Origin of the sequence: Rheinheimera maricola (assembly GCF_016918075.2) — a bacterium.
GTDB classification, from domain to species: Bacteria; Pseudomonadota; Gammaproteobacteria; order Enterobacterales; family Alteromonadaceae; genus Alishewanella; species Alishewanella maricola_A.
Window position 1 is genome coordinate 115,203 of record NZ_JAERPS020000001.1, and the last position, 57,671, is coordinate 172,873.

Annotated in this window: 52 protein-coding genes, 7 tRNA genes and 1 pseudogene (2 of these 60 cut by a window edge); 34 read left to right on the forward strand and 26 right to left on the reverse strand. The window is 48.5% G+C overall.

Annotated features, from left to right (window positions below; genetic code table 11):
• Positions 1 to 924 (reverse strand): IS3 family transposase gene (locus tag I4W93_RS00555; RefSeq protein ID WP_205312474.1). Its coding sequence is split into 2 segments (ribosomal slippage): positions 1 to 663 and positions 663 to 924, totalling 1,113 coding nucleotides; it reaches 188 nt to the left of the window's first position; the frame shifts between segments, so codons are not numbered across the junction.
• Between the two features lie 98 nt (positions 925 to 1,022).
• On the opposite strand from I4W93_RS00555, the pseudogene I4W93_RS00560 reads away from it, so the two are divergent.
• A pseudogene (locus I4W93_RS00560) lies at positions 1,023 to 1,312 on the forward strand (IS3 family transposase); the annotation flags it as partial.
• A gap of 6 nt (positions 1,313 to 1,318) precedes the next feature.
• Here the strand turns inward: I4W93_RS00560 and I4W93_RS00565 are convergent.
• Both I4W93_RS00565 and I4W93_RS00570 read right to left on the reverse strand, forming a co-directional pair.
• On the reverse strand, positions 1,319 to 2,038 hold the full coding sequence (locus I4W93_RS00565; protein ID WP_205312473.1) for a glycoside hydrolase family 25 protein: 720 nt from the start codon (positions 2,036 to 2,038) through the stop codon (positions 1,319 to 1,321).
• Between the two features lie 85 nt (positions 2,039 to 2,123).
• Positions 2,124 to 3,116 carry a hypothetical protein gene (locus I4W93_RS00570; RefSeq protein ID WP_205312472.1) on the reverse strand — a complete coding sequence of 331 codons (993 nt, stop codon included), beginning with the start codon at positions 3,114 to 3,116 and terminating at the stop codon, positions 2,124 to 2,126.
• Positions 3,117 to 3,451: 335 nt separating this feature from the next.
• On the opposite strand from I4W93_RS00570, the gene I4W93_RS00575 reads away from it, so the two are divergent.
• The 4 genes from I4W93_RS00575 (at position 3,452) to I4W93_RS00585 (ending at position 8,305) form a co-directional block, all read left to right on the forward strand.
• Positions 3,452 to 4,378 (forward strand): homoserine O-succinyltransferase, encoded by a 927-nt coding sequence (locus I4W93_RS00575; RefSeq protein WP_205312471.1) that lies wholly within the window; start codon positions 3,452 to 3,454, stop codon positions 4,376 to 4,378.
• 27 nt (positions 4,379 to 4,405) lie between these two features.
• Positions 4,406 to 5,470: a homocysteine S-methyltransferase family protein gene (locus I4W93_RS20470; protein WP_306660301.1), complete on the forward strand. Its 1,065-nt coding sequence runs from the start codon at positions 4,406 to 4,408 to the stop codon at positions 5,468 to 5,470.
• The gene (gene metH, locus I4W93_RS00580; RefSeq protein WP_306660300.1) at positions 5,470 to 8,091 is read left to right on the forward strand and encodes a methionine synthase; all 2,622 of its coding nucleotides are present in this window, start codon (positions 5,470 to 5,472) and stop codon (positions 8,089 to 8,091) included. The genes I4W93_RS20470 and metH overlap by 1 nt, the downstream gene beginning before the upstream one ends.
• A 67-nt stretch (positions 8,092 to 8,158) precedes the next feature.
• Entirely contained in the window at positions 8,159 to 8,305 is a 147-nt protein-coding gene (locus I4W93_RS00585; protein WP_205312470.1) for a hypothetical protein, read from the forward strand.
• Between the two features lie 31 nt (positions 8,306 to 8,336).
• On the opposite strand, the gene I4W93_RS00590 is transcribed toward I4W93_RS00585, so the two are convergent.
• Positions 8,337 to 11,885 carry a hybrid sensor histidine kinase/response regulator gene (locus I4W93_RS00590; RefSeq protein WP_224673196.1) on the reverse strand — a complete coding sequence of 1,183 codons (3,549 nt, stop codon included), beginning with the start codon at positions 11,883 to 11,885 and terminating at the stop codon, positions 8,337 to 8,339.
• An 85-nt stretch (positions 11,886 to 11,970) separates the two neighbouring features.
• Positions 11,971 to 12,459: a TIGR00645 family protein gene (locus I4W93_RS00595; RefSeq protein WP_205312469.1), complete on the reverse strand. Its 489-nt coding sequence runs from the start codon at positions 12,457 to 12,459 to the stop codon at positions 11,971 to 11,973.
• A 189-nt stretch (positions 12,460 to 12,648) separates the two neighbouring features.
• Between I4W93_RS00595 and I4W93_RS00600 the strand changes: the two genes are divergently transcribed.
• The 14 genes from I4W93_RS00600 (at position 12,649) to I4W93_RS00665 (ending at position 27,174) form a co-directional block, all read left to right on the forward strand.
• Positions 12,649 to 14,745: a S46 family peptidase gene (locus tag I4W93_RS00600; protein ID WP_205312468.1), complete on the forward strand. Its 2,097-nt coding sequence runs from the start codon at positions 12,649 to 12,651 to the stop codon at positions 14,743 to 14,745.
• A 103-nt stretch (positions 14,746 to 14,848) separates the two neighbouring features.
• Complete coding sequence (locus I4W93_RS00605; protein WP_224673198.1) at positions 14,849 to 15,571, forward strand: DUF2189 domain-containing protein; 723 nt, start codon at positions 14,849 to 14,851, stop codon at positions 15,569 to 15,571.
• 2 nt (positions 15,572 to 15,573) lie between these two features.
• Positions 15,574 to 16,020, forward strand: a complete 447-nt coding sequence (locus I4W93_RS00610; RefSeq protein WP_224673199.1) for a regulatory protein RecX — start codon at positions 15,574 to 15,576, stop codon at positions 16,018 to 16,020.
• Positions 16,021 to 16,050: 30 nt separating this feature from the next.
• Entirely contained in the window at positions 16,051 to 18,669 is a 2,619-nt protein-coding gene (gene alaS, locus I4W93_RS00615; protein WP_368735635.1) for an alanine--tRNA ligase, read from the forward strand.
• 302 nt (positions 18,670 to 18,971) lie between these two features.
• Positions 18,972 to 19,172 carry a carbon storage regulator CsrA gene (gene csrA, locus I4W93_RS00620; protein ID WP_205312466.1) on the forward strand — a complete coding sequence of 67 codons (201 nt, stop codon included), beginning with the start codon at positions 18,972 to 18,974 and terminating at the stop codon, positions 19,170 to 19,172.
• A 164-nt stretch (positions 19,173 to 19,336) separates the two neighbouring features.
• Positions 19,337 to 19,426, forward strand: a tRNA-Ser gene (locus tag I4W93_RS00625).
• Between the two features lie 11 nt (positions 19,427 to 19,437).
• Positions 19,438 to 19,514 (forward strand) — tRNA-Arg (locus I4W93_RS00630).
• A 63-nt stretch (positions 19,515 to 19,577) separates the two neighbouring features.
• A tRNA-Arg gene (locus I4W93_RS00635) sits at positions 19,578 to 19,654 on the forward strand.
• Positions 19,655 to 20,227: 573 nt separating this feature from the next.
• Entirely contained in the window at positions 20,228 to 21,529 is a 1,302-nt protein-coding gene (locus I4W93_RS00640; protein WP_205313712.1) for a PqiA/YebS family transporter subunit, read from the forward strand.
• Positions 21,507 to 23,174, forward strand: a complete 1,668-nt coding sequence (gene pqiB, locus I4W93_RS00645) for an intermembrane transport protein PqiB (protein ID WP_205313711.1) — start codon at positions 21,507 to 21,509, stop codon at positions 23,172 to 23,174. The genes I4W93_RS00640 and pqiB overlap by 23 nt, the downstream gene beginning before the upstream one ends.
• The gene (locus I4W93_RS00650) at positions 23,171 to 23,716 is read left to right on the forward strand and encodes a PqiC family protein (protein ID WP_205313710.1); all 546 of its coding nucleotides are present in this window, start codon (positions 23,171 to 23,173) and stop codon (positions 23,714 to 23,716) included. The genes pqiB and I4W93_RS00650 overlap by 4 nt, the downstream gene beginning before the upstream one ends.
• A 271-nt stretch (positions 23,717 to 23,987) precedes the next feature.
• Positions 23,988 to 24,227 carry an OadG family protein gene (locus I4W93_RS00655; protein ID WP_205313709.1) on the forward strand — a complete coding sequence of 80 codons (240 nt, stop codon included), beginning with the start codon at positions 23,988 to 23,990 and terminating at the stop codon, positions 24,225 to 24,227.
• 12 nt (positions 24,228 to 24,239) lie between these two features.
• Positions 24,240 to 26,024 carry a sodium-extruding oxaloacetate decarboxylase subunit alpha gene (gene oadA / locus I4W93_RS00660; RefSeq protein WP_205313708.1) on the forward strand — a complete coding sequence of 595 codons (1,785 nt, stop codon included), beginning with the start codon at positions 24,240 to 24,242 and terminating at the stop codon, positions 26,022 to 26,024.
• Positions 26,025 to 26,043: 19 nt separating this feature from the next.
• Positions 26,044 to 27,174, forward strand: coding sequence for a sodium ion-translocating decarboxylase subunit beta (locus I4W93_RS00665; RefSeq protein ID WP_205313707.1), 1,131 nt, complete (start codon positions 26,044 to 26,046; stop codon positions 27,172 to 27,174).
• 81 nt (positions 27,175 to 27,255) lie between these two features.
• Here I4W93_RS00665 and I4W93_RS00670 read toward each other — a convergent pair whose 3' ends face one another.
• Positions 27,256 to 28,602 carry a peptidoglycan DD-metalloendopeptidase family protein gene (locus I4W93_RS00670; RefSeq protein WP_205313706.1) on the reverse strand — a complete coding sequence of 449 codons (1,347 nt, stop codon included), beginning with the start codon at positions 28,600 to 28,602 and terminating at the stop codon, positions 27,256 to 27,258.
• A 148-nt stretch (positions 28,603 to 28,750) separates the two neighbouring features.
• On the opposite strand from I4W93_RS00670, the gene tyrS reads away from it, so the two are divergent.
• Both tyrS and acnA read left to right on the forward strand, forming a co-directional pair.
• On the forward strand, positions 28,751 to 29,953 hold the full coding sequence (tyrS, locus tag I4W93_RS00675; protein ID WP_205313705.1) for a tyrosine--tRNA ligase: 1,203 nt from the start codon (positions 28,751 to 28,753) through the stop codon (positions 29,951 to 29,953).
• Between the two features lie 130 nt (positions 29,954 to 30,083).
• Complete coding sequence (acnA, locus tag I4W93_RS00680) at positions 30,084 to 32,801, forward strand: aconitate hydratase AcnA (protein ID WP_205313704.1); 2,718 nt, start codon at positions 30,084 to 30,086, stop codon at positions 32,799 to 32,801.
• Between the two features lie 41 nt (positions 32,802 to 32,842).
• Here acnA and I4W93_RS00685 read toward each other — a convergent pair whose 3' ends face one another.
• Positions 32,843 to 34,132, reverse strand: coding sequence for a mechanosensitive ion channel family protein (locus I4W93_RS00685; RefSeq protein ID WP_205313703.1), 1,290 nt, complete (start codon positions 34,130 to 34,132; stop codon positions 32,843 to 32,845).
• 175 nt (positions 34,133 to 34,307) lie between these two features.
• Here I4W93_RS00685 and I4W93_RS00690 point away from each other — a divergent pair, with 175 nt between their 5' ends.
• Positions 34,308 to 35,147: an SPFH domain-containing protein gene (locus I4W93_RS00690; protein WP_224673200.1), complete on the forward strand. Its 840-nt coding sequence runs from the start codon at positions 34,308 to 34,310 to the stop codon at positions 35,145 to 35,147.
• Positions 35,148 to 35,158: 11 nt separating this feature from the next.
• Positions 35,159 to 35,350, forward strand: a complete 192-nt coding sequence (locus I4W93_RS00695; RefSeq protein WP_205313701.1) for a type II toxin-antitoxin system antitoxin — start codon at positions 35,159 to 35,161, stop codon at positions 35,348 to 35,350.
• Here the strand turns inward: I4W93_RS00695 and I4W93_RS00700 are convergent.
• Together I4W93_RS00700 and I4W93_RS00705 are read right to left on the reverse strand one after the other, a co-directional pair.
• Positions 35,347 to 36,249: an AEC family transporter gene (locus tag I4W93_RS00700; RefSeq protein WP_205313700.1), complete on the reverse strand. Its 903-nt coding sequence runs from the start codon at positions 36,247 to 36,249 to the stop codon at positions 35,347 to 35,349. The two genes, I4W93_RS00695 and I4W93_RS00700, sit on opposite strands and share 4 nt — an antisense overlap.
• On the reverse strand, positions 36,242 to 36,517 hold the full coding sequence (locus I4W93_RS00705) for a GIY-YIG nuclease family protein (RefSeq protein ID WP_224673201.1): 276 nt from the start codon (positions 36,515 to 36,517) through the stop codon (positions 36,242 to 36,244). Before I4W93_RS00705 ends, I4W93_RS00700 begins: the two co-directional genes overlap by 8 nt.
• Before the next feature lie 112 nt (positions 36,518 to 36,629).
• Here I4W93_RS00705 and I4W93_RS00710 point away from each other — a divergent pair, with 112 nt between their 5' ends.
• The 3 genes from I4W93_RS00710 (at position 36,630) to I4W93_RS00720 (ending at position 39,115) form a co-directional block, all read left to right on the forward strand.
• The gene (locus tag I4W93_RS00710) at positions 36,630 to 37,880 is read left to right on the forward strand and encodes a DEAD/DEAH box helicase (protein ID WP_205313699.1); all 1,251 of its coding nucleotides are present in this window, start codon (positions 36,630 to 36,632) and stop codon (positions 37,878 to 37,880) included.
• 126 nt (positions 37,881 to 38,006) lie between these two features.
• Positions 38,007 to 38,405 (forward strand): antitoxin Xre-like helix-turn-helix domain-containing protein, encoded by a 399-nt coding sequence (locus I4W93_RS00715; protein WP_205313698.1) that lies wholly within the window; start codon positions 38,007 to 38,009, stop codon positions 38,403 to 38,405.
• Complete coding sequence (locus I4W93_RS00720) at positions 38,399 to 39,115, forward strand: RES family NAD+ phosphorylase (RefSeq protein WP_205313697.1); 717 nt, start codon at positions 38,399 to 38,401, stop codon at positions 39,113 to 39,115. The genes I4W93_RS00715 and I4W93_RS00720 overlap by 7 nt, the downstream gene beginning before the upstream one ends.
• A 9-nt stretch (positions 39,116 to 39,124) precedes the next feature.
• On the opposite strand, the gene ppiC is transcribed toward I4W93_RS00720, so the two are convergent.
• The 4 genes from ppiC to I4W93_RS00740 form a co-directional block, all read right to left on the reverse strand.
• A complete protein-coding gene (ppiC, locus tag I4W93_RS00725; protein WP_205313696.1) occupies positions 39,125 to 39,403 on the reverse strand; it encodes a peptidylprolyl isomerase PpiC in 279 nt (92 codons plus the stop codon).
• Positions 39,404 to 39,415: 12 nt separating this feature from the next.
• Positions 39,416 to 40,531, reverse strand: coding sequence for an agmatine deiminase (gene aguA, locus I4W93_RS00730; protein ID WP_205313695.1), 1,116 nt, complete (start codon positions 40,529 to 40,531; stop codon positions 39,416 to 39,418).
• Positions 40,532 to 41,428, reverse strand: a complete 897-nt coding sequence (gene aguB, locus I4W93_RS00735; RefSeq protein ID WP_224673202.1) for an N-carbamoylputrescine amidase — start codon at positions 41,426 to 41,428, stop codon at positions 40,532 to 40,534.
• 185 nt (positions 41,429 to 41,613) lie between these two features.
• A complete protein-coding gene (locus I4W93_RS00740; RefSeq protein WP_205313694.1) occupies positions 41,614 to 42,246 on the reverse strand; it encodes a peroxiredoxin-like family protein in 633 nt (210 codons plus the stop codon).
• Positions 42,247 to 42,397: 151 nt separating this feature from the next.
• Between I4W93_RS00740 and I4W93_RS00745 the strand changes: the two genes are divergently transcribed.
• Positions 42,398 to 43,582: an FAD-dependent oxidoreductase gene (locus I4W93_RS00745; RefSeq protein ID WP_205313693.1), complete on the forward strand. Its 1,185-nt coding sequence runs from the start codon at positions 42,398 to 42,400 to the stop codon at positions 43,580 to 43,582.
• A 388-nt stretch (positions 43,583 to 43,970) separates the two neighbouring features.
• Here the strand turns inward: I4W93_RS00745 and I4W93_RS00750 are convergent.
• The 7 genes from I4W93_RS00750 to I4W93_RS00780 all read right to left on the reverse strand — a co-directional run bounded on the left by I4W93_RS00750 (position 43,971) and on the right by I4W93_RS00780 (position 46,937).
• Positions 43,971 to 44,045 (reverse strand) — tRNA-Gln (locus I4W93_RS00750).
• Between the two features lie 63 nt (positions 44,046 to 44,108).
• Positions 44,109 to 44,183, reverse strand: a tRNA-Gln gene (locus I4W93_RS00755).
• A gap of 33 nt (positions 44,184 to 44,216) precedes the next feature.
• Positions 44,217 to 44,301, reverse strand: a tRNA-Leu gene (locus tag I4W93_RS00760).
• A gap of 19 nt (positions 44,302 to 44,320) precedes the next feature.
• Positions 44,321 to 44,397, reverse strand: a tRNA-Met gene (locus tag I4W93_RS00765).
• Between the two features lie 186 nt (positions 44,398 to 44,583).
• Positions 44,584 to 45,675, reverse strand: a complete 1,092-nt coding sequence (ychF, locus tag I4W93_RS00770) for a redox-regulated ATPase YchF (RefSeq protein ID WP_205310336.1) — start codon at positions 45,673 to 45,675, stop codon at positions 44,584 to 44,586.
• Between the two features lie 54 nt (positions 45,676 to 45,729).
• On the reverse strand, positions 45,730 to 46,332 hold the full coding sequence (gene pth, locus I4W93_RS00775) for an aminoacyl-tRNA hydrolase (RefSeq protein WP_205310335.1): 603 nt from the start codon (positions 46,330 to 46,332) through the stop codon (positions 45,730 to 45,732).
• Positions 46,332 to 46,937 (reverse strand): 50S ribosomal protein L25/general stress protein Ctc, encoded by a 606-nt coding sequence (locus I4W93_RS00780; protein WP_205310334.1) that lies wholly within the window; start codon positions 46,935 to 46,937, stop codon positions 46,332 to 46,334. Before I4W93_RS00780 ends, pth begins: the two co-directional genes overlap by 1 nt.
• 332 nt (positions 46,938 to 47,269) lie before the next feature.
• On the opposite strand from I4W93_RS00780, the gene I4W93_RS00785 reads away from it, so the two are divergent.
• Positions 47,270 to 47,455 carry a CsbD family protein gene (locus I4W93_RS00785; RefSeq protein WP_205310333.1) on the forward strand — a complete coding sequence of 62 codons (186 nt, stop codon included), beginning with the start codon at positions 47,270 to 47,272 and terminating at the stop codon, positions 47,453 to 47,455.
• 64 nt (positions 47,456 to 47,519) lie between these two features.
• Here I4W93_RS00785 and I4W93_RS00790 read toward each other — a convergent pair whose 3' ends face one another.
• The 3 genes from I4W93_RS00790 to lolB all read right to left on the reverse strand — a co-directional run bounded on the left by I4W93_RS00790 (position 47,520) and on the right by lolB (position 49,982).
• Positions 47,520 to 48,455: a ribose-phosphate pyrophosphokinase gene (locus I4W93_RS00790; protein ID WP_178089609.1), complete on the reverse strand. Its 936-nt coding sequence runs from the start codon at positions 48,453 to 48,455 to the stop codon at positions 47,520 to 47,522.
• Positions 48,456 to 48,534: 79 nt separating this feature from the next.
• On the reverse strand, positions 48,535 to 49,380 hold the full coding sequence (gene ispE, locus I4W93_RS00795; RefSeq protein ID WP_205310332.1) for a 4-(cytidine 5'-diphospho)-2-C-methyl-D-erythritol kinase: 846 nt from the start codon (positions 49,378 to 49,380) through the stop codon (positions 48,535 to 48,537).
• Positions 49,377 to 49,982: a lipoprotein insertase outer membrane protein LolB gene (gene lolB / locus I4W93_RS00800; protein ID WP_205310331.1), complete on the reverse strand. Its 606-nt coding sequence runs from the start codon at positions 49,980 to 49,982 to the stop codon at positions 49,377 to 49,379. Before lolB ends, ispE begins: the two co-directional genes overlap by 4 nt.
• 89 nt (positions 49,983 to 50,071) lie before the next feature.
• Between lolB and hemA the strand changes: the two genes are divergently transcribed.
• From hemA to kdsA, 6 genes are all read left to right on the forward strand, one after another.
• The gene (gene hemA, locus I4W93_RS00805) at positions 50,072 to 51,319 is read left to right on the forward strand and encodes a glutamyl-tRNA reductase (protein ID WP_205310330.1); all 1,248 of its coding nucleotides are present in this window, start codon (positions 50,072 to 50,074) and stop codon (positions 51,317 to 51,319) included.
• Between the two features lie 18 nt (positions 51,320 to 51,337).
• On the forward strand, positions 51,338 to 52,429 hold the full coding sequence (gene prfA, locus I4W93_RS00810; RefSeq protein ID WP_205310329.1) for a peptide chain release factor 1: 1,092 nt from the start codon (positions 51,338 to 51,340) through the stop codon (positions 52,427 to 52,429).
• Positions 52,430 to 53,272 (forward strand): peptide chain release factor N(5)-glutamine methyltransferase, encoded by an 843-nt coding sequence (prmC, locus tag I4W93_RS00815; protein ID WP_205310328.1) that lies wholly within the window; start codon positions 52,430 to 52,432, stop codon positions 53,270 to 53,272. It abuts the gene before it with no gap.
• A 96-nt stretch (positions 53,273 to 53,368) separates the two neighbouring features.
• Positions 53,369 to 54,928 carry a DUF3369 domain-containing protein gene (locus I4W93_RS00820; RefSeq protein WP_205310327.1) on the forward strand — a complete coding sequence of 520 codons (1,560 nt, stop codon included), beginning with the start codon at positions 53,369 to 53,371 and terminating at the stop codon, positions 54,926 to 54,928.
• 49 nt (positions 54,929 to 54,977) lie between these two features.
• Complete coding sequence (locus tag I4W93_RS00825) at positions 54,978 to 55,358, forward strand: SirB2 family protein (protein WP_205310326.1); 381 nt, start codon at positions 54,978 to 54,980, stop codon at positions 55,356 to 55,358.
• Between the two features lie 43 nt (positions 55,359 to 55,401).
• Positions 55,402 to 56,250 carry a 3-deoxy-8-phosphooctulonate synthase gene (gene kdsA, locus I4W93_RS00830; RefSeq protein ID WP_205310325.1) on the forward strand — a complete coding sequence of 283 codons (849 nt, stop codon included), beginning with the start codon at positions 55,402 to 55,404 and terminating at the stop codon, positions 56,248 to 56,250.
• A gap of 47 nt (positions 56,251 to 56,297) precedes the next feature.
• Here kdsA and I4W93_RS00835 read toward each other — a convergent pair whose 3' ends face one another.
• The 3 genes from I4W93_RS00835 to I4W93_RS00845 all read right to left on the reverse strand — a co-directional run.
• Positions 56,298 to 56,633, reverse strand: a complete 336-nt coding sequence (locus I4W93_RS00835) for a DUF3718 domain-containing protein (RefSeq protein WP_205310324.1) — start codon at positions 56,631 to 56,633, stop codon at positions 56,298 to 56,300.
• Between the two features lie 146 nt (positions 56,634 to 56,779).
• Positions 56,780 to 57,523, reverse strand: coding sequence for a LytR/AlgR family response regulator transcription factor (locus I4W93_RS00840; protein ID WP_205310323.1), 744 nt, complete (start codon positions 57,521 to 57,523; stop codon positions 56,780 to 56,782).
• Positions 57,507 to 57,671 carry the end of a sensor histidine kinase gene (locus I4W93_RS00845; protein WP_205310322.1) on the reverse strand. 933 nt of this gene lie beyond the right edge of the window, so the window shows 165 of its 1,098 coding nt (coding positions 934-1,098); its start codon lies off the right edge, out of view; its stop codon occupies positions 57,507 to 57,509. Before I4W93_RS00845 ends, I4W93_RS00840 begins: the two co-directional genes overlap by 17 nt.

Genomic DNA, 57,671 nt, shown 5'->3' on the forward strand with positions numbered 1-57,671 from the left:
ACCGCTCCACATAAGCATTTTGCTGTGGGTTGCCAGGCTGGATAAACTTCAGTTCTACATCATGTTTTTCGGCCCACTCAGCCAGTAAAGCACTGATATATTCCGGGCCATTGTCGCTACGTATTTGCTTGGGTTTGCCACGCCATTCAATAACTTGATTGAGCGTGCGGACAACGCGTTCAGCCGGTAGCGAGAAGTCGACCTCAATCGCCAGACCTTCACGGTTAAAATCATCAATGATATTGAGCAGCCTGAAGCTGCGGCCATCTTCAAGCTGGTCATGCATAAAATCCATAGACCAACACTGGTTCATTGCATCAGGCACAGCTAGTGCATCAGGTTTATCCCGTTTTAAGCGTTTCTTCGGCTTTATGCGCAGATTAAGTTCCAGCTCCCGATAAATCCTCAACACCCGTTTATGGTTCCAGCTAAAGCGTTTCACGTTGCGTAAAAAGTAAAAACACATACCAAAGCCCCAACTGCGGTGCGTTGTCGTTAGCCGAAGCAGCCAGTCAGCAATTAGCGCGTTCTCGTCACTTAGTTTGGCCTGATAGCGATAACAGGTTTCGCTAAGCCCAAACAAGGCACACGCTAACTTGATGGCAATGGAATGGTTTTGCACCGCCTTTTGCGCCAACTCCCGTCGGCGCGACGGCTTTACCACTTTTTTTCGATGGCCTCTTTGAGGATTTCAGCTTTTAGCCGCTCTTCGGCATACATCTTTTTAAGCCGGGCATTTTCGGTTTCCAGCTCTTTCAATCTAGCCATCATGGACGCATCCATGCCGCCAAACTTGGCGCGCCATTTATAGAAGGTAGCCGAACTCATACCATGCTCACGGCACAGCTCTGGCACAGGTGCGCCGGCTTCGGCTTGTTTTAAGATTGCCAGGATTTGGCTGTCACTAAATTTTGATGTTTTCATGCAGAATCTCCTGCGTTTATGTTACGAGAAAATTCTACTTTTGACGTCAGTTATTTTTAGGGTGTATTACCGCAGCCTCAGAAAGCAGCCTCAGAAAGCGCTTAAAGGCGCTGGCAACGCAATACCCGCGCTATGGCTATCTGATGCTACATGGCTTACTACGGGGCGAAGGCTGGGTTAAAAATCGTAAACGCACGTATCGGCTTTACACCGAAGAAGGCTTACAGGTTCGGACGAAGAAACGCAAAAAATTGACCCGGCCGCGACAGCCGATTGATTTACCAGCAAGGCCATGTTCTTCTGGAGTAAAGAAACAGGTGTCACATTAGGCTTTATTCAGCCGGGTAAACCAACACAGAATGCGTTTGTCGAAAGCCTAAATGATAAAATCAATTTACGGCAACAATAAATCAGAGAACGTTTTATCACGGTTGTTGAAATAGTTAAGATCAACTTCTTTTTCCACCCCGGGAAGCGTTGATTGCTCTGTCCATTGCCAAAAGTGCCAATCCAGCCATCCTTTTGGACTGACGGGTTTTTCCACTCCATACTCCGCAATCCACAATGGATACTGGCCAAACTTGTCAGTCATATTCTTGTTCCAGAAGGTGCGGCCGGTGTAAATGATCGGTTTTTTACCGTAATGCGCTGTCAAAATATTAACAAATACCTGAAGTTTGTCTGCCACATCAGGGGCGGTGTTTTTGCCCAGTAACTCGATGTCTACTGCAGGTACCAAATCTCCACTGCTTAGATTGACAGTATCGATAAAAAACTGCGCTTGTTTCTCTGGCGGATCTTCGGTGACATAAAAATGATAGGCGCCACGCACAATGCCTGTTTTTTCAGCATTCTGCCAGTGCGAATCAAAGTTAGGGTCTTTGTCATCCATGCCTTCAGTGGCTTTGATAAAGACAAAACGCATTCCCGCTTTAGATAGCTTTTGCCAATCCACTTCGCCGTTATGGTGCGACAGATCAAGCCCGTGGTACTCAATATTTTTGCTATCGTCTGCTGTAGCGCCAACCTGAACCGACGTAAAAAACAGTACAACGAAAACGCTAAGCACAAAGGCTATTTTTTTCATATTACCCTTAAGAATGATATCTGGCATCCAAAGCAACCTCGTTTTAATTTAGCCAAGCTTTACCCTTTAATCTGGCATTTCGCACAATACCAAACTTTGTAAACACTTCTTCTTAAAACAACGCCAGGAAGCTAATTATTGCCATCGCCAGCAGCAGGCTGGGCCAGTAAAGCAGTTTTGCTAGCACAAAGTTATGCGGTGCCAGTTTCCGCTGCACGTCTAGCGGCGCTTTAACTACAAAACTGCACAGCAATACTACGATGATTGCGATATACAGTAGCAGATAAAAATACTCGATATAGACAATGCTCTGCGTTGCAAACTTAGCGCGGGTATTAAGCTGTAATAACAACACCACAACACACAGTGCCGATATGGCACCGATAACCAATTTAATTGAAAAGCTGTTAAACGCCAGCGTGCGGCGCTTGCGGCTTATGGTTAATAGCACGGCAAACAACAGCACTGCGACGGCTAATGCCGGCAGAAAGTTAACCACAAAGGCATTATTACGTTTTAGTACCAGGTTAAAATGCAGTTCCGGGCTTTGTTCTGCAGTGGCGGAGGGGTAACCCAAGTTGCTGTGGTAGCTGGCGGTTTTAAAATCGAAAAAGGTTTCAGCTATCAGCCAGTCGCCCGGCAACATATCGCTCTCGACGCCATAGATGCTTGCCATGCCAGAGTTGTTATAAGCGTTGAAATCGGGGATCAGAATCGTTTTACCATAAAAATCGTCAGATAAAATACGCAGCTTTACCGTTTGCTGATCCAGCGGGTACTGGTTGTAATCAAATTTCTGGCGCAGGGTGGTTTCAAAAAACCACGCTGTCAGGGTTTCATCGTCCCGCACCTTTTGATTAACGTCATTAAGCTGCGCGCTACCCTCTATTGCATCTGGAAAGTAAAAACCGGCTTTGGCCTGCAGCGGGCAATCGGGCGCTATGGGTACTTTTTGCCAGATATAGCCGCTGATATGCACATCGTTAAGTGAATGAAAGCTCAGCGATTGTAAAAACACGCCGGTTGCAACATACGCGCAGTGCGGTACATCGTCTTTAGTTGTCTGCGCCAGCTTGGCGATCCAGCTATCACGATCCATATTCATGTGTGTTAACTGATGTTCAGTTGCCTCGACCTTTGGGGCGGCCTGAAACCACATATATGCCAAGATGGTAATACCTATAACGCTGCTGCTAAGGCTCAACAGCAGGTAAAAACCCAGGTTCTGCAAAGGGTGGGAGCTAATTTTGTCTGGCGTGTTAAAAAGAATATATAAGTTAAGCGCCTGCTAAGCCTAGCTGCTAGCAGGTGAATTGCCAGCATGGCTGTAAGGCAAAACTGACAACTCACCTTTTTATTTGGCCATCTAAACGTATAGAAGTTGACATTGCTGTGTGTTTTGCGCAAAGTAGCGCTTATGTCAGTTAACCGGGTGTGGCTATGCCTATTAAAGTGATCGATCAGTTGCCGGCGGTTGAAGCCTTGTCGGCAGAAAATGTGTTTGTCATGACCGAAAGCCGGGCACAGTCGCAGGATATCCGGCCGCTGAAAATTGCCATTCTTAACCTGATGCCAAATAAAATTGCCACTGAAATTCAGTTGTTGCGGTTGCTGGCTAACAGTCCGCTGCAGGTGGATGTCGATTTACTGCGCATTGACGACCATGTTAGTAAAAACACGCCGCCCAGCCATTTAAACTGCTTCTACCGTTATTTCTCTGAAGTACAGCAGCAAAAATACGATGGCTTAATTATTACCGGCGCGCCGCTGGGCTTGGTAGATTATGAAGACGTAACCTACTGGGCGCAGTTTGGCGATATTCTGCGTTGGGCCGATAACAATGTTACCTCGACCTTATTTTTATGTTGGGCAGCGCATGCCGCCTTATATCAATACTATGGTTTACAGCGTGAAATCCGCGGTGAAAAACTCTCTGGTGTATATTGGCAGCAGGTAAGCCAGCCGCTGTGCCCGCTGGTTCGCGGTTTTGATGACGAGTTTTTAGTGCCGCACTCGCGCTATGCGCAGGTGCCGAAGCAAAAGTACCAGCAACACGATGATTTACATATACTGGCCGAAGCCGATGTCACAGGCGCTTATTTATTGCAAAACAGCAGCGGCAGCCGGGTATTTGTAACCGGCCATCCGGAGTACGACTTAACCACGCTGGATGAAGAATATCAGCGCGATTTAGCGGCCGCTGCAGCGCCCAAGCTGCCGGAAAACTATTACCGCAATAACGACCCATTGCAAGGCCCGCAGAAGCTGTGGCAAAGTCATGCCTTTTTACTGTTCAGCAACTGGCTGAACTATTATGTTTATCAGGCCACGCCATTTGAGCTAAGCCAGATTGGCCGCAGCGTTTAAGCAATGGCAAATAACAATGAGCATTTTATGACAGCAAGACTAACGCCTGAGCATTTTCGTCAGTTACTTTCCCAGCGTATTTTTATTCTCGATGGCGCCATGGGCACCATGATCCAGCAGCATTGTTTAGAAGAAGCTGATTATCGCGGCAGCGAATTTGCTAACTGGCCCAGCGATGTAAAGGGCAATAACGATTTACTGGTACTGACCCAGCCAGATTTAATTGCTGATATTCACCGCCAGTACCTGCTGGCTGGCGCCGATATTGTTGAAACCAATAGCTTTAACGCGACGACTATCGCTATGGCCGATTACCAAATGCAAGGCTTGTCGGCACGGATTAACCGTGAGTCTGCCGCGCTGGCGCGTAAAGTCTGCGATGAAATAACTGCGCTTGAGCCGAATAAACCGCGCTTTGTTGCCGGCGTGCTCGGGCCCACTAACCGCACCGCATCGATATCGCCGGATGTAAACGATCCTGGCTTTCGCAATGTCAGTTTTGATGAGTTGGTCGACGCGTACACTGAGTCGACCCACGCCTTAATCGCAGGCGGAGCCGACATTATTATGCTGGAAACCATCTTTGATACGCTAAATGCCAAGGCGGCGGCATTTGCCGTACTTAAAGTGTTTGATGAAGTCGGTTTTAAACTACCGGTGATGATTTCAGGCACTATTACCGATGCCTCTGGCCGTACCTTGTCGGGCCAGACCACCGAAGCGTTTTATCATAGCCTGGCCCATGTTGAGCCGGTCTGTTTTGGCCTTAACTGTGCGCTGGGCCCGGATTTATTGCGGCCTTATGTCGAAACGCTGTCGGGCGTATCAGAAGCTTATGTGTCGGTACACCCCAACGCCGGTTTGCCAAACGAGTTTGGCGAATATGACCTGGGCGCGGTGGAGATGGCGGCAGAAATTGCCGATTGGGCCAAACAGGGCTTTTTAAATATTGTCGGTGGCTGCTGCGGCACCACACCTGAGCATATAAAAGCCATTGCTGATGCGGTAAAAGATGCCCCGGCACGTCAACCGAAAGCGCCTAACCATAGTTTCAATTTAGCTGGCCTTGAAGCCTTTTCTCTGGAGTGGTAATGCGACAACAGGCCCGATTTATCAACGTTGGCGAGCGGACAAACGTTACCGGCTCGGCAAAGTTTAAAAAGCTGATTTTAAACGGTGATTTTGAAGCGGCGCTCGATGTGGCGCGCCAGCAAGTGGAAAACGGCGCGCAAATTATCGATATCAACATGGATGAGGCGATGCTCGACAGCAAAGCCGCCATGGTGCGTTACCTGCAGTTATTAGCGTCTGAGCCGGATATTTCGCGCGTGCCTATTATGGTCGACTCGTCGAAGTGGGAGGTAATAGAAGCCGCGCTAAAGTGCATTCAGGGCAAGGCGGTGGTTAACTCTATTTCGCTAAAAGAGGGCGAAGCGCCGTTTTTACACCAGGCAAGGTTATTACGCCGCTATGGTGCGGCCGTGGTGGTAATGGCGTTTGACGAAAAAGGCCAGGCTGATACCAAGGCGCGCAAGGTTGAGATTTGCCAGCGGGCTTATAAGTTACTTACCGAACAAATTGGCTTTCCGCCAGAAGACATTATTTTTGACCCGAATATCTTTGCCGTCGCCACCGGCATTGAAGAGCATAACAACTACGCCGTCGACTTTATTGAAGCCACCCGCGAGATCAAGCGTTTGTGCCCGCATGCGAAAATTTCCGGCGGTGTGTCTAATGTGTCGTTCTCGTTCCGCGGTAATGATGCGGTGCGTGAAGCTATTCACTCGGTATTTTTATACCATGCGGTTGCTGCCGGTATGGATATGGGCATTGTTAATGCCGGTCAGCTTACCGTGTACGACGATATCCCTGAGCTTTTAAAAGAGCGGGTAGAGGATGTGATCCTCAACCGGCGGGACGATGCCACCGAGCGTTTACTGGAAATTGCTGCCCAGTTTAAAGGCGATGGCAGTGTGGCAGAAAAGATTGACGATGCCTGGCGCAGCCTGCCGGTGAATAAGCGGCTGGAGCATGCGCTGGTTAAGGGCATTACCGACTTTATTGATATCGACACTGAAGAAGCCCGGCAACAAGCGGAAAAACCGCTGCACGTGATTGAAGGGCCGCTGATGGACGGCATGAACGTAGTGGGCGATCTATTCGGTGAAGGTAAAATGTTTTTGCCACAAGTGGTGAAATCGGCCCGGGTAATGAAAAAAGCCGTGGCCTATTTGCAGCCTTATATTGAGCTGGAAAAAGAAGGCGGCCGTGCGCAGGGTAAGGTGCTGTTAGCCACAGTAAAAGGCGATGTGCATGATATCGGCAAAAACATTGTCGGCGTGGTGTTGCAGTGCAATAACTTTGAAGTGATTGACCTGGGTGTAATGGTGCCTTGCGCCGAGCTTTTGCGGGTAGCGAAGGAGCGCGATGTCGATGTGATTGGTTTATCTGGCCTTATCACGCCTTCTTTGGATGAAATGGTCCATGTTGCCAAAGAGATGACGCGTTTGGGCTTTACCCAGCCGCTGCTCATTGGCGGTGCTACCACCTCTAAAGCCCATACTGCAGTTAAAATTGAGCCTAATTACGCCAATGGTGTGGTGTATGTACCCAATGCGTCGCGTAGTGTGTCGGTGGTGCAATCGCTTATTACTCCTGACAGCAAAGCCGATTATTTAAGCCGGATTAAAAACGAATATGTGGTGGCGCGCGAGCAACATGCCCGTAGCCGGCCCGGTGAAAAGTTGCTGAGTTTCGCTGAGGCGAAAGCGAATAAATTTCAGCTCGATTTAAGCAAAGTAGCACCGGCACCGAAACAGCCCGGCGTGCACTTATGGCAGGATGTGGATTTAAACCTGCTGCGTGATTACATCGACTGGACACCGTTTTTCTTAACCTGGCAGTTATCCGGCAAATACCCGGCCATTTTAAACCATGCTGAAGTTGGCATGGAGGCGCGCCGGGTGTTTAAAGACGCCAATGCCATTCTCGATAGCATGATTAACGACGGTCATGTTAAAGGTAAGGCGGTGTTTGGTTTGTTCCCAGCGAATAGCGACGGTGAAGATATTGTGGTGTACACCGACGAGAGCCGCACCACTGAAAAAGCCCGCTTGTATAACCTGCGCCAACAGTTGCAGCTGCGTAACAATGCGCCCAATTGCAGCCTGGCCGATTTTATCGCCCCGGTTGGCAGCGGCGTAAAAGATTATATCGGCGGCTTTGCCGTAAGTACCGGTTTTGGTGCCGATGAGTTTGCCGCCAGGTTTGCTGCCGAGCATGATGATTACAACAGCATTATGGTAAAGGCGCTGGCCGACCGTTTAGCCGAAGCGTTGGCGGAGTACCTGCACTTAAAAGTGCGGCGTGAATACTGGGGTTATGCAGCCGATGAGCTACTTGACAACGAGCAGCTTATTCGTGAGCTGTACCAGGGTATTCGCCCGGCGCCTGGCTATCCGGCCTGCCCGGAGCACACCGAAAAAGGCACCTTGTGGCAGCTGCTGGATGTCGAAGCCAATACCGGTATAGTGCTTACCGAAAGCTACGCCATGTGGCCAGGCGCTGCCGTTAGCGGTTGGTACTTTGGCCATCCTGACAGCAAATATTTTGCCGTGAGTAAAATTGACGATGATCAGCTAAATGACTATGCGGCGAAGAAAGGCTGGAGCACAGATGTAGCACAAAGCTGGCTGGCGCCGAATTTACGATAAATGATTGTCAGACCGAAATATTTTTAGCTACAACCAGCTGAGCTCATCGCGACAGCAGGCTGTTAATGTGCATGGAATTATTAGCTCAACACTGTATCGAGCGGCATTTCGTGACCCGGTGCTACAGCGTCAATTTGACCGTGCTTTATTGAGTGTGCTGCTGGATAATTGGTATGAACAACTGCAGCTGAAATATTTGCAACAGCTTAATTAAGCGTTAACTGCCCAAGCTCTTCTTGCCGGAATTATAGCGCTAGCCATGTTGTTAACAATTTAGCCAGGCTAGCAGCGTCTATCGGCTTGGTAAGCATGGCATTCATACCCGCTTGCTGGCAGCTTTGCAGAATGTCGTCTGAATGGTGTGCTGTCATAGCGATAATTGGCGTCTGTGCCAGATTGCTAATTTGTCGCAACTGCCGTGCTGTTTCATAACCATTGATGCCCGGCATTTCTATATCCATTAATATTAACGAAATATAATGCTGATTTGCCAACTGCAATGCCTGCTCACCATTATTGGCGGTGATCACCTGATAACCCAGTTTCTGCAGAATAATTCTCGCCAGTGCCTGATTAAAATAGTTATCTTCAACCAGCAAGATACTATGACCGGCTGCGCTGACTTTAGCTATTTCTGGCTTCTCGCCAGGCTCGGTGTCATCGAGCTGTGCTGGTTGAAATGTGATGCTAAAACTAAAAGTGCTACCTACACCTTTCTCACTGCTAACTTGCAATTTACCGCCCATCAGCGCTACCAGTCGCTGGCAGATTGCCAGTCCCAGGCCGGTGCCACCATATTTTCGGCTGATAGAGCTGTCCGCCTGGCTAAAGGCGGTAAACAGTTGTGCTTGTTGGCTTGCACTAATGCCAATACCTGTGTCCTTCACGGCAAAATCAAGCTGATATGGCTGGGCGGGATCCTGGTTGCCAATCGTCAGAGTGATACTTCCTGTATCGGTAAATTTGATAGCATTACTTAGCAGGTTAATTAAGATTTGGCTCAGACGTAGGGCGTCTCCGCTGACATAATCTGGTAAGGTTGAGTCAAGCTGCAGCGAAAAATCAAGATGCTTTTGCTGCAGCTGGATACTGAACATTTCTGTGACTTCCGTCACGGTTGTTTTGAGATGAAAACTGGCTTGCTCCAAGTCTAGCTTGCCGGCTTCAATCTTAGAAAAGTCTAATATGTCATTGATAATGCTTAGTAAAATTTTTCCTGATGCTCTTATCTTACTCAGATAGCTTTGCTGGAGCTGTATGTCAGTCGTGTGCTGTGCCAGTTCTGAGAAGCCGAGCACAGCGTTAAGTGGTGTGCGTAGTTCATGGCTCATATTGGCCAGAAACTCGCCTTTGGCAATTGTTGCCGCCTCCGCCGTTTGCTTGGCATGTTGTAGCTGCGACATTGTCTGTTGTAAATGTGCAGTGTGTTGTGCAATTAAACTGGTAAGGTGTTGTTTTTCAGTTAGTAAGCTGTGGGTGCGCCATTTTAGTAGCAGAAAAAATAGCATAATTATCAGTAAGCTATACAGTGTCCAAGCCAGCATGCCGTTGTACCATGGACTGGCAATATGAATATTTAATGGGCTGGAGAGTTGCAGCTTGCCTTCGTGGTCACGGCTGCGCACAATAAATTGATAATCGCCGCTTGGTAGGTTGGTGTAATCGCGATACTGTTCGTTACTCCAGCCAGACCAGTTGCTATCGTGCCCTTGCAGCTTTACCTGAAACTGTGCTGATAATAAGTGGCTGAAGTTTGGGCTAGCGTACTCAAAGCGCAAGGCAGTGCTTTGGGCGTCAAGTTTAAGCCTCGTAGGTAGCGCGCCACCATGATAAAACGTCTCGCCGCTAAGCTCACGTAGCTGGCGCACTAAGGGGGGTCTTGGCGCCAAGGAGCGATGCTCGGTGATGGCGAAGCGGAAAATGCCCTCTGCGCCGCCAAACCAGATTACATTTTGCCTATCTAAAAGCGTGGTATCTAATGGAATGTCTTGCAAGGGCTGTAATGCAGACGCATGCCAATGGTACTGGCCGGCATCGTCGGTTAACAACACACCTGCTTGCCGGCTGCCACTGTCGTTATCCCAGGTTAACAGCCAAAGGTTATTGTTTTTATCCGTTTGTGGGTATCGCACCCACGGCTGGCTGCCACTGAATGCTGCAGCCAGTGCACTATCTTGTTGAAAGCGTTCACTAGTCATATCAAAACGATAAAAGCCGCTGACGGTAGCAAACAGCAGCTGTTGCTGATGCCAATGTACCGAATTGCGGTTATCGCTTGGCAATCCTTGCATTTTACTAAACCGTTGTACGGTAAGCGGCACGGAGTTTCCACCCTGCCAGTTATCCGGTAACCTAATGCGGTAAACACCGTGCGCCAGGGTACCCAACCATAAATGACCATCTGCGGTTTCCAATATACTATTGAGGTTGCCGCTAACGCCTGGTACACGACCTTCGTCATGCCAAACACCGTTATCGAAGCGCATACTCGCCAGGCCATCTTGCAAACCAATGAAAACACGTTGCGGCTGTTGCACTGACTGATACAGCACTTTGCTGGCTAATTCAGAGGGGCGTAATAGCTGTACTTGCTGATTTTGCAAAGCGTAGACGCCGCTGCTATTGGCAATAAGCAGCTGATCAGCATAGCTGATAAAATCCCAGGTTTGTTTTTGCACCTGCTCTACAGCTTCAAAGCGGTTCAATTTGTTACGCTGGTACAAACCCAGGCTGGTGCCGGCATAAAGTTGGTTCTGATGTTGATATAACGCCAGCACATTACCAAACAAGCCATTGGCATCATTGTAGTAAGACAAGGCCGAAGACAGATCGATACGGCTTAAGCCATGATCCAGCGCTAGCCATAAACCTTGCTGGTGATCTTGATACAGCGCACGAATATTCTGATCAACCAGGCCAAACGCTTTGTTGATGTGACTTTTTAGCTGGCCTTCGGCATTGACTATGTATAAACCATTCTGAGTTGTGCCTAAAGCATAGTCACCATTACTCAAGCGGATGCCGCTATACAGCTTGGCATCGATAAGTTCTTGCGCAATGTCGGTTTGCCAAGGCTTAGCACCAGTACTATCCAGTAAAAACAGTTCGCCTTCGCGGCTACCTAGCAGCAAGGTGTTTTGGTCATAGGGTTCTAGCATAAAAACACTGGTTTGGGCGAATAGCTCTGAACCCGGCAATAGCTTGAATTCTCCATCAATCAGCTCTAGCAATCCACGACCTTCTTCGCGCACGATCAGCCTGTCGTGTAACCAGAATGCTTTTAGAAAAGCACTGTTGGTGGTCCAAACTCTGAGTTGCTGATCTTGCTGCAATAAGAAGATGTAATCCCGGCTGATAAAATACACGCCCTCAGCACTGGCAAAGGTTTGTCGCACATCCTGAAAGTTACGTTGGTGCGGTGGGATTAAATGCAGTAAGGACACGTATTGGCTGCCGCTAGCGGCGGACGTATCAACATAGCCCAGCTCACCTTTGGAGCCGACATAAATGCGGCCATCTGCCGCTAAGGCTAGTGAGCGCACTACGGCTTTGTTGCTGGTAGGGATCATACGCCAGTTGGCGCCGTCATATTCCAGCACACCAACGTTATTGCCAACATATAATAACCCACGGGTATCTTGCAGTACGGCCCAATTTTGGGTGCCGCCGTTATAATCTTTTGGCTTGAAATTACTAAGTAGTGGCGTACCAGATGATTGTTCAGCTGCCAAGGGACTAAGCGATGCGAGCAAGCAAACACAGCAAACTACCGTGAGCATCGTTTGTCGTATCACTGCACAACCTCCTGTTCGCATGGCTGACGCTGAACTTTGGTAGCGGGAAGGCCGCTATTGCCTTAACACATTACTATATTAGTGCTTACTTTCTAAGCACTTTGTCCAGATACCCCATAGCAAAGGCTGACAGCACAAAGGTGATATGGATCAACAGATACCACTGAATTTTGTCGTTGGCGATGGTTTCTGTATTCATAAACACTTTTAACAAATGGATGGAGGATATAGCAACTATAGACGCTGCCACTTTATTTTTCAGCGAACCTGAATCCAGTTTACCCAGCCAGCTTAGCTTGTCGTCGTTGCCCTCTAAATCTAGTCGTGAGACAAAGTTCTCATAACCGGAGAACATCACCATAACAATTAAACCACCTACCAGAGCGATATCGATTAATGACAGCACTACTAAAATAAGCTCAACTTCTTTGATGCTGAGTATGATGGGCAGAATGTGAAACACTTCCTGAAAAAACTTAATACCCAGAGCCAGTAAGGCTAAACTTAGGCCAAGATAAATGGGGGCCATAATCCAGCGCGAAGCATACATTAGTCGTTCGATAAAATTTTCCATACCTAGTCCACTCAGTAAAGTTGCCCCGTATTATGCGGTGATAAGGCAATAGATCAAGCCTGCATGATGTAATTTAATTCTGCTTCAGAGCTACAGTTACCGCATATTTGTGCGCTTTACCGCAACTGTTGCTCAGTTTGCTGCTGGCTATGATAGCGTTCGAGCGATTTATTCAATGAATGTCCCTTTATGAGAAAATTGTACTATTTTCTGCCGTTGCTGACCTTGCTAATAAACCCGCCGGTATTTGCCGTAGAGGGGTGGTGGCAGCCGCAGCAATTAAGCCAACTGGCTCCGGTGCTGGCACAGGAAAAGCTAAGCTTAGCGAGTTTTGATATCAACGCGCTGCAAAACCATAGCCTGAAAGCCATTGTCAAGTTGGGTAACTGCAGCGCTGCCTTTGTATCGGACACTGGACTGCTGCTGACTAACTATTCATGTATTGCCCAAAGTGTTACTGCCGCCGCCGGGCAGAGGGGGCTGACGCTAGCCAACGGTTACACTGCTTTGCAGCGCGAAGCAGAACTCCCGTTAGCGAATCTGCACACCTCGCTGATAACCAACACCCAAAATGTTACGGTTCAGATTAACCGACAAATACCCAGCGGCCTAAGTAGCGCTGACAAAGCGGAAAAGATTAGCCAAATTAGTTTGGCTTTGGAGCGAGAGTGCCAGCAGATATCGCAACAACAATGTGAGGTAAGCAGTAGCTTTGATGGTTTGGAATACCAACTGATCACCTCGATGTTGCTAACAGACGTGCGTTTGGTGCATCTGCCAGCGGTAGCTAACAAGGAGGCCTTAGACAACTGGAGCTGGCCACGCTACCAGGCAGATTATGTGGTGTTGAGGGCATATCAAGCAGCACCAGTCCACAGCGCTGACCAGCAAGATGCTGTTGTAAGTGTATTTCGACCTCCAGCTTATTTGCCGTTGTCTGGTGCTGGAGTAAACGAGGGCGATGCGGTTGTGGCTGTGGCTTTTCCGCGCCGAAGTCAGCGCTATAGCCGCGCGGAGGAACTGCAGTTCCTATTTGGTCTTTACTATCCACAATCCGTGTTGTACCGACAACAGGCAATTGAGCTTATCGAAAAACTTAGCGATTCCGACAGTGGCGCAGCCCAATATTACCAGCAGCTGAGTCGGCGGTTACAGCATGCCAGTCACAATGAGCAAAATATGCTACTTCGCTATCAACATAGCCAGTTGCCAATAAATAAATCGGCTTTTGAGCAGCAGCTTATGCAATGGATTAACGGCAGCCCAGTCCGGCAACAAGTGTATGGTCCGGTATTAGACAAGCTGCAGCGGCTTAATACCCGTCAGCACGTGGTGTTGCAACGCGACTTAGTGCTGGTTTATCTAAACTACACCAAGCTACCCATACTGGCACAGCAGCTGTATAAATTGGCTAAAAAACGTGCTGCAGGCAATGTAAGTGCGGCAGCATTGGATGCTGAAATGGCGACGCTTAGGCAACAGATCCTTAGCTTGCCACAACAGTTTGATGTTAGGTTGGATCAAGGCTTTGCGCTACATTTTTTGCGACATTATGCGAGCTTGCCGCAGGCCGCACGCATCAGTGCGTTGGACCATTACTTCGCCTTGAATGACGGTTTTAATGTCGATATCGTTCGACATAAACTTGAGGCCATGTATCGCAGCACGCTGTTAAATGACCCTGCACAATTGCTGCAATGGCTACAGCGTAGTCCGGCACAATTTGAACATAGCCGCGACAGTCTGATTAACTTTGCCGTTGCTATGTACCCAGCATCTGAAGGCTTGGCTATGGAACGTCAACAAATGAAAGCCGAGCTGGCCGACATAAGACGGGCTTACGACGAGGTTATAATTGCTTTTAATGATGCTCAGGGGTTGCCCAGCTACGCTGATAGCAACGCTACACTGCGGCTAAGTTTTGGTCGGGTAAAAGGCTATCAGCCACTGGATGCGGTTTGGTATCAGCCTTTTAGTACCGTTAAGGGGCTGAATAACCTATTAAAACGCAATATTGACACTGATGATACCACAGCATCGTTGCCGGTGAATTTTCTTAGCACCAATGACAGCACCTGGCCAGATAACAGTGCAGTAACGTTAAATAAGCAGGGTGAGCTGGTAGGGTTAATGTTTTCTGGTGTGGCAGAAAATCAGCTGGCACAGTGGCATTACGATCGCCATAGCAGCCGTTCAGTGCATATGGATATCCGCTACATATTGTGGCAACTGCAGCAGGATCAGCAAAATACATTGCTGTTGCGCGAGCTGGACATTCAGCGTTAACACCGATTACACCGCATCCCCCCCTCTTAATTTGCGCTAATTTGCAGTATCATGGTGTCCGGTTTAATAGCAGCTGAGATGCTATTTGTTTTGTGGGGTTTTTGTGGATAAGCAGTTTAAGGTCAAACTTATTATACGTCGTGCTCCTGCCTTGGCATCACTCAACTGGCTAAAGCAGAGCTGGGCTGTTTTTCGGCAACAGCCAGCAATCTGGATCCAACTCTTCGTTACCCTGGGTGCCATTGCCGTAATCAGTCAGGTTCACCCATTTACGGCTGTTATTGGCATTTTGTTAAATCCTTTTCTCACCGCCGGGCTATATAAAAGTGTGGTGGCAGTGCAGCAAAAACGGACCATCCGTTATACAGATTTGTTTGCTGTACTAAAAGAACCAGCTTGTCGGGCAGTTTTTATTCGCATCGCAGCGCTAAATATGTTGGCATCGATACCGTTAAGCAGTCTGGCGCAGCTGCTACTAGAGCAGCAACAGCAACAAGCCGTTGAGTTGTCTTTAGTGTTATTGTTTGTCGCTGGTTTTGTACTGGTATGGATGATATTCGCTTACGCCGTTGCGATAGCCTACTTTTTGCAAGAGCAGCGCCTGCTGGCTATTATGCAGGCTAGCTTTATCGCTTGCTGGCGTAATATAACGCCACTAGTGGTATTTGGCCTCTTGAGTCTGCTGTTGATTATGCTTACCATGCCAACGTTCTTTATTGGCTTAATATTGGTAGTACCGCTGCTAAATATTGCGTTTTTTATCTCTTTTAACGAGTTTTTTGCACTACAGGTTAAACCCACTGATGAAGCAGTGTTGGAAGTATAGCCTTGGTAGAGCTAGCTGAATTAAAGCGCATGGCACTTAACTGGCTTAGTCGGCGTGACTATAGTGAAGCACAACTGAGCCAGCGTCTGGCCCGGCAAGGCGGTGAAGCGGCGGCTATTGCTCAGGTTATCAGCTGGTGTAAGGCTGAGAACTATCTGGATGAACAGCGTTTCATCAGTATGTTGCTGCGTAGCCGTGTAAATAAAGGTTATGGTTTAACGTACATTGTGCAGGAATGCCGCCAGCAGAATATCAGCCGCGAACAAGTGCTACAGTGTGCAACAGAGCTGGAGATTGACTGGTTTGCCCAGGCAAAGCAGTTGTATCAGAAAAAATACGGCCAAAGCAGCGTAACAGAATACAAAGACAAGCTAAAACGCATGGCGTATATGCAACGCCGTGGCTTTAGTAACGAACAAATTCAATTTGCCCTTAATCAAACAGAGTAATACTCAAGCGGACAGGATTTTTCCATGACTATGACATCGGCCGGTATCAGGCACGCCTTTTTAGATTATTTTGCCAGCAAACAGCACCAGGTCGTGGCCAGCAGCTCGCTGATCCCGGGCAACGATGCCACCTTGTTATTTACTAATGCCGGTATGGTGCAGTTTAAAGATGTATTTCTTGGCCAGGATCCGCGCAGCTACAACCGGGCGGTATCAGCTCAACGTTGTGTGCGCGCCGGTGGTAAACATAACGACCTGGAAAATGTTGGCTACACCGCCCGCCATCACACCTTTTTTGAGATGTTGGGTAACTTTAGTTTTGGTGATTATTTTAAGCATGATGCCATCGCTTATGCGTGGGAATTTTTAACCGTCGTGGTTAAGCTGCCCAAAGAAAAGTTATGGGTAACAGTGTACGAAACCGACGATGAAGCCTACAACATTTGGTTAAACGATGTTGGCGTGCCGGCCGAGCGAATTATCCGTATCGGCGACAATAAAGGTGCGGCTTATGCGTCGGATAACTTCTGGGCTATGGGTGATACCGGTCCTTGCGGTCCATGTACCGAGATTTTTTATGATCACGGCGAGCATATCTGGGGCGGGCCACCGGGTTCAGCCGAAGAAGACGGCGACCGTTACATTGAGATCTGGAACATCGTGTTTATGCAGTTTAACCGCCACAGTGATGGCCGGATGGAGCCACTGCCTAAACCCAGCGTAGATACCGGTATGGGCTTAGAGCGCATCGCGGCTATTTTGCAACATGTGCACAGCAATTACGAAATTGATACCTTTGTTGCGCTGATCAAAGCGGCTGCAGAAATCACCGGTGCCACCGATTTAGCCGACAAATCGCTGCGCGTTGTTGCTGACCATATCCGTAGTTGTGCCTTTCTCGTTGTTGATGGCGTTCAGCCATCTAACGAAGGCCGCGGTTATGTGCTGCGCCGCATAGTACGCCGCGCCGTGCGCCATGGTAATAAATTGGGTGCCAAAGGCGCGTTTTTCTACAAGCTGGTATCAGCTTTAGTGGCTCAAATGGGGGAGGCTTATCCTGATTTGGCTGCAAAACAAGCCGTGGTAGAAAAGGTACTTAAACTGGAAGAAGAACAGTTTGGTAAAACGCTGGAGCGTGGCCTGGTAATACTGGAAGATGCGCTGGCTGGCTTAAGCGGTACCGAGCTACCGGGCGAGCTGGTATTCAAACTGTACGACACCTACGGCTTTCCGGTTGACTTAACCAACGATGTAGCGCGGGAACGCAACCTGACCATCGACCAAGCCGGTTTTGATGCCGCTATGGCAGAGCAGCGCAAACGTGCGCAGCAGGCGTCTAACTTCGGCGCCGATTATAACGCAAGTTTAACATCAAACCAGCACACGGTTTTTACCGGCTACGAGCAAGAATTTGGTAATGCGCAAGTTTTAGAAATACTACGTGACGGCCAGGCAGTAAATAGCCTGAATGATGGCGACCAGGGGTTGGTTGTGCTGGACAACACCCCGTTTTATGCCGAGTCCGGCGGTCAAATAGGCGACAGTGGCAGCTTGACACTAAACAGCGGTGCGGTGTTTAAGGTAGAAGATACCATTAAGTTGGCCAAAGCTTATGCTCACAAAGGCCGGGTTAGTGGTGCATTAACCGTAGGCGATAAGGTAGACGCACAAATAGACAGTGCCCGTCGCAGTGCAATTAAGCAAAATCATTCTGCTACGCACTTACTGCACGCAGCGCTGCGTAAAGTGCTGGGTGAACATGTGACACAAAAGGGCTCCTTGGTTGGCCCGGAGCGGCTGCGATTTGACTTTAGTCATTTTGAAGCAGTTAAAGCAGACGAGCTGCGGACTATTGAACAATTAGTCAATGAACAAATTCAGCAAAATCATGCACTGCAAACCCGCTTAATGCCAGTTGAACAAGCTAAAGCTGCCGGCGCTATGGCCTTGTTTGGCGAAAAATACGATGACGAAGTGCGCGTTCTGAGCATGGGCGATTTCTCTATTGAACTGTGTGGTGGGACGCACGTTAACCGCACTGGAGATATTGGCCTGTGTAAGATAGTGTCAGAAAGCGGTATCGCGTCAGGCGTGCGCCGTATTGAAGCTGTCAGCGGTGCTGGGGCGCTTAACTACGTTCAGCAGTTGGAGCAGCAGGCGCAAAGTGTTGCTAGTGCACTAAAAGGCGATATGTTCAGTATTAGTGAGCGAGTGCAGCAAGCTCTGGATCGCAGCAAACAACTGGAAAAAGAAATTGAGCAGTTAAAAGCCAAGTTGGCCAGCCAGGCCGGTGCTTCATTGTTAGATCAGGCACAGCAGATGGATGGCGCTACAGTGTTAGTAAGCCAGCTACCAGCAACTGATCCTAAGGCGCTGCGTACCATGCTGGATGAACTGAAAAATAAACTCAACAGCGGCGTTATTCTACTAGCCACGGTAAATGATGACAAAATCAGCCTTATTGCGGGTGTAACTGCTGATTTAACAGCTAAAGTGCATGCTGGCCAACTGATAGGCTGGGCGGCAGGGCAGTTGGGTGGGAAAGGCGGTGGCAGGCCGGATATGGCTCAAGCGGGAGGCTCAGATGTCGCCAGCTTGCCTGGAGTACTAAATGAAGCAAAAAACTACATTGCAGAAAAACTAAGCTAAACTGCTTGCAGAAGCTTGGTTTAGCGCGTAATTGCCTTAAGTTATCGGTTGTAGAGCCACAATGCGTGGCAAATCATAAAAACAGCAACTGGCCGCGATCTCGCTTCTGTTTGTCTATTATTCGCTATAGCAAGACGGCAGATTGTTACAATACGGCAATTAAATGGCAAAACTGCCGAATTTAGGTGTCATTAATTTAGTGGCCTGACTTTTAATCAGTCAGGCAGCTGAGTTATGATACGGCGCTTAAGTGTATACCCCGGTGTGAGTCGCGCTGGATTAAAGGAACAAGGAGCAAACGAATGCTAATTCTTACTCGTCGTGTTGGTGAGACACTGATGATCGGTGATGAAGTTACAGTGACCGTATTGGGCGTAAAAGGTAATCAGGTGCGTATTGGTGTTAATGCACCCAAAGAAGTCTCTGTGCATCGTGAAGAGATTTATATGCGTATACAGGCTGAAAAAGGTTCGTCAGATGCCGCCTATGGTGAAGACGACTAATTTCGGTACATCTCTGTAGTGTGTTGATGAATTCTGCTGATTTTGTACGTTTTATGACTTAATCACGCTGAATTGCTTAAAAGGTCAGCAAACGCACTTTTCGGTTCCAAAAATTGTTTGACTTATTTTCCTGAGACATTAATATACACGCCGCAACACAGAGCGGAGAAATGGCCGAGTGGCTGAAGGCGCACCCCTGCTAAGGGTGTATAGGGGAAACTCTATCGAGGGTTCGAATCCCTCTTTCTCCGCCATTTTTTCAGACGGACGCATAGCTCAGCTGGATAGAGTACTCGGCTACGAACCGAGCGGTCGGAGGTTCGAATCCTCCTGCGTCCACCATCTGAATTGGGCTGCACCTTGCACTGTGCATTAAATAAACTGTGCTACAATTTGCAACACCCTGGACGCATAGCTCAGCTGGATAGAGTACTCGGCTACGAACCGAGCGGTCGGAGGTTCGAATCCTCCTGCGTCCACCATATACGAAGAACCCGCTACGGTTAACGCCTTAGCGGGTTTTTTAATTTTGTTCTAATGCAAACTGACGCAGGCGGGTGAGAAGCTCCGCAGGTTCGACCAATTTGCCAGGAGCAAATTGGCGCAGCTTCAGCTGACCCGAAGGGCAGGCGGTAGGATAGCCGCCTGCAATCCTCCTGCGTCCACCATATACGAAGAACCCGCTACGGCTAACGCCTTAGCGGGTTTTTTAATTTTGTTCTAATGCAAACTGACGCAGGCGGGTGAGAAGCTCCGCAGGTTCGACCAATTTGCCAGGAGCAAATTGGCCCAGCTTCAGCTGACCCGAAGGGCAGGCGGCAGGATAGCCGCCTGCAATCCTCCTGCGTCCACCATATACGAAGAACCCGCTACGGCTAACGCCTTAGCGGGTTTTTTTATGCCTAGGTTTTGCGGTTTAACCTGGGTGCTGTTATCGCTAACTTACTGTGATTGTGCTATAAATTGTCACCTAACTGCAGTTGTTTTGCTCAGGCACAGTTCAGCTATGCTTTGGTAAAACTCGCTGATTGCGTAAACACGGGTAAGCTTGAAACGTGACATCAACCATCGCCGTTTCCACTATCAGTTTTGACATTCCGGTCACCTCGGAACTGGTGCTATGCCCTCATTGTGATCTGGTGCAACTGTTACCTGCGCTTAGCCCAGGTGAAGAGGGCAGTTGCTCACGCTGTGGCCATCATCTGGATGCTTGTCATCCTGAATCCGTAATGAGACCGATGCTATTTGCGGCCTCGGCGTTATTCATGCTATTGCTGGCTAACTTGTTTCCTTTCGTCAGCATGTTTGCCGCAGGCAACAGCAATGAAATTAATTTTTTTGATACCTCTTCCGTATTGTTTACTGAGCATCATCAGTCGCTGGCTATATTAATTTGGTTGTTTATTCAGGCGGTACCAGCAGCGTGTATGCTGGCGATTATCTATATAAAGCTGGGCATGCTCTATGCCCTGCCGGCCCGCACTTGGGTAGCGCGTGTGCTATATATGCTCAAACCCTGGAGCATGGTAGATATTTTCCTGATGGGGTTGATTATTAGCTTTGTAAAATTGGTGGCAGATGCCGACATCTCGCTTGGCCCGAGCTTCTGGGCGTTTTGTTTGTTTTGTTTGTTGCACTTAAGAGCATTTCAGGTAATCGACCGCCATGAATTGTGGTCAAAAATAGCCGCTTGTCCTACGCCACAAGTGGCTGCGCATGCCGGAAAAACCGGTCTGGCGCAAAATTTGAAATTGTGTAAAGTGTGCACCGCATTGGTGCCCGTAACACAAACGCACTGTAGTCGTTGCCATACTAAAGTTAGGCTGCGCCAGCGTGCGAGTATTCAGAATACGCTCGCATTGTTAGTGGCAGCCACCTTGCTATATATTCCCGCTAACTTATTGCCTATTATGCGAACAGTATCTTTTGGTGAGGTTATCGACTCTACCATCATCAGTGGTTTAGTGCTTATGTGGCAAGATGGGGCTTACCCGGTTGCGATAATTATTCTTATTGCCAGTGTTATTGTACCGGTGGCAAAGATCCTGATTTTGTTTTGGTTATGTTATTTGACCCGTCTACCTGTCGGATTGCGCCAGCGTCATTCAACGCAAATTTATCGTTTGGTAGACTGGGTTGGCCGATGGTCGATGGTCGATGTGCTGGTGGTGGCTATTATGGCGGCATTAGTACGGTTTGACTTACTTATGAGTGTGTATCCTGGTATCGGAGCTTTGGTTTTCGCTGCCGTGGTTATTTTGACCATGCTAGCGGCTCTGAGCTTTGACCCTCGATTATTATGGGATCCGTTGACGCAGCAAAAGGGAGTCGGTTTTGACGCAACTACAGAGCGCTAAGGTAAGCCGTATCAGACAATTATCACCTATCTGGGTGGTGCCGATAGCTGCAGTACTGATCGGTATCTGGATGCTTTATAACCATTACCAACAGCAGGGGGCCTTACTTACTTTGCTGACGGCAGATGCTGAGGGCATAGTTGCAGGTAAAACGCAGATTAAAAGCCGCAGTGTAGATGTTGGCCAGGTCGTATCGGTAGAGCTGAGTACCGATTTAAAGCAGGTGATTATTAAAGCGCGGATGAAACCGTCTATTGCCCCGCTGTTAAATAAAGACTCTCAATTTTGGGTGGTAAAGCCGCAGGTTGGTCGTGGAGGCATTACCGGATTGAATACGTTGTTATCCGGCGTTTACATTGAGCTGCAACCTGGCGAATCTAAGCAGCAGCAATTACAACATAAGCTGCTCGACACTCCGCCGGTAGCACCAGCCGATGCTCCGGGGATCCGGGTAAGGTTAATTGCTGCCGACAGTGGTGGCCTCGCGGTGGGGGACCCGGTGTTATACCGCGGTTATGATGTTGGTACTGTTGAGTACAGCGAGTTTGATTTAGCCAGCAGGCGCACTGAGTATCAGTTATATATCCGTGAACCCTTTGATGTATTGGTATCAGAGAATGTACGTTTTTGGCTCAGTAGCGGCTTTTCGCTGGATTTATCAGCAGAAGGTCTACAGGTTGACGTTGGCTCAGCCACAACACTGCTAAGTGGCGGCGTCAGCTTCGATTTGATGCAAGGCTGGCCGGCAGGTGCAATGATACGAGATGGTACAGAGTTTCAGCTGTTCCCTAACAAACAAAGCGTGCAGGAGGGCTTGTATAGTGAGTTTGTTGAATATTTGTTGTTTTTTGATGAGTCAGTCAGGGGATTAAAAGCCGGTGCGCCAGTTGAGTACCGCGGTGTGCGAGTAGGTACTGTAGCCAGTGTGCCCTTTTTCTTCTCTATTGATAAACCGTTTGAAGTTTCTTTGCAGCAGGGCATTCCGGTACTTATTCGTGTCGAGGCCGGCAGGTTATATGAAAACCTGAGCCTACAGCAATTGCGCAAAGAGTTGGAAATAGCCGTACAACGCGGTATGCATGCAGCACTAAAAACCGGCAATTTGTTAACAGGTGCTTTGTATATTGATTTAGATATTAATCAGGACAACACCATCGATATAGAGCAGCAAGCATTACAGGCGCAGCAACTGGCATTAAGCCAGAGCGCAGGCTATCCAATGTTGCCTACGGCACGCAGTGGTTTGAGCAATATTGAACAAAAAGTACTGATGGCTCTGGAGAAAATTAATAATCTGCCGGTAGAACAATTGTTAGAGCAAAGCGATCAGACCATGCAAAGCGCAGATTCCTTGTTACAAAACGCCACTAAAATGGTGACTCAGCTGGAGGCGTTAGTCAGCAACCCGCAAGTGCAACAATTACCCGCACAGTTGCAGCTCAGCTTGCAGCAATTGCAGCAAATGCTGGCCGGGTTGAGTCCGGGTTCGGCGGCTTACGATAGTTTGAATGGAAACTTGCAGACACTTGATCAGGTATTACGTGAGCTGCAACCTGTGCTGCAAACCTTAAACCAACAAAGTAATGCACTGGTATTTGAAGCAAACATAGCTGCTGATCCACAACCAAAGAGGGCTAAGCAATGAAGTATCTCAGTATGGCGGTATTATTGCTGCTCGCTGCCTGCAGCAGTCAACCGCCAGTTAGTTTTTATCAGCTTCCGCCAGTCCAGTCGGTTATGACAGCGCCATCAGCCGCAGCCAAAGGCTTGTTTGTCGAGCCAGTTCAGGTTGCGCCTTATCTGAACGGCCGCGGTTTGGTGTTGCAAGTATCGTCGGTCGAACTGGTTATGGCTCGGCAACATTTGTGGGCCGAAGGGTTGGATCAACATCTGCAACGCCAGCTACGCAAATATATACCGCTGTATACGCCAGCTTATTTTGCGCAGTTACAGCCCTCCGCAGATAGTGTGCGCCTTACTGTGCAGCTCGATCGCTTCCATGGTTTAGTAGAGGGCTATGCCGTGCTCAGTGGTCGTTTTAGTTTAAGTTCGCAAGCCATAGTGCACAGTTTTGACTTACGGCTGCCTTTACTCAACGATGGTTATCCCGCAATGGTAACGGCGCTGGGGCAGGGTTGGGAGCAATTGGCGCAGCAAATCGCACAGCAGCTCGGGAACTCAGCTTAATAGCCGCTGCTTATGCTTTGATTACATAAAGAGTAATAACTTCTTATTTCAGATGGCTAGACATTTGAATGTCTTTACGTGTAATGTGTTTGCATTATGCAAATTGTTAGCATAAATAGCAGTTATCACTGAGTTTTATTTAGCCTGCCAGGTTTAACTGCGCATAATGCAGGGTCGGCTTGATAAAACCAGGTTTTGTCGGCAGGCTTAAACTATTCTGAGTATACCTGTGCTGCGCATCCAGGTTATAGCAATTGACGGAGAACACATTATGGTCGCGGAGTTATTGCTGGAAGCTGCCAGCTTGATGTTTATCGGAATGGTGGCGGTGTTTGCCTTTCTTTTACTACTTGTGGTTGTCGTGCAATTGATCAGTGCGGTAATGCAGCGTTATTTTCCAGTCAAACCGGCTGATAAGCCAAGCATGGCCGACAACAGCAGTAACAGCGTTAGTCCGGCAGTTATTGCCGCGATTTCAACTGCCATACATCAGTATCGGCAACAACAATAAGAGGACTCAGGTATGAGCAAACCACTATTACTGACTGAACTGGTGTTACGTGATGCGCATCAGTCTTTATTGGCGACCCGGCTGCGGCTGGACGATATGCTGCCTATTGCTGCCAAACTGGACAAAGTAGGGTTTTGGTCGATGGAATCCTGGGGCGGAGCCACCTTTGATGCCTGTATTCGTTATCTGGGTGAAGATCCCTGGCATCGTATCCGTGAGCTGAAAAAAGCCATGCCAAACACCAAACAGCAAATGCTGCTGCGCGGGCAGAACTTGCTTGGCTATCGTCACTATGCTGATGATGTGGTAGAAAAATTTGTCGAGCGGGCGCATGAAAACGGCGTCGATGTGTTCCGCATCTTTGATGCCATGAACGATATCCGCAATTTGCAAACGGCTGTGCAGACCGCTATTAAAGTGGGCGCCCATGCACAAGGTACCATTTCCTATACAGTCAGTCCGGTGCATACCATTGATATGTGGGTGGATATGGCCCGTCAGCTCGAAGATATGGGCTGCCACTCTATCTGTATTAAAGACATGGCCGGTTTGTTAAAGCCTTATGTCTGTGAAGAACTGGTTACCCGAATTAAAGAGGCTACCAAAATACCGTTAGCGATGCAGTGTCACGCTACCACAGGTTTAAGTACTGCTACCTACCAGAAAGCCATCGATGCCGGCATTGATATGCTAGACAGCGCTATTTCGTCGATGAGTATGACCTATGGCCACAGTGCTACAGAAACCATGGTAGCCATTACTGAAGGCACTGAGCGCGATACCGGGCTAAACCTGGAGTTATTAGCTGATATTGCCGCTTATTTTCGTGATGTGCGAAAGAAATATGCGCAGTTTGAAGGTTCATTGAAAGGTGTTGATGCGCGTATTCTACTGGCACAAGTACCTGGCGGCATGTTAACTAATATGGAAAGCCAGCTCAAAGAGCAAGGTGCGCTGGACAAACTGGATGCCGTATTAAAAGAAATTCCGCTTGTGCGAGAGGATCTAGGGTTTTTACCTTTGGTTACTCCAACCTCACAAATTGTTGGTACTCAAGCTGTGCTCAATATTCTGACAGGTGAACGATACAAGAGTATCACCAAAGAAACTGCCGGTGTATTAAAAGGCGAATATGGCGCTACGCCAGCACCGATGAATGCCGAATTACAAAAGCGTGTGCTTGCTGGTGCTCAGGCTATTACTTGCCGTCCGGCAGACTTGTTGGAGCCAGAACTGAACAAGTTGCAAACAGAGCTAAGTAGTTTAGCTGGCAGTGAAGATATTCGCTTAGCAGACGCGCAAATAGATGATGTATTAACCTACGCACTGTTTCCACAAGTGGGCCTAAAATTTCTGAAAAATCGTGACAACCCGGCCGCATTTGAGCCAGCACCAGAAGCTGATAGCAGCGACGACAAAAAGGTTGCTCCAGCCAAGGCGAAAACCGCCCAAAGCGGGCCTGCCAGTTATAGTGTGCGGGTTGATGGCAAGGTATACGAAGTGGAAGTAGCGCCAACTGGCGAGCTTAGTTCGGTTAAACCGGTCGTATCAGAAAATATCCCTGGCAGTGCTTCTGTTACTGGCAGTGCAACCCTTAATGCGCCGCTGGCAGGTAATATCTGGAAAATTGTCACCAAAGTGGGCGCCAGCGTAAAGCGTGGCGACGTGGTGATAATAATGGAAGCAATGAAAATGGAAACTGAAGTGCGGGCGGTATCAGATGGCACAGTAGTGACTATTCATGTGGCAGCGGGCGATGCGGTTAGTACGGGTGACGTGCTAATAAGTTTCGACTAGATCGGACTGAGGATATTAAATGGACGCTGTAACAACCTTAATCGCCTCTACCGGTTTAGTTAATTTTACCGGTGGGCAGATAGTAATGATGCTGGTTGGCTTTACTTTACTGTATCTGGCTATTGCTCGTGGTTTTGAACCGCTGCTACTGTTACCTATTGGCTTTGGCGCGGTGCTGACTAATATTCCGCTGGCCGGCATGGGCGAGCCAGGCGGCTTGTTATACATGATATATGAAGTAGGTATCGGCACTGGCATATTCCCATTACTGATTTTTATGGGAGTAGGTGCCATGACCGATTTCGGAGCCTTAATTGCTAACCCTAGAATGTTACTGCTTGGTGCCGCAGCGCAATTTGGTATTTTTGCCACGTTGTTAGGCGCGATAGCACTTAATGCAGTACCAGGATTAAGTTTTACCCTGAAAGAAGCATCGGCCATCGCTATTATTGGTGGTGCTGATGGCCCAACTGCAATCTTTCTGGCATCGAAGTTAGCACCGGATTTGCTTGGTGCAATAGCCGTAGCTGCCTATTCCTATATGGCGCTGGTACCTATTATTCAACCGCCGATTATGCGTGCGCTAACCAGCAAAGCAGAACGTAATATCCAAATGGTGCAGCTGCGTAACGTTAGCAAAAAAGAGAAAATTATCTTCCCGTTGGCGGTTTTACTGTTAACTATATTACTGCTACCCAGTGCTGCGCCGTTAATAGGTATGTTTTGCCTGGGGAACCTGATGCGTGAGTCTGGCGTGGTGGAACGATTAAGCAAAACATCACAGAACGAGCTGATTAACATTGTGACTATTTTTCTTGGTTTGGCCGTGGGCTCTCGCCTAAGCGCAGATAAGTTTCTAACATTGCAGACACTGGGTATTTTGGTGCTTGGTGCTGTGGCTTTTGCAATTGGTACTGCGTCTGGCGTTATTATGGCGAAGATTATGGCCAGGTTTTCTAAGCAACCTATTAATCCATTAATAGGTGCCGCCGGTGTTTCTGCCGTGCCAATGGCTGCTAGGGTTGTGAATAAGGTGGGGCTTGAAGCTAACCCGCATAACTTCCTGTTAATGCACGCAATGGGGCCGAATGTGGCGGGTGTGATAGGTTCAGCAGTTGCTGCTGGTATCTTGCTGGCATTGGTTGGCTAAGCGGCCATTTAAAAAGCGAGCATAAAAAAGCCCGGCTTAATAAGCTGGGCTTTTTATTGGCTTCAAGGCCGGCTTTGCGACTTAAGGCGCGGCAGTGGCGTCACTATTGGTTTTAGCCAGTAACACCCGTTGGTTGTTGCTTAACTGCATCAATATCTGTTGCGCTTGAGCGGCGAACAGCGTTTTTTCACTGCCTTGTAACGGTGTTGCTTGTGGTAATTTTACTGTTCTGGGGTTGCGGTGCACACCAGACACTAGGAACTCATAATGTAAGTGAGCACCAGTTACCCGTCCCGTTGCACCCAGGCGGCCAATGACTTCACCTTGGCGTACCTTCTCGCCTTTAGCGACCAAACGCTTAGATAAATGCAGATATTTGGTCACGATATTGTTGGCATGCTGAATAAACACATAATGGCCATTCAGGTTGTTATATGCTGAATCAACAACTCTGCCATCGCCTGCAGCCATAATGGGTGTGCCTACTGGTGCGGCATAATCTACGCCGTTGTGTGGTCTTACCGTTTTTAATACTGGATGAAGACGACGCGGATTAAAGTTAGAGCTGACATACTGGAAACTAACCGGTGCGCGCAAAAATGCCTGACGCATACTTGCGCCATCAGGTTTATAGTAATTGCCGTCAGTATGGCGCACAGCTTGATACAGATGGCCCTGATTAGAGAACTGTGCTGCCACTATGTTGCCGTTGTTGATGAACTCACCATCGACATATTGGGTTTCATATAACACGCTGAAACTGTCACCGCTGCGAATATCTAAACCAAAGTCTATATCCCAGCCAAAAATGCCGGCCAAACTCATAATTTGTGCTTCGCTTAAACCTGCTTCTATACCAGCACTCCAAAAATTGCTGCGAATGTCTGCGCTGGCAAACTGACTGCGCAGCTCGACTTCTTTTTTCAACTCTTCCGCGACAAAACCGCCTTCGCTGTTTCGGTTTATTCTTAACGTGGTTAAGTGATTCAGGGCATAACGTAATTCTTGCAGCTCACCGTTGGCATCCAGGCCAAACTCCAACTGCTCGCCAGGGAATAGCCGGGTCAGCGTTTTAACATTGCTGCCCAGTGCCAGAATATCCAGCATGATCTGCTGGCTAACATTAGCTTTTTTAAACAAAGCAGACAGCGCGTCGCCTTTTTGCACCTGTAATACCGACCAGTTCAATGACAGATCTTCTTCTGGTAGGGCAGGCAGATCTAACAAGGCTTGCTCAGGGGCAAGATCTATTGTGGTGTCAGGCATGGCTAAACTGTAGCGCTTACCTATTTCCAAACTGTCGGCTTTACTGCTTTTTGAGGCAGAAGCCTGTTCCGAAGGTAGCAGTAAAATGGTGGTTAAAAACACCGAAGTGACAACGATTAATACGCGGTGTTGTTTGGGAATTTTAGTTACTAATTGTCGCATAATACTAGTCTGAGCTCAGGAAACGCACAAAAACCGAGCATATACCGTTTTTTTGCCTGACACCAGACTTTTGTGCGTTTCCCCAAGGCTGAACATGCTATAGAATGCGGTTTGTTTGCGCAATCAGGTGAAAAATCAGGAGATGAAAATGGCGGATTGGGAGCTGGCTTTAGCGGAATTAAAACGTGGTTGCGAAGAGATTCTGCTTGAAGAAGAGCTAATTACCAAATTAAAACAAGGCAAGCCCCTAAAAATAAAGGCTGGCTTTGACCCAACAGCACCTGATTTGCATTTGGGCCACACCGTCTTGATCAATAAATTGCGTACTTTTCAGCAGCTAGGTCACGAGGTTATTTTTTTAATCGGCGATTTTACCGGCCTAATCGGCGACCCAACGGGCAAAAATGTCACCCGCAAGCCACTAACCCGCGAAGAAGTGCTGGCCAATGCTGAGACCTACAAAGAGCAGGTGTTCAAGATTCTTGACCCGGCTAAGACCCGTGTGGCGTTTAACTCTGAGTGGATGAATGAGTTAGGGGCTGCCGGCATGATTAAACTGGCCGCTCGACAGACGGTAGCCCGTATGTTGGAGCGTGACGATTTTAAAAAACGTTATGCCAACAACCAGTCTATTGCTATTCATGAATTTTTATATCCGCTGGTGCAGGGCTGGGATTCAGTGGCACTTGAAGCAGACGTTGAAATGGGTGGTACCGATCAGCGCTTTAACCTGTTAATGGGCCGTGAGTTGCAAAAAGACGAAGGCCAGCGCCCGCAAACGGTAATGATGGTGCCGTTGCTTGAAGGGCTGGATGGCGTACAAAAGATGTCCAAATCGCTGGGCAACTATGTCGGTATTACCGATGCGCCAAACGATATGTTCGGCAAGATTATGTCTATTTCTGACGAGTTGATGTGGCGCTACTACGATTTACTCAGTTTTAAACCACTTGAAGAAATCAGTGGTTTAAAGCAGCAGGTATCAGCTGGTGCCAACCCGCGCGACGTAAAAATATTGCTTGCGAAAGAAATTATTGCCCGTTTCCATGATGACGCTGCAGCAGAAGCGGCACATCAGGATTTTACCCAGCGCTTTAGTAAAAATGCCTTACCGGATGACATTCCTGAGGTTGCGGTAACCGCTGACGCAGATACGATGCCGATTGCGAATCTGTTAAAGGAAGCCGGCCTGGTAGACAGCACTTCAGAGGCTATCCGCATGATCAAACAAGGTGCGGTTAAGTTAAACGGTGAAACCAAAGTAGAAGACTCCCGGCTTGAAGTCGTCAAAGGCAGCTGCGACATTTACCAGGTAGGTAAGCGCAAGTTTGCCAAAATTAGCTTAATTTAATTGCACTTAGCACAACACCTCTGCGGGTGTTGTGCATCTCTTCTGCAACCCTACTCAGCGTTTAAGCCTCGTACTGTCGGGCGGATCGACTACACTGTAGTTAATCACAGCCATTAATACGAGGTATATTATGACCACGCCCAACCCTTATGCCGACGCTCTTAAAGTAAACAAACAGCAGTATGGCATTTTTAGCCTGAATAAGGCGCAAGCGCAGTTTGGTGATATCAGCCGCTTACCGTTTTCGTTAAAAGTGCTGTTGGAAAACCTGTTACGTAACCTGGATGGTGACACCGTAACTGAAGCCGATATTCAGGCGTTGGTCGACTGGCAAAAAACCGGTAGCTCTGAGCGTGAAATCGCTTTTCGTCCGGCACGGGTATTAATGCAGGATTTTACCGGTGTACCAGCCGTTGTCGATTTAGCGGCTATGCGTGCCGCGGTGGCTGCGCTGGGTGAAGACCCGAATAAGGTAAACCCGTTATCACCGGTGGATTTAGTGATTGACCACTCGGTGATGGTCGACCGTTATGCCACAGAGCAGGCTTTTACTGAAAACGTCGATATTGAAATGCAACGTAACCATGAGCGCTATGCATTTTTACGTTGGGGGGCTAAAGCCTTTGCTAACTTTCGCGTAGTGCCACCGGGTACTGGCATTTGTCATCAGGTAAATCTGGAGTATTTAGGTCAAAGCGTATGGGCGCAGCAAACCGACGAAGGTATGCTGGCTTATCCGGACACGTTGGTGGGCACTGACTCGCACACAACCATGATTAACGCCCTTGGCATTTTGGGCTGGGGCGTCGGCGGCATTGAAGCTGAGGCCGCTATGTTGGGACAGCCGGTATCGATGATCATTCCGGAAGTGGTTGGCTTTGAATTTACCGGCGCACTGCAAGCCGGTATTACCGCAACGGATCTGGTACTTACTGTTACGCAAGTGCTGCGTAAGCATGGTGTAGTGGGCAAGTTTGTCGAGTTTTTCGGCGATGGTCTGGACCAGTTGTCATTGGCAGATCGTGCCACTATCGCCAATATGGCACCGGAATACGGTGCAACCTGCGGCTTTTTCCCTGTTGATCAGATAACACTGGATTACCTGCAGTTAACCGGCCGCGATGCGGCAGTCATTGCCAGAGTTAAAGCGTATAGTCAGGCGCAGGGTTTGTGGCGGGAGCAAGGTTCTAAGCCCATTTTTACCGATACCTTGCACCTTGACTTAAGCACTGTGGTAGCGTCATTGGCCGGGCCTAAGCGGCCCCAGGATAAGGTGACGTTAACTGAACTGAAACAGCACTGTAGTGATGCTGTCGCGCTTGATTTGAAAGTCAGCCCAGCGCGTGATGCAGAAATGGTCAATGAAGGTGCGGCGCAGCCAGAGGTGAAACAGCCTGACCGCAGCTTTGAACTGGATGGCCGGCGTATACAACTGGATAGCCATGCGGTAGTTATAGCTGCTATTACGTCCTGCACCAATACATCAAACCCCAGTGTGTTAATGGCAGCCGGTTTATTAGCCCAAAATGCTGTAGCCAAAGGGTTGAAACGGCAACCCTGGGTAAAAAGTTCGCTGGCGCCGGGTTCTAAAGTGGTTACCCGCTATCTGCAACAGGCCGGGCTTATGCAACCGCTTGAGCAATTGGGATTTTACCTGGTGGGTTACGGTTGTACTACTTGTATCGGCAACTCCGGGCCATTAGCTAAACCCATTGAAAACGCCATCAGTAGTGCTGATTTAAATGTGTCTGCAGTGTTGTCGGGTAACCGTAACTTTGAAGGTCGCATTCATCCGTTAGTGAAATCAAACTGGCTGGCTTCACCGCCTTTGGTGGTGGCTTATGCGCTGGCCGGCACGGTCAATATTGATTTAAGTGCAGAGCCATTGGGGCAGGACAGAGATGGTAATGATGTCTACTTAAAAGATATCTGGCCTGACAGCAAAGCGGTTGCTGCAGCAGTATCTAAAGTTAACAGTGCAATGTTCAGCAAAGAATATGCTCAAGTGTTTGATGGCGACGAAAGTTGGCAGGCTATTGCGGTGCCACAGGCTAAAACTTATGCCTGGCCGGAGTCTACCTATATCCGTCAACCTGATTTTTTTCGTGGTCTTAGCCGAAAACCAAAGCCGGTGGCCGATATAGTGGGTGCCCGTTTATTGGCAATATTGGGCGATTCTGTTACGACTGATCACATTTCACCGGCCGGTTCAATCAAGCAAAGCAGCCCTGCCGGTCAGTATCTGATGGATCATGGTATCGACAAAGCCGATTTTAATTCATACGGTTCAAGGCGCGGTAACCATGAAGTCATGGTGCGCGGTACTTTTGCCAATGTACGTATTCGCAATGAAATGCTGCCGGACACTGAAGGTGGCGTAACCCGGCATTATCCCTCCAAAGAGACGATGTCGATTTTTGATGCCGCCATGCGTTATCAGCAGCAAGAGCTGCCGTTAATCGTGGTAGCAGGTAAAGAGTATGGTACCGGCTCATCGCGTGATTGGGCAGCTAAGGGCACATTAATGCTGGGAGTGCGTGCCGTGCTGGCCGAATCGTTTGAACGTATTCACCGCTCCAATTTAATTGGTATGGGCGTGCTGCCGCTACAATTTGTGCCCGGTACAGAAAGGAAAACGCTGAAGTTAAGCGGTGAAGAAAGCATTACGCTGCGTGGCTTAAATAACCTGAAGCCACGACAAAAGCTGCAGCTGATTATAACCTATGCCGACGGCGCTAAACAGGAAGTCGATGTGCATTGCCGCATAGATACCGGCAATGAGCTGGCATATTATCAGCACGGCGGTATTTTGCATTATGTGCTGCGACGGATGATAGGCGAGGCGTAACAAAAAGCAACGCGCCGCCGGGCAGGCGCGTTGCGATTTCATTATTCTGATGCTGTTGGCAATGTGCCCGACTTAACATGCAAGTCGCGCTGCGGGTAGGGGATGGTAATCGCAGCTTGCTTAAAGGCGCGCCAGATAGCGACATTAATATCCGATTTTACCGTGTCGGCACCGTATTCCGGGTCTGCTATCCATACCCGCAGTTCGAGTTCAATGCCGTTGTCGGCAAAGCTTTTCAGCATCACTGTTGGCGCCGGTTCATTAAGTACCCGTGAGGATTTATTGGCGCACTGTAACATCAGTGCCATGGCTTGCTCCGGATCGTCGTCGTAACTTACCTGCACCAGAATTTTTACCCGCACATTGCGGTCTTCATAGCTCCAGTTTATTACCTCTGAGGTGATAAGGTTCTCGTTCGGGATCAACGTATCAACTCCTTCGCGGTTACGCACCACCACATAGCGGGCTTTGAGTTCGTGCACCCAGCCAAAGTTATCGCCAACTGAAATAACATCGCCTGGTTTGACACTGCGATCCAGCACCAAAATAAAGCCGCTGATAAAGTTTGACGCAATACGTTGTAAGCCAAAACCTAAGCCTACGCCCAGCGCCCCGCCAAATACCGCCAGCGAGCTAAGATTAATACCCACGGCGTTTAACGCAATTAAAAACGCGATGGTAATCAGCAAAAACTTACTAAATTTGCTAAAGCCTACCTGCATGCTAGGGCTGACATGTTTAGCTTTTTTTAACTGCTGGTTTAGTAGCTCTGCCAGCCATAAAGCCAGTGTAAAGGCCAGGACAATTACCAGCGTAAGTTTTACTGCACCCAGCAGCGATATGCGGCTTTCACCCAGTGTAAAGGCCAGGGCATCCATCAACTGCATTAGCGGGGTTAACCAGTCTGCCAGATGCAATACCACTAGCAGCCAGATGGTAATGGCAATAACGGGCTCTGCCGATTTAACCAATGGACTGGACAAAAACGCTTTGCGCAAAATATATACCAGCAGACGAATAACTCCCAACGCCAGTGCAATAGGAATGAATAGCTGCAACAGGTTTTGGCTTAACTGATACTGAGCAAACATTCCACTACTGATAGCCAGTAGAGTTGCCAGACTAAACGGAAGTAAAATACGGTCAGAGCTACGCAGCGCCATATGGCGTAAGCCCTGACCACCGCTGTCGCGTAAGCGTTGGCCGACTAATCGGTTAACAAGTACTGCCAGTAACAGACAACCAGCTATTGCTGCTAGCTGATACCAGAGTGAGGCCTGCTGCAATTGGATGACAAGCTGCTGCCACCAGATTAAAAATTTTTCTAGCATAGGTTTTTCAATTAACTAAGTTGTTGTTTTACCTTAGCAGAAAAGCGCGGCTGCGCCCATTGTTCTGTGCTGTTTGGTTACGAACTATAGTTAAAGTTGCATTTTACGAAAATTGCGCTAAAGTGATATCAAAATAATATCATATCAAGAGGGTTTTACAATGTTGCAGGAACGCATGATTAATAGCAAAGGTGGTTTTGGCATGATAGGCATTTTGTTGCTATTGCAACTGACTGCTGTTGCCGGTGTGGCAATATTGCCGGGATTATTAAAAATAGTGGCATTGCTATTGGTTATAGCGGTGTTTATTTGTTGGTTTGGTTTTTATATGGTGCACCCAAACCAATCAGCAGTATTACAGCTGTTTGGCCGCTATGTCGGTACTGACTTGAATAACGGCCTTCGTTGGTCTAACCCACTGTATAGCAAGCAAAAAGTGTCATTGCGAGTCCGTAATTTCGAAAGCAGTAAAATGAAGGTAAATGACAATGCCGGTAACCCGGTAGAAATTGCTGCTGTGGTGGTGTGGAAAGTAGTCGATAGCGCCGAAGCTGTGTTTGAAGTCGATAACTATGAGAACTTTGTCAATATTCAAAGCGAGTCGGCAATTCGTCATCTGGCTTCCAGTTATGCTTATGATGCCGGCAATGATGAATCGATAAGCCTGCGCAGTAGTACTGATGAAGTAACAGAGCTATTAAAGCAGGAAATCCAGGCACGATTAAATAAAGCCGGGGTGCAGGTGCTGGAAGCGCGTATCAGCCATTTAGCTTATGCGCCGGAAATTGCCAGCGCGATGTTGCAGCGTCAGCAGGCGGCCGCGATAGTAGCCGCCCGCCAGCAAATTGTTGAGGGCGCTGTGGGCATGGTAGAAACCGCATTACAGCGTTTGTCTGAGCGCAATGTGGTTGAGCTGGATGATGAGCGTAAAGCGGCGATGGTCAGTAATTTGCTGGTGGTATTGTGCGGTGATCATCATGTGCAACCGATAGTAAATGCCGGCACGTTATATTAACGGGAGTTGTTGTGGCCAAAAAAGCCTTCGCCTTACGTCTGGATGAAAAGATGCTCAGCGCCTTACAGCGTTTTGCCGATGATGAGTTTCGTAGCATTAACGGCCAGATAGAGTATCTTCTGCATGAGGCACTGAAAAAGGCCGGTCGTTTGCCTGTGGCGAAAAAGGACAATACTGAACCAGATAATGAGGTCGGTAGCTAATGCAGCAGCCAGGACACCAGCGGTAGGGTAAGCAGGCCGGCTAAAATACCTAAACCTATAATGCCGCTAACCAGGCGGGGCGCCAGCCCCGCCATTATTGCAATAGCGCCGGCCGATATCATCGGTGGCATCGCCGCCTGAAACACACTGATATTTACCGCCGTACCGCTGTAGCCCAGGCTAAACCACAGCAACGCAGCTAACGCCGGCATCATTACCAGCTTAATACCCAGCGCACTTAGCAGCGGTGATATTTCGCTCTTACTGAATTTAACTGTTAAGGCAAAACCCACCGCCACCATTACTACTGGTACCAGGGTTGCGGCTAAGTTATCAATTAACTGTATTGCCAGAGGTGGGTATTCGCTACCGCGCAGTAATAAACCCAAAGCCAGCGCAATAAAAGACGGGAAGGTGATGATTTTTAATGTAATGCCTTTTACGGTGGGTTTGGCTGCCGTGGGGCTGTAAAGCGCTGCAACGATAGTGACATAAATCGCCAAAGCAATAAAAGAGCCTACCTGATCGTATACTACGGCGTAAGGCATAGCCGCACTACCAAACAGCGCCTGCGTCATCGGAAAGCCTAAAAAAGAAGTATTACCCAGCGGCAGCACAATCAGTAAAGCGCCGGTAACCTCGCGCGACCAATGCAGCAGTCGGCTTAACAGTAACACGGTGCCGACTACTACTAACAGTAAGAACCACGGTGTAATCGCCGGTATTAACAGCTCGGCAGAAAATTGCAGCTGCGGCACATTTTTTAAAATCAGTGCCGGTAGCGCCACATACAGCACATACATATTCAACGCTATGCCGCTATTTTCTGGCATGGTGGGCAAGCGGCGCAGCAGTACGCCTATCAGCAGATACGCCAGTACCAGTAGAAAGTTATCCATCAGATCTCACTTTTTTATAGCGGGCAACCAGTGCCAGTTTGGCTGTTCTGGGTAGTTGTTTTAGTTGATATTCAGCTTTAGCCGCCGTGCTTTTATCGGCAACAGCTTGCTGGTACACCAGGGTTAATGGCCCTTTGCCACGTAGTGCCTTAGCACCGCCGGTCAGCTCGCCGCTATGCTGGCGCAGCCGCCGCACAGGGTCGGTACTGATGCCGGTATACAACAGGCCGCTGCTGGTTTGCACCATATATAAATACCAGTTGCTCACGAGGTTAACTCCGTGCTGTGCTGTTCTGTTATACTGCGCGCTTTAAGCCGTGAGCTGTGCTTCATCGCAATAACGGCAACGGTAGTTAAGTTTTGGCAAAACAGGAATTTTAATGTCATTTCAATCTCTCGCCCTGGCGGCGCCTATTTTACGTGTTCTGTCAGAGCAAGGCTACGATGCGGCCACCCCGGTGCAGTTGCAAAGTATCCCGGTAATTCTGGCCGGAAAAGACGTATTAGCGGGGGCGCAAACCGGCACCGGTAAAACGGCCGCCTTTACTTTACCGTTGCTGCAGCAAATGCTCAATGCGCCAAAGGTCGTAGCGCCAAATCAGGTGCGGGTACTGGTGCTAACGCCCACCCGCGAGCTGGCGCAGCAAGTGTATGATAATGTACGCAAGTATAGCCAGTACCTGAGCACGCGTTCAGCGGTGTTTTATGGCGGCGTATCGATAAGGCCGCAATATGATGAGGCAGAGCTGGGGCTGGATATCCTGGTGGCGACACCGGGCCGGCTAATTGACCACCTGCACCAGAAAACCGTCGATTTATCTGTGCTTGAGGTGCTAGTGCTGGATGAAGCGGATCGCATGCTGGATATGGGCTTTATTGTCGATATTAAACGCATTATGGCCAAGCTGCCGGCTAAACGGCAAACGTTGCTGTTTTCAGCAACCTATTCCAGCGAAATTAAACAGCTGGCCGATGAACTGTTAAACAGCCCGCAATTAATCGAAGTGGCGGCAACCAATGCCACGGCCGAGCGGGTTGAGCAACTGGCGTATTTAGTCGACAAACACCGCAAGCGCGAACTGCTGTCGCATGTGATTGGTAAAAACAACTGGCCACAGGTGTTAGTGTTTGTGCGTACCAAACATGGTGCTGACCGCCTGGCTAAACAGCTGGCAAAAGACGGCTTAAAAAGCGCGGCTATTCATGGCGATAAAAGCCAGGGTGCCCGCACAAAAGCATTGGCTGATTTTAAAGCCGGCAGTGTGCGTATTTTGGTAGCGACCGATATTGCCGCCCGCGGCCTGGATATTAACGAGCTGCCGTATGTGGTGAATTATGATTTACCACAAGTGTCGGAAGACTATGTGCACCGCATCGGCCGTACTGGCCGTGCCGGTAACAGCGGTGTGGCGCTAACGCTGATCACCCCGGAAGAAATAAAAGCACTGCAGGACATAGAAAAGCTTATTCAGCAGGTGATCACCGCTACAGTGTTACCCGGTTACGAGCACGACCCAACCTTTGTTGCACCAGAGCAAGCGCAGGCGCGCCATGGTGACGGGCCGAAAAAGCCGGCAAAGAAAGGTATGCTTAAAGCCAAGTTGCGCGCTAAGGCCTTAGGTAAGGCATAAAAGCTGTAAAGCCTAAAGCTAAGCAGACCATAGAGTCTGCTTTTTTAGTCACTTACATTTCTCCCTGTAGACGAATTTAAATTATTGGTCTATATTGAGGCTAATTGGTTCAGGCATGAGGTGGTTATGCAAGCCGTGCAACTCGACAAACAAAGCCAGCGCCACAGCGCCGCTACCGGACTTAAAACAGTATTTGCCATTTTGGATAAATGGCAATGCTCGCCTGAGCAAATTCAGCGTATTTTGCAAATCTCCAAAGCGGCGTATTACAAGTACCGCAATGATCCTTACTGCGCCAGCCTGACCCAAGACCAGATAGAGCGCATCAGCTATGTGCTAAACATTCACAGTAGTCTGCGGCTGCTGTTCGACAACCCGCAAAACCTGTATGGTTTTATGGCACTGCCAAACCATAACCCGTTTTTTAATGGTAACAGCCCGCTGGATATTATCAGCACTGGTCAGTTTGGCGCATTGTACGAAACCTTTAAACATATCGACGCGCTGCGTGGTGGCATGTGGTAACAGCGGTATACTTACAGCAGGATGAGTTACCGCAGGTTAAGTTGCATAAGCAGAGCTGCTATCGGCTGATTAATTCGAAGTATCCGCCGGTATCGGTATTTGATGATGTAGCCGATGCCGATGAGTTCGATGCTTTATTTGCGCTGCAAGCACTTACCAACCCCAGGTTACAGGCACAGGCCGGTAATTTAACCTTACTACCACGTAGTGAAATTCCGTTTGCTATTACCGGCTGCTCGTATGCGGTAGCACCGTTCACCCATGTTAACCCCGCGGGCAGCCGCTTTTCTGACGGTCGTTTTGGTGTGCTGTATCTGGCCGATAGCGTGCAAACCGCTATCACTGAGGTGGCTTATCATCAGGGGTGTTACTGGAGCAAGGTGCCTGGACTGGCCTATGAGCGTTTTGTGTTTAAGGCATTAAGCTGTGAGTTTAGTGACGTTAACCTGACAGATTTGACCCGCTTGTCGCCACAGCATGCAATTTATGCGAAAGATGACTACAGCACTGCGCGGGTATTGGGTATTCGCTTACGCAGCCAGGGTAGTGCCGGAGTACAGTACTATTCAGTGCGAAACAGTGGTGCAATTTGCTGGGGCTTATTTAGCCCGCAATATGTAACGCAGATGCTGCAAAGTGCTCATTATGAAATGATCTGGCAAAACGGCAATATCAGCGCCATTAACCAAATTGTCAGCTACAGCGAATAGATCAGTTATTTAGCTGCGATACAGGGTTTTTATCAGGTGAAAGCCAAACTGGGTTTTTACCGGCCCTTGTACTTCCAACAATGGACCTTTAAACACGACATCATCGAAGGCTTTTACCATCTGGCCTTTGCGAAACTCGCCCAAATCGCCGCCTTTTTTCCCCGACGGACATAGTGAATGCTGTTTTGCGAGTTTGCCAAAGTCCGCGCCTTTTTGCAGTAGCTGTTTTAGCTTGTCTGCTTGTTCCCGGGTTTTTACCAGTATATGTAAGGCGCAGGCTTTGGACATGGTTTTGCTTCCTTAAGCTAGTGGCTGTTGCTGGGTAATACAGTGAATATTACCGCCGCCAAGCAAAATCTCTCGCCCGGGTACTGTTACGACTTTATGCTGTGGATAAAGGCTTTGCAGGATTTCTGCAGCGACCTTATCGTTCGGATCGTCAAAAGTCGGCAGTATTAAACCGCCGTTGCACAAATAGAAGTTAATGTACGAGCCGGCCAGGCGCGCATTGGCTTCCCGCGGAATGGCACTCATGGTCGCATCTACCGTGGCATACTCTTCAGCGTTGGCAATAATAGGCGCCGGAACCGGTAGCTTATGTACCTTAATTTTACGGCCTTGGGCATCGGTGGCAGCTTCTAAGTACTCCAACGCCGCTTTGCTACGGGCATACTGCGGATCGGTTGTATCGTCGGTCCAGGCCAGTACCACTTCGCCAGGCTTAACAAAGCAAGCCATATTATCAATGTGGCCGTCGGTTTCATCGTTAAAGATACCGTCGGTTAGCCACAACACTTTATCGATACCGAGATAATCGCGCATCTGCTGCTCAATTTGCTCGCGGCTTAAATGCGGATTACGGTTACTGTTTAGCAAGCACTCTTCGGTGGTTAACAGCGTGCCTTCACCATCAACATGAATAGCACCGCCTTCCAGCACAAAGCCTTCAGTGCGATAGCGTGGCAGTTGCTCTATCCCCAGCACCTTGCTGGCTACCTGGTCGTCTTTATCCCATGGGAAATACAAGCCGCCGTTTAAGCCGCCCCAGGCGTTAAAGGTCCAGTCGATACCACGTACGTCACCTTTGGCATTAGTAACAAAAGTCGGCCCGGTATCACGACACCAGGCATCGTTGTTTGATATCTCAACTACGCGGATAGGGAACTTAGTTCCCACATCGGTTAGCTGTGACAAGGCATTGGCATACTGTGCGGCAGAAGCGCCTACCGTTACCGGTTCAAAGCCGGCAATGGCTTTAATTACCGCAACAAAGGCTTTTTGCGCCGGCTTGGCACCTAAACGCCAACTGTCGGTGCGCTCTGGCCACACCATCCAGGTTTGCTTATGTGCGGCCCATTCTGCCGGCATACTAAAACCATCGGCGCGTGGCGTGCTTTGCAGTGTTGTAAAGGCCACTTAGTTACCACCTTGTTTAACAGGTTGTTTAGTTTCGCCATCTTTAGTCATCACTGTACCGTAGATATCGATACGACGGTCGCGGAAAATGCCCCAGGCGCGACGGGTGGCAGCAACGGCGTCTAAATCAAAGCTGTGTACCAGCACGGCTTCTTCTGTTTCGCCGGCTTCCTGTACCTTGGCACCGGTTTCGTCGGCAATAAAAGAGCTGCCGTAAAAAGTAATATGGTAGTCACCTTCGGTTTCGGTACCAATGCGGTTAGAGGCAATTAACGGCATTAAGTTAGCCGCGGCGTGGCCTTGTTGTGTGCGCTGCCAGTGATCGCGTGAGCTGATGGTTGGGTCGTGCGGCTCGCTACCAATAGCGGTAGGGTAGAACAGCAGCTCAGCGCCCATTAATGCCATGCTGCGGGCGCATTCAGGGAACCACTGATCCCAGCAAATGCCAACACCAATTTTAGCGTACTTGGTAGCAAATACTTTAAAGCCGGTGTCGCCCGGCGTGAAGTAGTACTTCTCGCTGTAGCCCGGGCCATCTGGAATATGGCTTTTACGGTAAGTGCCCAGGTTTTCGCCGTCGGCGTCAATAATCACTACGCTGTTATATAAACAATTACCGGCACGCTCATAAATACTGATTGGCAACACCACGTTCAGCTCTTTGGCAATCTTAGTAAAATGCGCTACCGCTTTGTTCTCTGCTACGGTAGTGGCAAAAGCTAAATAGTCTGGTTTTTGCTTCTGACAGAAATAATTGCGCTCAAACAGCTCCTGTAACAGGATGACTTGTGCACCTTTGGCTGCCGCATCGCGTACTAAACGCTCGCCACGGGCAATGTTTTCATCCACATTCCAGCCGCCAATCATTTGGGTTGCAGCAACGGTTACATTACGCATCAGTTATCTCCGACAGAGGGTAAAACCAACAGGCTAGCATCCCTATGGATACTTGCCAAACAGGGCGCGAAAAATGCCGTATTTTTGCCCTGTCGTCAACGCTTTTTGCTAAAAAAACAGCAGCGGAAAACACAAGGATGTCCGCTGCAGTAAACAGCTGAGGGCTAACCTGAAAATAGCCGGCTTTATTGCAGCGCTAATTCAGCTGCTTTTAGCAGTAATTCGCTGTCTAAGCGGGTTTTGTAGTTGATATGCACATAGTTAAACAGCGCCTCGCCCTTGGTATTGACGATATACACCGCCGGCACCGGTAACACTACTTTCTCTGTACCGGCTTCGGTGGTAATTAAGCTACCAAGTTTGCCTTTGTAAGCCGCGGCGGTTTTGTCATCCAGATAATAGGCCAGGCCAAAAGCACTGCTGGCAGCGAAGTTGGCATCTGACAGCAAGGTATAACTTAACTTTTGGCCACCGGTGTCGTTTAAGCTTTTACTGATCGAAGCTGCGCTATCGGGCGTTATGGCAATTAACTGATAACCTAGTTTAGTTAGCTGCGGCGTGATATCACGCAGCGCGGCCAATTGCGCATTACAATACGGGCACCAGCCACCGCGATAAAATACCAAGATGCTGGGTTGTTGCTGTACCAGCTGCTTAAGTGAAACGGTTTGGTTATCGGCTGTAGTTAAGCTCACGGCTGGAATGGCTAAGCCATTTAACAGCGGAGTAACCTGCTCCGGGCTTGGCGCAATGGCTGGTGCGGCGAAAAGGTTAATGCTAAATAACATCGTAGCAAATGAAGTAATGTAAGTTTTCATAGTGTTTCCTGATTCACGTTGTTGATTTTGTCGAACTAAAAAAGACAGGTTTAAGCCAGTTTTACTTTCAGGGAAAATTAAAAAAGTCGCTTTTTCGTTTTTTAAACACTCTGACGTACAATGCCGTTATTAGTTAAGAAGAAATACCTTTATGACCAGCAAAAATGCAATACAGCAATTTGATATCAGTATCGTCGGCGGCGGCATGGTTGGTGCCGCTATTGCGCTGGCACTTAGCCAAGCTGGCTTGCAGGTGGCTTTGATAGAAAAGCAGCCAGTGTCGGAGTTTGACAGCCATAGCCCGGCGGATTTACGCGTATCGTCAATTAACCTGGCCAGTGAAGCTTGGTTAAGCCAGCTGGGAGCCTGGCAGGCACTTGAGCAGATGCGCCTTTGCCCTTATCAGCGGTTGCAGGCGTTTGAGCAGCCACACAGTATTGTCACCTTTAATGCCGCTGATATTAAGCGCAGCCATTTAGGCCATATTGTTGAGAACAACTTGCTGCAGCTAGCGCTGTGGCAGCAGTTCGGTGCTAATGTGCGGCTGTTTTGCCCATCCTCGGTTACTGCGCTTACGCAAACAACCGATAGCGCCACATTGACGCTGGATAGTGGCGAGCAGCTTAGCAGTAAGCTGGTAGTGGCGGCAGACGGTGGTAACTCGCAGCTGCGCCAATTGGCCGGTATTGGCACTAACGGCTGGCAGTACAGCCAGGCGTGTTTAGTGGCGCTGATTAAAACCGCCTATCCGCAGCAAGACGTAACCTGGCAGCAATTTACGCCTACCGGGCCTAAGGCTTTTTTGCCGCTGTGCGGCCAGCAAGGCTCAGTGGTATGGTACGAAGAAGCTACTAAGGTAAAACAACTGGCAGCACTGGCACCGGCGCAATTAACACAGCAGTTGCAAAAAGCCTTCCCGGCGCAACTGGGCGAGGTGGAAGTGGTGGCCAGCTCCTGGTTCCCGCTGACGCGGATGGATGCTAACCGGTATTACGCTGGTCGGGTGGTGTTGGCCGGTGATGCCGCTCATACCATCAACCCGTTGGCGGGGCAGGGCGTTAACCTGGGCTTTGCTGATGCCAAACTGCTGACAGAGCTTATTATCGATGCCAGACGGCATAACAGCGATATCGGCAGTGTGCCGCTGCTGCAAAGCTATCAGCGCAAGCGCAAGCCAGCCAACTTATTAATGATGAGCGCGATGGATGGTTTTTATCAGGTATTTGGTAATGACATTACGCCGCTGCGTAAGCTACGTCAGTTGGCATTAAGTGTGGCGGCGCGCAGTACAATGCTAAAAACGCTGGTGGCGCGTTATGCTGTGGGTTCTGACTAGGCAGGCTAAAATGCTTAGCTAAGCAATACGGTTGCAACACCTACAGTGCTCGCCACAGCAACTCGTCCTTATGCCTACGGCAGGACTCAGACACTCTGTGGCTGTGCGCTGCAGGGTTCCAACCTTCTCTCGATAGCAGATTAGAACTCTTTTGGCGCAGCCACAGAGTGTCTGACCGAGTGCGAAGCGTGGGCGACAAACTCGTCTGGAACGAGTTTGAACAGCTTTAGCTGGCCCGAAGGGGGTAGGGCAGGATGCCCGGAATAGTTGCTGCGGTGAGCACAAAAGATGTTGTAATCGGCAAAAGTTAACTAAAACTGGAAATGTTTTTGAATTGGTATAGTTCAGAAAAGCAAAAAACCAGCCTAAGCTGGGTTTTTCTGTTTAATGGCAGGGGCGGCTGGATTCGAACCAACGCATGGCGGGATCAAAACCCGCTGCCTTACCGCTTGGCTACGCCCCTACGGAAACTTATGTGTGATCGTCGTTCGGCAGGATTTTACAAAAACTACGTTCACTGAATTAATGGCAGGGGCGGCTGGATTCGAACCAACGCATGGCGGGATCAAAACCCGCTGCCTTACCGCTTGGCTACGCCCCTGCAAAAACTTGTGTGCATCCACTTTTTTAAAAGTGGTGCGGAGAGAGAGACTCGAACTCTCACACCTTGCGGCGCTGGAACCTAAATCCAGTGCGTCTACCAATTCCGCCATCCCCGCATGCACAGGTAAGTAAAAGTGGTGGCTACAGCGGGAATCGAACCTGCGACCCCAGCATTATGAGTGCTGTGCTCTAACCAGCTGAGCTATGTAGCCACTATTTACTTGACCTAAGCAAGTGGCGCGTATTATCCAGAACTGCCCCTGTAGCGTCAACCGTTTTTTTGCGTTTAAAATTCAATGTTGGTTTGTTTGCCGATTTAATATGCAAAATGCTGGTTTCGCAGGCAATAAAAAAGCCGTTGTCGGCAAACAACGGCTTTTTTTGGCGCTAAAACGCGGTTAAACGTTAAAGCGGAAATGCATTACATCGCCATCTTTTACGATGTAATCCTTACCTTCTAAACGCCATTTGCCAGCTTCTTTGGCACCGGCTTCACCGTTGAACTGTACAAAGTCATCATAGCCAACTACTTCAGCGCGGATAAAGCCTTTTTCAAAGTCAGTGTGAATAACACCGGCCGCTTGCGGGGCAGTGGCGCCTATGGCTACCGTCCAGGCGCGCACTTCTTTAACGCCGGCAGTAAAATAAGTATGCAAACTTAACAATGAATAACCACCGCGAATTACCCGGTTTAAGCCCGGCTCTTCCAGGCCCATATCAGCCATAAACTCGGCTTTTTCGTCGTCGTCCAGCTCGGCTATTTCAGATTCAATCGCCGCACATACCGGCACCACTATGGCGCCTTCTTTGTCTGCAATGGCTTGCACGATGTCTAAGTACGGATTATTTTCAAAGCCGTCGTCCATTACGTTGGCAATGTACATGGTGGGTTTAATGGTTAAGAAGTTCATATAAGCAATTAAGGCTTTTTCTTCTTTATCCAGCTCGAGCTGGCGCAGGGTATAGCCTTGCTCTAAATGCGCTTTAACTTTTTCCAGTACTGCCATTTCGGCTTTAGCGTCTTTATCGCCGCCTTTGGCTTTTTTGCTAACACGGAAAATTGCGCGCTCGGCACTGTCCATATCAGACAATACTAATTCCATATTAATGGTGTCAATATCGTCCGCCGGGTCTATTTTGCCAGCAACGTGAATAATGTTTTCATCGTCAAAACAGCGCACTACGTGGCCGATAGCGTCAGTTTCGCGGATGTTCGCTAGAAATTTATTGCCTAAACCTTCGCCCCGTGATGCGCCTTTAACCAAACCGGCAATATCAACAAATTCCATGGTGGTCGGTAGTACGCGTTGCGGGTTAACAATTTTTGCCAGCTTATCCAGGCGTAAATCGGGTACCGGTACTACGCCTGTGTTCGGTTCAATAGTACAGAACGGAAAGTTAGCCGCTTCAATTCCGGCCTTGGTTAACGCATTAAACAAGGTAGATTTGCCTACGTTAGGTAAGCCGACAATGCCACATTTGAAACCCATAACTAGTATCCTTTACGTGCTGTAATTAGTGCTGCAATTAACTGGACCGGCTGTTTAGCTGGCTTTAAAACTGTGTAAGCGGTTTTGCGCTTTAATCAGACCATCTTTAGCCAGAATATCAAAGCAACGTGTCGCTTCATCAATGCTTTGTACTATCAGTGCTTGTTCGCTGGCTGGTGCTTTACCCAACACATAGCCGGTAACCTGATCTTTATGTCCGGGATGGCCAATACCGAGACGTAAGCGATAAAAATTCTGGTTATTACCCAAGCGGGAAATAATATCACGTAAGCCATTATGGCCGGCGTGGCCGCCACCCAGTTTAAATTTTGCCACACCCGGTTCCAGCGCCATTTCGTCATGCGCTACCAGAATTTGCTCGGGGGCCAGCTTGTAAAACTGCGCCATAGCCAGCACCGCTTTACCGCTTAAATTCATAAAAGTAGAGGGAATAAGTAACTTGAACTCTTGTCCGGCACAGATAAATTTGCCGGTATAACCGAAAAACTTCGGCTCGTTTTTTAAGCTGACATTAAAGGCGTGGGCCAGCTGTTGAACAAACCAGACGCCGGCGTTGTGCCGTGTCTGGCTGTATTCCGGGCCTGGATTACCCAGGCCCACAATCAACTGAATGGCTGATTGAGTAGTGTCAGACATTACTCAGCGGCAGTTTCTTCAGCGTCAGCTGCTTTACCAGCTGGTTTGTTTACAGAAACAACGGCTAAGTCGTGACCTTTAGCTAACTGAACGAAAGTAACACCTTTTGGCGCTTTCAGATCAGATAAGTGCAGGTGAGCACCAACTTCAACATCGGTCATGTTAACTTCGATAAACTCTGGTAAGTCTTTCGGCAGACAAGAGATCTCGATTTCGTTAGCAGCATGTACTACTACGCCACCTTTTTTCACTGCAGCTTCTTCGTTAACGAAGTGAACAGGAACGATAGTGTGCAGTTCGTGGCCAGCTTCAACGCGTTGGAAGTCAACGTGCATAACTTTTGGCTTGAACGGGTGACGCTGCATAGCTTTAACGATTGCTTTAACGTCTTCATTGCCCACTTTGATAGTCAGAATGTGCGAGTAAAACGCTTCAAAGCTTTGTGCTTTTAACAGTTTAGAATGATCTAAAGTGATAGAAACCGGGGCTTTGCTACCACCGTAAATGATAGCTGGAACTTTGTCTTCGTGACGCAGGCGGCGGCTCGCACCTTTCCCCGCGTCAGTACGGACTTCTGCATTTAATGTAAAAATTGCATCAGACATGGTGTACTCCAAAAATTAAGGTTTCCCAAGACTCGCGACCAGTCTCAGGCTGGATGCCCTTTTCGAGGGCGCGACATATTACCACCAGTAGTAGTGTGCTGCAATTGAAAATACTGACGTTGCCAGACGTAACAAAAGGTATTTATTTCACTCTGGCAGGTAAGAACTACTTTTTGTCAACAAACATATGGCATTAAATTTCCCAGTTGTTTTTTAACATTATGATTTAAAATGGTATTTCAGTGTTGGAGTGAGATTTGCTTTATAACTTTCGACAGGCAATGTTTAATTTTGCATTGTAGGGGTCTATGAATCTCAACAGGAGCTATTGTATGAACAGCGATATTGCAGAAGGTAAATGGAAACAAATGACCGGCGCCATTAAAGAAAAATGGGGCAAACTTACTGATGATGACCTGGAGCAAATGGAGGGAAGTGTTGATAAGTTTTGCGGTAAAATGCAGGAATGCTATGGCATGTCACGTGAAGAGGCAGAGCGGGAATTTAACCGTTTGTAGTCAATAGCGTTTAGCCAAAGAAGGCGCCATCAGGCGCCTTTTTTAGTGCGAGTATCAGATGATCTTAATCAAACATGGAGGAGATAGATTCTTCATTACTGATACGACGAATACATTCGGCCAGCATTTCGCTTAGCGTTAATTGACGTACTTTGGCTACTGCTTTCATTTCAGCGCTTAGTGGAATAGTGTCAGTGATAATCAGCTCGTCGATCACAGAGTTAGCGATATTTTCCGCTGCGCCGCCGGAGAACACCGGGTGGGTAGCGTAAGCAAATACGCGCTTGGCACCTTGCTCCTTTAACGCTTCTGCGGCTTTGCACAGTGTGCCGCCGGTGTCGATCATGTCGTCAACAATAATACAGTCGCGGTCTTTTACGTCACCAATAATATGCATTACCTGGGCAACGTTAGCTTTTGGCCGGCGTTTGTCGATAATGGCTAAGTCGGCGTCGTTCAGCAGTTTGGCAATAGCGCGGGCACGCACCACACCACCAATATCCGGTGATACCACTACCGGCGACGTGAAGGCTTTTTTACGCATATCGTCAAGTAATACCGGGCTGGCAAATACGTTGTCTACCGGCACATCAAAGAAGCCCTGAATTTGCTCGGCGTGCAAATCTACCGTTAATACGCGGTCTACGCCTACGCTGGATAAAAAATCTGCTACTACTTTAGCGGTAATAGGCACCCGGGCAGAGCGCACCCGACGGTCCTGACGGGCATAACCGAAATATGGCATCACGGCAGTAATACGGCCGGCAGAAGCGCGGCGCAGTGCATCAACCATGACGATGAGTTCCATCAGGTTATCGTTAGTTGGCGCGCAAGTAGACTGGATGATGAACACATCAGAACCACGCACATTTTCATTGATTTGGACGCTTACTTCCCCATCACTGAAACGGCCGACTTCGGCATCTCCAAGTTTAATATACAGACGGCTGGCGATTTTACTTGCGAGTTCTGGTATGGCATTACCAGCGAAAACCTTCATGTCAGGCACGGTTGGATCCTCAGGGCAGTGGTGAGTCCGGTTTATCAATACACAGCGGCAAAAACACCGCTGCAGTTACTTATTCGGTATCTGCCAACGCAGGCCATATAGGCGACTGGTTGACCCCTCTGGCAACAAACCCGGTTAAACCCGGGGGCAATTGCGCTAGGGCATGCTGAGCACTGGTCTGGTCCGGGAATGCAGCGAACACACTCGCGCCAGTACCCGTCATTTGACACGGCGCGTATTCTACCAACCACTGTAAGGTTATTGCAACAATAGGGTAGAGCTGTTCGACCAGTGGCTGACAGTCATTGCGCCATGGCGCTGTTAGGATGTCAGCATCGTGTATAGGTGTCGAATTACGAATTAAATCAGGGTGCTGAAAGATTTCTGCTGTACTGACATGGCAGTTTGGCGTGACGACTAAGTACAGTTTTTCCTCCAGTTGCAGCGGTTGTAATTTTTCACCGATGCCTTGGGCAAAAGCAGTAAAGCCGCGGACAAACAGCGGGACATCGGCACCCAGGCTCAAACCCAGCTCAGCCAGGGTGTCGATAGATAAATTCAGTTGCCAGAGTTTATTCAATCCCAGCAAGGTGGTGGCCGCATCTGACGAACCTCCGCCTAAACCGCCACCCATTGGCAGACGTTTATCCAGATAAATATCGCAGCCCTGCGTGCATTTGCCGTATTTTTGTAGCAAACGGGCGGCACGTATCACCAGGTTTTGCTCGTTTATCAACGCAATGTTGTTGCAATCAAGCGTGATGCTATCGTCGTTACGAAGGCTAAACGTCAGCTCATCGCCTGCGTCTAACAGCTGAAATAGTGTCTGCAGGTTATGATAGCCATCTGTGCGTCGCCCGGTAATATGTAAAAACAAATTCAATTTCGCCACTGCCGGCAAAGTAAGTTGTGTCATTGCCAGCTCCGGATCACAATTTTAATTTGGCTGTCATCGCTTTGCAGCAGCAGGCGTTTGGGCAGTGCCAGGCTGTCGGGAAAAAAACTCTGGTACTGCAATTGCCACACTATGCCGGTGCTGTCGGTTAAATTAAAACCGGTAACGCGACCCTCTGCATCACGCTGTACGTCGCGGCCTTTGCTGCCTGGCAGACCACGTAGCCATAGCGGCATATCATTTAGCGGCATTGACCAGCCGGATAATTGCAACAGCAAGGTACTAGTATCTACTGCCCGATATGTTTCACCTTTAATAGTAATGGCGCTACCTTGTGCGGTATCAGTTAATTCAAACAAACTAATGCCAACATTGCTTAAACGGGCGTTATAGTGCGATGAATTATGTTGTTGCCAACGTAAATTGCCACTAACTGAATCGGCTGGCGTTTTTATACCAACACTGGCTTGCAATTCAAACTGCTGCATGGCTTGTATTTTCTGCTCGCGCATAGTGCTATTTAGCGGTGTTTGTTGGCTGTCAGCGCGCTGCAATAAACTACAGCCATTTAACACTATGAGTAAAACGCCAAGAAAAACCGGCCGGTAAAATCGATACGCCACACTAAAGTCCTTCACTGTGCTTTCTTAGCTTTTATTAAGTTGGGGCTTTTTGTACAATTCGCCCCCTGACAATTCTGATGATACAGGTGATGGCCATTTTCGCTCTCGGCATTAATCATAAAACGGCACCGGTGGCCTTGCGCGAACAAGTTGCTTTTGCGCCAGAGCAGTTGCCTGCAGCCTTGCGCGAACTGACAACGTTAACCAGTATTTCAGATGCCGTCATTTTGTCTACCTGTAATCGCACGGAGTTGTATTTTAACGGCACTGCGACACAAGCGGAACAGGTAATTAGCTGGTTGGCCCATTTTCATGCTGTTAATGCTGCTGAATTGCAGCCGCATTTGTATTTGCATCAGGACAATGCTGCAGCCGAGCATCTGATGCAGGTCGCGTCTGGGTTAGATTCTCTGGTACTGGGCGAGCCACAAATTTTAGGCCAGGTAAAACAAGCTTACAATCAGGCGCGTAATGCTGGTACGGTAAACCCGCAGTTTGAACGTTTATTTCAAAAAACCTTTGCTGTGGCTAAACAGGTAAGAACCGACACTGACATCGGTGCCAATGCGGTATCGGTTGCGTTTGCTGCCGTCAGTTTGGCAAAGCAAATTTTCGGTAACCTTGGTAAAGTGCGGGTGCTGTTAATTGGTGCAGGCGAAACCATAGAGTTAGTTGCCAGGCATCTGAAGGAGCAGGGCGCGGCGCAATTGACCGTCGCTAACCGTACTTACGAGCGTGCCGTGCAGTTGGCCGAACAATTTTCGGCTGCCGCTATTACTTTGGCGCAAGTGCCAGGTGATCTGGCAAACGCCGATATTGTGATAAGCTCTACCGCCAGCACCTTGCCCATTGTGGGTAAGGGTATGGTCGAGCAGGCCCTAAAGCAGCGTAAGCACAAGCCAATGTTTCTGGTCGACTTGGCGGTGCCACGTGATATTGAACAACAAGTCTGTGAGCTCGAAGACGCTTATTTGTATACAGTAGATGATTTACAGTCGATAGTAGCGCAAAATCTTACCAGTCGTCAGCAGGCTGCTGAGCAAGCGAAGCAAATCATCAGTGTCGGTGCGACAGAATTTGCCCAATGGTTAACGTTGCAAGGCAATGTCGATTGGCTACGAGACTATCGTCAGCGCTGTGAAATCATTCGCGCTGAGCTACTTGGCAAGGCTGTTAATCAATTGGCTGCGGGCCAGGAAGCTGAAAAAGTTCTGGCTGAATTTGCCACAAAATTGAGTAACCGGCTGATGCATAGCCCAACCAAAGCTATCCGTCAGTTAGTGCAAGACGATGAACCGAATAAACAAACCTTGATCAACACCTTGTTAGATCTGTAATCAGGCAAATAAAACACCATGAAAGAATCGGTATACCGCAAGCTGGAAGGCCTGGCTGAGCGTTACGAAGAAGTGCAAGCGTTGCTGAGTGATGCGTCAGTGATCAGCGATCAAGCGAAATTTCGCGAGCTGTCAAAAGAATACAGCCAGCTGGAAGACATCAGCAAAGCCTTTGCTGATTACCAACAGGCACAGCAGGATTTAGCTTCGGCTGAAGAAATGCAAAAAGACAGCGACCCTGAGATGCGCGAAATGGCGCAGGAAGAATATAAAGCTGCCAGAGAGCGCATTGAACAGCTGGATCAAGAGCTGCAGATTTTATTACTGCCCAAAGATCCCAACGACAACAACAGCTGCTTTTTGGAAATCCGTGCCGGAGCTGGTGGCGATGAGGCGGCGATTTTCGCCGGCGATGTGTTTCGCATGTACAGCCGCTTTGCTGAAAAACGGCGCTGGAAGCTTGAGGTGGTAAGCGCCAGTGAAGGCGAGCATGGTGGCTTCAAAGAAATTATTGCCAGCGTACAAGGCGAGGGCGCTTACGGTACATTAAAGTTTGAATCGGGCGGCCACCGTGTACAACGCGTGCCGGCTACCGAATCACAGGGGCGCGTTCACACCTCTGCTTGTACCGTGGCGATAATGCCAGAAGTGCCAGAAAGCGAAGCCATAGAAATTAATCCGGCCGATTTAAAAGTGGATACCTTTCGTGCCTCCGGTGCCGGTGGTCAGCACGTAAACCGCACGGACTCTGCCATTCGCATTACCCACTTACCCACAGGTATTGTGGTGGAGTGTCAGGATGAACGCTCACAGCATAAAAACCGTGCCCGCGCCATGAGCGTGCTGCAGTCACGTATTCAGGCCGCTGAAGATGAAAAACGACGTTTAGTGGAAGAATCTACCCGCCGTTCGTTAGTCGGTAGTGGCGACCGCTCTGAGCGCATTCGTACCTATAACTTCCCTCAGGGCCGTTTAACCGACCATCGGATCAACTTAACTATTTACCGCTTAAACGAGGTAATGGAAGGCGATTTAGATCAGGTGCTTGAGCCGTTAAAACATGAGCACCAGGCCGATTTATTAGCCGCACTGGCCGACGAGAACCGCTAAGTGTCAGCCGCTCTGACACTGGCACTGTGGCAAAAACAGGCGCAACAACAACTGTCGGCGGTTAGCCAAACCGCCGATATTGAAGCCCGGCTGTGTCTGTGTCATGTGCTAAGTGTCAGTAACAGCTATTTATACAGTTACCCTGAACGTGAATTAACGGCAACAGAGCAGACAGCGCTTGGCACGTTACTCACGGCGCGCTTACAGGGCCACCCCCTGGCTTATCTGTTTGGCTATTGGCATTTTTTTGATTTGCAGCTTGAGGTGAGCCCCAGCACGTTAATTCCGCGCCCGGATACTGAATTGCTGGTTGAGCAGGTGCTTAGCCTGCCTTTGCCCGCAAACGCCAAGGTGCTGGATTTAGGCACCGGCACTGGCGCTATCGCTTTGGCGCTGGCTCACAACAAACCGCAGTGGCAGTTAACGGCCGTCGACTACATCAGCGAGGCAGTAAAGCTGGCCGAACGTAACCGCAGCAGGCTCAATATCAGCAATTGCGCGGTACTGCACAGTAACTGGTTTGCCGCGTTAGCAGAGCAACGTTTTGATTTGATTGTGTCAAACCCACCTTATATTGACCCGGCTGACAACCATCTTGCGGCACTGCGTTATGAACCCATCACCGCGCTGACGGCAACGGAACACGGCCTTGCCGATATCCGTCATATCGTGCAGCAAGCGCCCGGCTACCTTAATCAACATGGTTGGTTATATCTGGAGCATGGTTATGATCAGGCGGATGCGGTGCGTGAACTATTGCAAGGCGTTGGTTTTGCTCAAGTTTGCTCGAAACGTGATTATGGTAATAACTGGCGCATTAGCGGCGGTTGCCTGGCGAACTAATTCACTGGCTTTTAGCGCTTTTCTTTGACCACTGTCGCTATCCGGCATATAACTATTGAGTATTCAGTAAAGTAGATCCAGGTTAAGGGAAAACGCATGAGTGATGACTTTATTTTTGCAGCAGAGCCGGAACATGAAGAACAAGTAGTACATGGCAGTTGGAAAGTGCTTATTGTCGATGATGAGCCTGAGGTGCATGCAGTCACTAAACTAGCATTAAGTGATTTTTCGTTTCAAAATAAAAATTTAAATTTTATCAGTGCCTACTCTGGTGCTGAAGCCAAAGCATTGCTGCAACAACACCCGGACACCGCAATAATTTTACTCGATGTGGTCATGGAAACCGATGACGCTGGTTTGATTGTCGCTCGTTATATCCGCGAAGAACTGCACAATGAACACGTACGTATTATTTTGCGCACCGGGCAGCCAGGGCAGGCACCGGAGCGGCAAGTTATTATTAACTACGATATTAACGACTACAAATCTAAAACCGAGCTTACCGCGCAAAAGTTGTTTACCGTTATTATGTCCAGTTTGCGCTCATATCGCGACATTATGTCGCTGGAGCAAAGTCGGCTGGGTTTAGAGAAAATTATTAATGCGTCGGCAGATTTATTTTCATCGCACTCGATGGAGCAGTTTATAGATGGCGTGCTGCAGCAGTTAACGTCTATTTTGGGCTGTAATGAAAATGCGCTGTTGGTAAGCTCGTCAATGGTGGCTGGCAATATAAGTGGCGATGTGTCTGATCCGCATAAACTGGTAGTGTTTGCCGGCCAGGGCGAATTTGAGTGTAAAGAAGGTAAGCCGGTGCAAGACGTATTGCCACCTGAGCTGTTGGAAGCGTTTGAGTCGGCGTTAAAATTGCGTGGTATTGTCTATCGCGATAATTACCTTGTGGCTTACTGTACCAGTAAGTTTACCCATGGCTCCTTGCTGTATATTTCTGGTTTGCCCGGTTTGATGAGTGCCAATCAGAAAAAACTAATTGAGTTGTTTTCTCAAAATGTACAAATCGCCTACGAAAATGTGCAGTTACAACATGAAATTGAAGATACCCAACGCGAAATTGTGTATCGGTTAAGTGAAGCGGTTGAGCATCGTTCAATTGAAACCGGTAACCATGTAAAAAGGGTAGCGTTTATTTGCTACGACTTGGCCAAAGCCTATGGTTTGCCAGAAGAGGAAGCTGAACGATTGATGTTCGCTGCGCCATTGCACGACGTAGGTAAAGTGGGCATACCGGATGGTATTTTGAATAAGCCATCGAAGTTGCAAGGCCAGGAATGGGAAGTGATGAAAACCCATGCCAGTATTGGTTATGAGATTTTAAAAGATTCCAAGCGCAGTATTATTCAGGCCGGTGCTGTTATTGCCCAGGATCATCATGAAAAATGGGACGGAACAGGTTACCCGTCGGGTAAAAAAGGCGATGACATTCATATTTATGGCCGTATTGCAGCGCTAGCCGATGTATATGACGCACTGCGTCACCGCCGCTGCTACAAGTCAGCCTGGTCGCTAGAGCAGGTAATAACGCAAATAGTGTCTGAATCGGGTAAACAATTTGACCCGCAATTGGTAGAAATATTTAAGCAGCGGGTCGACAAACTAGAGGCAATACTGCAAAAATACCCGGACAGCGACGAATAACCGCAGCCAGCTTACGCTGGCTGTTTTATTAATAAATAAGGATAACCCTATGTATATGGCTTATAAGCATTTTCATCTGCTGATGGTAGTGCTCAGTGTCAGTTTCTTGTTGGTGCGTTACGCCATGAGTTTAAAACCGGCGGCAATGCTGCAGACGAAATTTTTTAAAATTGCACCCCATGTTATTGATACATTGCTGCTGGTAAGTGCGGTGTTATTAATGATAGCTCTGCAACAGTATCCTTTTTTCCACGCCTGGCTTACCGAGAAATTTCTCGCGGTGCTGGCTTATATTGCGCTGGGTGTTATGGCATTTAAAGGCCGAACGGGCTTGATCCGCTGGATTTGTTTTTTAGGTGCGTTGGGCTGGCTGGGGCTGGTTCTGCGAGTAGCCATAACAAAACAACCGGTATTTTTAACCGCATTCTGAATACATAAGCATTGGCGTCGCGCCGGTATTGTTAGGAAAAATTATGATTGGGAAAATTATTCAGGTTGGTGACACGCAAGTTGCTAACCATTTACCTTTTGTGCTATTTGGCGGCATGAACGTGTTGGAGTCGCGTGATCTGGCAATGCGCATTGCAGAGCATTATGTTGAAGTGACCAGCAAGCTTGGCATTCCTTATGTGTTTAAAGCGTCATTTGATAAAGCGAACCGCTCGTCTGTACATTCTTATCGAGGCCCAGGTCTGGATGAAGGTTTAAAAATATTTGAAGAAATTAAGCGTACCTTCAAAGTTCCGCTTATTACCGATGTACATGAGCCATATCAGGCAGCGCCGGTGGCCGAAGTGGTTGATGTAATTCAACTACCGGCGTTCTTAGCGCGGCAAACCGATTTAGTGGTAGCCATGGCGAAAACCGGCGCGGTGATCAATGTTAAAAAGCCGCAGTTTTTAGCACCACACGAAATGCGCCATATTATTACTAAGTTTAAAGAAGCCGGTAATGAGCAGGTATTGTTGTGCGAGCGGGGTAGCTGCTTTGGTTATAATAACCTGGTGGTAGACATGCTGGGCATGGACGAAATGAAACAATATGGCCCGGTTATTTTTGACGCTACTCATGCGTTGCAAAAACCGGGTGGCCGAGAAAGCTCTGCCGATGGACGCAGGGCACAAGCCGCGCAACTGGCACGGTCTGGCATGGCGTTGGGGTTAGCGGGATTGTTTATTGAGGCGCACCCTGAGCCCAATCAAGCCAAATGCGACGGCCCCTGCGCGTTGCCGCTGGCGAAGTTGGACGCTTATCTACAGCAAATGAAAGCAGTAGATGATTTAGTAAAAAGTTTTGCCGTACTGGATACTGCCGCGAACTAAACAAAAAGGGACAGTATGTGGCTGTCCCTTTTTTTGCCAGCCTCACTTTAATTGGGTGCGCTGGTTACATCCTGAATCGTCACCCGGCCTTTAATACGGTCTTCATAAGGTTTCAACATTGCGGTCACCTTAACAGCCTGATTTGCTCGGGCAAATGCCATCAATTGTTGACCATTGCAAACTACTTTTTCTACGGCATTTTGTTTGCTGATCCGAAAGTGGCCTAAGGTTTTTTTCAATCCCAGGCGGTCGTCAGTGGCTGTCTCAGTACAAATTTCAACTACCGCTGAACGAATATAATTCTCGCTGTAATTAGCGCTGACAATGGCAGGAAATGTCAGGCTGATCACTACCGCTACGGTTAACCATGCTTGCTTTTTCATCGGACTATCCTCTGCATTTTAATTATGGCGTATGCCATAGCGCTATTTTGGCAGCCGGCAGTAGCTATCACCTGCGGTTTGGGCTAAACGGTGGCGTCGTTGTTATCAAGTGATAAGCTGACGCCAGAGCGGGATAAACGGTAAGTTTAGTGTTGCGGCAAGCTAGTAAGTTGGTCTGCCCAGTTCAGTTTGTAACGTCGTGAAGCTGCAACATGGTTACCGTTGCTAAGGATAAATTCGTAGTCATTGTTGTGCGGTTGCAACTTGTGTACATGGTGCAGATTAAGCAAGGTAGAACGATGAATTTGCACAAATTGCTTAGGTAGGCGTTGCAGCAACTCTTTCATAGTTTCTCGTATGATCAGTGTTTCCTGTAGCGTATGAATACACATGTAATTGCCGGCTGCTTCGATGAGTAAAATATCAATGTCGTCCAGCAATAAGGTGGAGGCGCCAGTTTTAAACGTCAGTTTATTTACCGGCACAGGGCTGGCGCCCGCTAGCGGCTTATCCAACGCTGTGCGCGCATCCAATAGTGTTTGCGCCAGGCGTTGACGAGACACCGGTTTTAACAAATAGTCAAAAGCAAAGTGTTCAAAAGCTGAAAAGGCAAATTGCTCGTAAGCGGTAACCAGCACAAACAAGGGCCGTGTCATAGCCGAGCCTTTAGCGGCTTGCTGTAAAATATCAATGCCTTTAATACCGGGCATCTGAATATCAAGAAACACCAGGTCTATATCTGCTGGGGTTTGTAAAAATTGCAGTGTATCGTCACCATTATCAAAGCAGTCAATAATTTCAAGATTAGGATACGCCGCCAGTTTAGCTTTTAAATTGCTGATCGCTAAGGGCTCGTCATCGGCAATAATAACTTTAAGTGCTGCGCTCATTTAGCGTCTCCGTGGCTATGCGCAGTTGGCTGTAAAAGCCGCTGCTGCTGTGGCTGAGTGTTAAGCTGGCCGCATTGCCAAATAATAGTTGCAGCCGCTCAGCAAGATTAATTAAGTTTAGTGGCTGTTCTGTTTCAGGCCAGCCAGC

Coding starts and splice junctions, on each gene's coding strand:
- I4W93_RS00565 (WP_205312473.1), bottom strand. CDS start 2,038: ATGCCAGATATCATTCTTAAGGGTAATATGAAAAAAATAGCCTTTGTG.
- I4W93_RS00570 (WP_205312472.1), bottom strand. CDS start 3,116: ATGAATATGGATCGTGATAGCTGGATCGCCAAGCTGGCGCAGACAACT.
- I4W93_RS00575 (WP_205312471.1), top strand. CDS start 3,452: ATGCCTATTAAAGTGATCGATCAGTTGCCGGCGGTTGAAGCCTTGTCG.
- I4W93_RS20470 (WP_306660301.1), top strand. CDS start 4,406: ATGACAGCAAGACTAACGCCTGAGCATTTTCGTCAGTTACTTTCCCAG.
- metH (WP_306660300.1), top strand. CDS start 5,470: ATGCGACAACAGGCCCGATTTATCAACGTTGGCGAGCGGACAAACGTT.
- I4W93_RS00595 (WP_205312469.1), bottom strand. CDS start 12,459: ATGGAAAATTTTATCGAACGACTAATGTATGCTTCGCGCTGGATTATG.
- I4W93_RS00600 (WP_205312468.1), top strand. CDS start 12,649: ATGAGAAAATTGTACTATTTTCTGCCGTTGCTGACCTTGCTAATAAAC.
- alaS (WP_368735635.1), top strand. CDS start 16,051: ATGACATCGGCCGGTATCAGGCACGCCTTTTTAGATTATTTTGCCAGC.
- csrA (WP_205312466.1), top strand. CDS start 18,972: ATGCTAATTCTTACTCGTCGTGTTGGTGAGACACTGATGATCGGTGAT.
- I4W93_RS00650 (WP_205313710.1), top strand. CDS start 23,171: ATGAAGTATCTCAGTATGGCGGTATTATTGCTGCTCGCTGCCTGCAGC.
- I4W93_RS00655 (WP_205313709.1), top strand. CDS start 23,988: ATGGTCGCGGAGTTATTGCTGGAAGCTGCCAGCTTGATGTTTATCGGA.
- oadA (WP_205313708.1), top strand. CDS start 24,240: ATGAGCAAACCACTATTACTGACTGAACTGGTGTTACGTGATGCGCAT.
- I4W93_RS00665 (WP_205313707.1), top strand. CDS start 26,044: ATGGACGCTGTAACAACCTTAATCGCCTCTACCGGTTTAGTTAATTTT.
- I4W93_RS00670 (WP_205313706.1), bottom strand. CDS start 28,602: ATGCGACAATTAGTAACTAAAATTCCCAAACAACACCGCGTATTAATC.
- tyrS (WP_205313705.1), top strand. CDS start 28,751: ATGGCGGATTGGGAGCTGGCTTTAGCGGAATTAAAACGTGGTTGCGAA.
- acnA (WP_205313704.1), top strand. CDS start 30,084: ATGACCACGCCCAACCCTTATGCCGACGCTCTTAAAGTAAACAAACAG.
- I4W93_RS00685 (WP_205313703.1), bottom strand. CDS start 34,132: ATGCTAGAAAAATTTTTAATCTGGTGGCAGCAGCTTGTCATCCAATTG.
- I4W93_RS00690 (WP_224673200.1), top strand. CDS start 34,308: ATGATTAATAGCAAAGGTGGTTTTGGCATGATAGGCATTTTGTTGCTA.
- I4W93_RS00700 (WP_205313700.1), bottom strand. CDS start 36,249: ATGGATAACTTTCTACTGGTACTGGCGTATCTGCTGATAGGCGTACTG.
- I4W93_RS00710 (WP_205313699.1), top strand. CDS start 36,630: ATGTCATTTCAATCTCTCGCCCTGGCGGCGCCTATTTTACGTGTTCTG.
- I4W93_RS00715 (WP_205313698.1), top strand. CDS start 38,007: ATGCAAGCCGTGCAACTCGACAAACAAAGCCAGCGCCACAGCGCCGCT.
- ppiC (WP_205313696.1), bottom strand. CDS start 39,403: ATGTCCAAAGCCTGCGCCTTACATATACTGGTAAAAACCCGGGAACAA.
- aguB (WP_224673202.1), bottom strand. CDS start 41,428: ATGCGTAATGTAACCGTTGCTGCAACCCAAATGATTGGCGGCTGGAAT.
- I4W93_RS00740 (WP_205313694.1), bottom strand. CDS start 42,246: ATGAAAACTTACATTACTTCATTTGCTACGATGTTATTTAGCATTAAC.
- I4W93_RS00745 (WP_205313693.1), top strand. CDS start 42,398: ATGACCAGCAAAAATGCAATACAGCAATTTGATATCAGTATCGTCGGC.
- ychF (WP_205310336.1), bottom strand. CDS start 45,675: ATGGGTTTCAAATGTGGCATTGTCGGCTTACCTAACGTAGGCAAATCT.
- pth (WP_205310335.1), bottom strand. CDS start 46,332: ATGTCTGACACTACTCAATCAGCCATTCAGTTGATTGTGGGCCTGGGT.
- I4W93_RS00780 (WP_205310334.1), bottom strand. CDS start 46,937: ATGTCTGATGCAATTTTTACATTAAATGCAGAAGTCCGTACTGACGCG.
- I4W93_RS00785 (WP_205310333.1), top strand. CDS start 47,270: ATGAACAGCGATATTGCAGAAGGTAAATGGAAACAAATGACCGGCGCC.
- I4W93_RS00790 (WP_178089609.1), bottom strand. CDS start 48,455: ATGAAGGTTTTCGCTGGTAATGCCATACCAGAACTCGCAAGTAAAATC.
- ispE (WP_205310332.1), bottom strand. CDS start 49,380: ATGACACAACTTACTTTGCCGGCAGTGGCGAAATTGAATTTGTTTTTA.
- hemA (WP_205310330.1), top strand. CDS start 50,072: ATGGCCATTTTCGCTCTCGGCATTAATCATAAAACGGCACCGGTGGCC.
- prfA (WP_205310329.1), top strand. CDS start 51,338: ATGAAAGAATCGGTATACCGCAAGCTGGAAGGCCTGGCTGAGCGTTAC.
- I4W93_RS00820 (WP_205310327.1), top strand. CDS start 53,369: ATGAGTGATGACTTTATTTTTGCAGCAGAGCCGGAACATGAAGAACAA.
- I4W93_RS00825 (WP_205310326.1), top strand. CDS start 54,978: ATGTATATGGCTTATAAGCATTTTCATCTGCTGATGGTAGTGCTCAGT.
- kdsA (WP_205310325.1), top strand. CDS start 55,402: ATGATTGGGAAAATTATTCAGGTTGGTGACACGCAAGTTGCTAACCAT.
- I4W93_RS00835 (WP_205310324.1), bottom strand. CDS start 56,633: ATGAAAAAGCAAGCATGGTTAACCGTAGCGGTAGTGATCAGCCTGACA.
- I4W93_RS00840 (WP_205310323.1), bottom strand. CDS start 57,523: ATGAGCGCAGCACTTAAAGTTATTATTGCCGATGACGAGCCCTTAGCG.